This is a genomic window from Polaribacter reichenbachii (genome assembly GCF_001975665.1).
Taxonomy (GTDB): Bacteria; Bacteroidota; Bacteroidia; order Flavobacteriales; family Flavobacteriaceae; genus Polaribacter; species Polaribacter reichenbachii.
Window position 1 is genome coordinate 3200245 of sequence record NZ_CP019419.1, and the last position, 57671, is coordinate 3257915.

At 28.6% G+C, this 57671-nt stretch carries 58 protein-coding genes (2 of these 58 only partly in view); 31 read left to right on the forward strand and 27 right to left on the reverse strand.

Features of this window, described 5'->3' with window-relative positions; all coding sequences use genetic code 11:
* From BW723_RS13620 to BW723_RS13640, 5 genes are all read left to right on the forward strand, one after another.
* On the forward strand, positions 1-463 hold the 3' portion of the coding sequence (locus tag BW723_RS13620; RefSeq protein WP_068360070.1) for a DUF6503 family protein. Its footprint begins 269 nt before the window's first position; 463 of the gene's 732 nt are visible here — the last part of the coding sequence; the start codon falls outside the window, past its left edge; it ends in the stop codon at positions 461-463.
* Between the two features lie 20 nt (positions 464-483).
* Positions 484-2142, forward strand: a complete 1659-nt coding sequence (locus BW723_RS13625; RefSeq protein ID WP_068360006.1) for a sensor histidine kinase — start codon at positions 484-486, stop codon at positions 2140-2142.
* 9 nt (positions 2143-2151) lie between these two features.
* Entirely contained in the window at positions 2152-2778 is a 627-nt protein-coding gene (locus tag BW723_RS13630; RefSeq protein ID WP_068360004.1) for a response regulator transcription factor, read from the forward strand.
* Between the two features lie 122 nt (positions 2779-2900).
* Positions 2901-3206 (forward strand): hypothetical protein, encoded by a 306-nt coding sequence (locus BW723_RS13635; RefSeq protein WP_068360002.1) that lies wholly within the window; start codon positions 2901-2903, stop codon positions 3204-3206.
* 75 nt (positions 3207-3281) lie between these two features.
* Positions 3282-3878, forward strand: coding sequence for an MCP four helix bundle domain-containing protein (locus BW723_RS13640; RefSeq protein WP_068360000.1), 597 nt, complete (start codon positions 3282-3284; stop codon positions 3876-3878).
* Positions 3879-3884: 6 nt separating this feature from the next.
* Here the strand turns inward: BW723_RS13640 and BW723_RS13645 are convergent, their stop codons facing one another.
* From BW723_RS13645 to clpB, 3 genes are all read right to left on the reverse strand, one after another.
* Positions 3885-4388 carry a SixA phosphatase family protein gene (locus tag BW723_RS13645; RefSeq protein WP_068359998.1) on the reverse strand — a complete coding sequence of 168 codons (504 nt, stop codon included), beginning with the start codon at positions 4386-4388 and terminating at the stop codon, positions 3885-3887.
* 87 nt (positions 4389-4475) lie between these two features.
* Positions 4476-4904, reverse strand: a complete 429-nt coding sequence (locus BW723_RS13650; protein WP_068359996.1) for an Hsp20/alpha crystallin family protein — start codon at positions 4902-4904, stop codon at positions 4476-4478.
* Positions 4905-5113: 209 nt separating this feature from the next.
* Positions 5114-7720 carry an ATP-dependent chaperone ClpB gene (clpB, locus tag BW723_RS13655; RefSeq protein WP_068359994.1) on the reverse strand — a complete coding sequence of 869 codons (2607 nt, stop codon included), beginning with the start codon at positions 7718-7720 and terminating at the stop codon, positions 5114-5116.
* Positions 7721-7913: 193 nt separating this feature from the next.
* Between clpB and ytxJ the strand changes: the two genes are divergently transcribed.
* The 6 genes from ytxJ to BW723_RS13685 all read left to right on the forward strand — a co-directional run bounded on the left by ytxJ (position 7914) and on the right by BW723_RS13685 (position 14076).
* Positions 7914-8315 (forward strand): bacillithiol system redox-active protein YtxJ, encoded by a 402-nt coding sequence (ytxJ, locus tag BW723_RS13660; RefSeq protein WP_068359993.1) that lies wholly within the window; start codon positions 7914-7916, stop codon positions 8313-8315.
* Between the two features lie 60 nt (positions 8316-8375).
* The gene (locus BW723_RS13665; protein WP_068359991.1) at positions 8376-9926 is read left to right on the forward strand and encodes a DEAD/DEAH box helicase; all 1551 of its coding nucleotides are present in this window, start codon (positions 8376-8378) and stop codon (positions 9924-9926) included.
* Positions 9927-10410: 484 nt separating this feature from the next.
* Positions 10411-11826, forward strand: a complete 1416-nt coding sequence (locus tag BW723_RS13670) for a type III PLP-dependent enzyme domain-containing protein (RefSeq protein ID WP_068359989.1) — start codon at positions 10411-10413, stop codon at positions 11824-11826.
* 54 nt (positions 11827-11880) lie between these two features.
* Positions 11881-12825, forward strand: a complete 945-nt coding sequence (speB, locus tag BW723_RS13675; protein ID WP_068359988.1) for an agmatinase — start codon at positions 11881-11883, stop codon at positions 12823-12825.
* Positions 12815-13792 carry a deoxyhypusine synthase family protein gene (locus tag BW723_RS13680; RefSeq protein WP_175335405.1) on the forward strand — a complete coding sequence of 326 codons (978 nt, stop codon included), beginning with the start codon at positions 12815-12817 and terminating at the stop codon, positions 13790-13792. The genes speB and BW723_RS13680 overlap by 11 nt, the downstream gene beginning before the upstream one ends.
* Positions 13793-13797: 5 nt before the next feature.
* Positions 13798-14076, forward strand: coding sequence for a hypothetical protein (locus tag BW723_RS13685; RefSeq protein ID WP_068359986.1), 279 nt, complete (start codon positions 13798-13800; stop codon positions 14074-14076).
* A 54-nt stretch (positions 14077-14130) separates the two neighbouring features.
* On the opposite strand, the gene BW723_RS13690 is transcribed toward BW723_RS13685, so the two are convergent.
* Both BW723_RS13690 and BW723_RS18045 read right to left on the reverse strand, forming a co-directional pair.
* Entirely contained in the window at positions 14131-15654 is a 1524-nt protein-coding gene (locus BW723_RS13690) for a carbon-nitrogen hydrolase family protein (protein ID WP_068359984.1), read from the reverse strand.
* 157 nt (positions 15655-15811) lie between these two features.
* On the reverse strand, positions 15812-16048 hold the full coding sequence (locus BW723_RS18045) for a hypothetical protein (protein ID WP_068359982.1): 237 nt from the start codon (positions 16046-16048) through the stop codon (positions 15812-15814).
* A 395-nt stretch (positions 16049-16443) separates the two neighbouring features.
* On the opposite strand from BW723_RS18045, the gene BW723_RS13700 reads away from it, so the two are divergent.
* A complete protein-coding gene (locus BW723_RS13700) occupies positions 16444-19965 on the forward strand; it encodes a discoidin domain-containing protein (protein ID WP_162274041.1) in 3522 nt (1173 codons plus the stop codon).
* Positions 19966-20179: 214 nt separating this feature from the next.
* Here BW723_RS13700 and fahA read toward each other — a convergent pair whose 3' ends face one another.
* Complete coding sequence (gene fahA / locus BW723_RS13705) at positions 20180-21457, reverse strand: fumarylacetoacetase (RefSeq protein WP_068359978.1); 1278 nt, start codon at positions 21455-21457, stop codon at positions 20180-20182.
* Positions 21458-21653: 196 nt separating this feature from the next.
* On the opposite strand from fahA, the gene glyA reads away from it, so the two are divergent.
* Positions 21654-22928, forward strand: coding sequence for a serine hydroxymethyltransferase (gene glyA, locus BW723_RS13710; protein ID WP_068359976.1), 1275 nt, complete (start codon positions 21654-21656; stop codon positions 22926-22928).
* A gap of 84 nt (positions 22929-23012) precedes the next feature.
* The gene (locus BW723_RS13715; protein ID WP_068359974.1) at positions 23013-24257 is read left to right on the forward strand and encodes a cation:proton antiporter; all 1245 of its coding nucleotides are present in this window, start codon (positions 23013-23015) and stop codon (positions 24255-24257) included.
* A gap of 55 nt (positions 24258-24312) precedes the next feature.
* Here BW723_RS13715 and BW723_RS13720 read toward each other — a convergent pair whose 3' ends face one another.
* The 5 genes from BW723_RS13720 to BW723_RS13740 form a co-directional block, all read right to left on the reverse strand.
* The gene (locus BW723_RS13720; RefSeq protein WP_068359972.1) at positions 24313-24498 is read right to left on the reverse strand and encodes a CsbD family protein; all 186 of its coding nucleotides are present in this window, start codon (positions 24496-24498) and stop codon (positions 24313-24315) included.
* A gap of 52 nt (positions 24499-24550) precedes the next feature.
* The gene (locus BW723_RS13725) at positions 24551-24736 is read right to left on the reverse strand and encodes a hypothetical protein (protein ID WP_068359970.1); all 186 of its coding nucleotides are present in this window, start codon (positions 24734-24736) and stop codon (positions 24551-24553) included.
* Positions 24737-24767: 31 nt separating this feature from the next.
* Positions 24768-25004 carry a hypothetical protein gene (locus BW723_RS13730; RefSeq protein ID WP_068359968.1) on the reverse strand — a complete coding sequence of 79 codons (237 nt, stop codon included), beginning with the start codon at positions 25002-25004 and terminating at the stop codon, positions 24768-24770.
* 92 nt (positions 25005-25096) lie between these two features.
* The gene (locus BW723_RS13735; RefSeq protein WP_068359965.1) at positions 25097-26437 is read right to left on the reverse strand and encodes a DNA recombination protein RmuC; all 1341 of its coding nucleotides are present in this window, start codon (positions 26435-26437) and stop codon (positions 25097-25099) included.
* Between the two features lie 53 nt (positions 26438-26490).
* Positions 26491-28008, reverse strand: a complete 1518-nt coding sequence (locus BW723_RS13740; RefSeq protein ID WP_068359963.1) for a reverse transcriptase domain-containing protein — start codon at positions 28006-28008, stop codon at positions 26491-26493.
* 462 nt (positions 28009-28470) lie between these two features.
* Between BW723_RS13740 and BW723_RS13745 the strand changes: the two genes are divergently transcribed.
* The gene (locus tag BW723_RS13745; protein ID WP_068359961.1) at positions 28471-29247 is read left to right on the forward strand and encodes a hypothetical protein; all 777 of its coding nucleotides are present in this window, start codon (positions 28471-28473) and stop codon (positions 29245-29247) included.
* 31 nt (positions 29248-29278) lie between these two features.
* Entirely contained in the window at positions 29279-29818 is a 540-nt protein-coding gene (locus BW723_RS13750; RefSeq protein ID WP_068359959.1) for a 1-acyl-sn-glycerol-3-phosphate acyltransferase, read from the forward strand.
* Positions 29819-30037: 219 nt separating this feature from the next.
* Here BW723_RS13750 and pepT read toward each other — a convergent pair whose 3' ends face one another.
* The 3 genes from pepT to BW723_RS13765 form a co-directional block, all read right to left on the reverse strand.
* The gene (pepT, locus tag BW723_RS13755; RefSeq protein ID WP_068359957.1) at positions 30038-31279 is read right to left on the reverse strand and encodes a peptidase T; all 1242 of its coding nucleotides are present in this window, start codon (positions 31277-31279) and stop codon (positions 30038-30040) included.
* 21 nt (positions 31280-31300) lie between these two features.
* Positions 31301-31873 (reverse strand): hypothetical protein, encoded by a 573-nt coding sequence (locus tag BW723_RS13760; RefSeq protein ID WP_139059100.1) that lies wholly within the window; start codon positions 31871-31873, stop codon positions 31301-31303.
* 108 nt (positions 31874-31981) lie between these two features.
* Positions 31982-33025, reverse strand: coding sequence for a WD40/YVTN/BNR-like repeat-containing protein (locus tag BW723_RS13765; RefSeq protein ID WP_068359953.1), 1044 nt, complete (start codon positions 33023-33025; stop codon positions 31982-31984).
* A 42-nt stretch (positions 33026-33067) separates the two neighbouring features.
* Between BW723_RS13765 and BW723_RS13770 the strand changes: the two genes are divergently transcribed.
* On the forward strand, positions 33068-34042 hold the full coding sequence (locus tag BW723_RS13770) for a patatin-like phospholipase family protein (RefSeq protein ID WP_068359951.1): 975 nt from the start codon (positions 33068-33070) through the stop codon (positions 34040-34042).
* Positions 34043-34077: 35 nt separating this feature from the next.
* On the opposite strand, the gene BW723_RS13775 is transcribed toward BW723_RS13770, so the two are convergent.
* A complete protein-coding gene (locus tag BW723_RS13775) occupies positions 34078-35547 on the reverse strand; it encodes a S41 family peptidase (protein ID WP_068359949.1) in 1470 nt (489 codons plus the stop codon).
* 7 nt (positions 35548-35554) lie between these two features.
* Positions 35555-37009: a S41 family peptidase gene (locus BW723_RS13780; protein ID WP_068359947.1), complete on the reverse strand. Its 1455-nt coding sequence runs from the start codon at positions 37007-37009 to the stop codon at positions 35555-35557.
* Between the two features lie 155 nt (positions 37010-37164).
* Here BW723_RS13780 and BW723_RS13785 point away from each other — a divergent pair, with 155 nt between their 5' ends.
* From BW723_RS13785 to BW723_RS13800, 4 genes are all read left to right on the forward strand, one after another.
* A complete protein-coding gene (locus BW723_RS13785) occupies positions 37165-37674 on the forward strand; it encodes an RNA polymerase sigma factor (RefSeq protein WP_068359945.1) in 510 nt (169 codons plus the stop codon).
* Positions 37661-38095 carry a hypothetical protein gene (locus BW723_RS13790; RefSeq protein ID WP_068359943.1) on the forward strand — a complete coding sequence of 145 codons (435 nt, stop codon included), beginning with the start codon at positions 37661-37663 and terminating at the stop codon, positions 38093-38095. The genes BW723_RS13785 and BW723_RS13790 overlap by 14 nt, the downstream gene beginning before the upstream one ends.
* Before the next feature lie 42 nt (positions 38096-38137).
* The gene (locus BW723_RS13795) at positions 38138-38656 is read left to right on the forward strand and encodes a DUF4252 domain-containing protein (protein WP_068359941.1); all 519 of its coding nucleotides are present in this window, start codon (positions 38138-38140) and stop codon (positions 38654-38656) included.
* Positions 38657-38717: 61 nt separating this feature from the next.
* Entirely contained in the window at positions 38718-39257 is a 540-nt protein-coding gene (locus BW723_RS13800) for a DUF4252 domain-containing protein (RefSeq protein ID WP_068359939.1), read from the forward strand.
* A gap of 109 nt (positions 39258-39366) precedes the next feature.
* On the opposite strand, the gene BW723_RS13805 is transcribed toward BW723_RS13800, so the two are convergent.
* Together BW723_RS13805 and BW723_RS13810 are read right to left on the reverse strand one after the other, a co-directional pair.
* Positions 39367-39666, reverse strand: coding sequence for a type II toxin-antitoxin system RelE/ParE family toxin (locus BW723_RS13805; RefSeq protein WP_068359937.1), 300 nt, complete (start codon positions 39664-39666; stop codon positions 39367-39369).
* Positions 39659-39907 carry a type II toxin-antitoxin system ParD family antitoxin gene (locus BW723_RS13810; RefSeq protein WP_068359935.1) on the reverse strand — a complete coding sequence of 83 codons (249 nt, stop codon included), beginning with the start codon at positions 39905-39907 and terminating at the stop codon, positions 39659-39661. Before BW723_RS13810 ends, BW723_RS13805 begins: the two co-directional genes overlap by 8 nt.
* A 163-nt stretch (positions 39908-40070) precedes the next feature.
* On the opposite strand from BW723_RS13810, the gene BW723_RS13815 reads away from it, so the two are divergent.
* From BW723_RS13815 to BW723_RS13825, 3 genes are read left to right on the forward strand one after another with little or no spacing between them, the layout of a single operon-like run.
* Positions 40071-42509 carry a M1 family metallopeptidase gene (locus tag BW723_RS13815; RefSeq protein ID WP_068359933.1) on the forward strand — a complete coding sequence of 813 codons (2439 nt, stop codon included), beginning with the start codon at positions 40071-40073 and terminating at the stop codon, positions 42507-42509.
* Between the two features lie 55 nt (positions 42510-42564).
* Positions 42565-43851, forward strand: a complete 1287-nt coding sequence (locus BW723_RS13820; protein WP_068359931.1) for a leucine-rich repeat-containing protein kinase family protein — start codon at positions 42565-42567, stop codon at positions 43849-43851.
* A gap of 38 nt (positions 43852-43889) precedes the next feature.
* The gene (locus tag BW723_RS13825; RefSeq protein ID WP_068359929.1) at positions 43890-44666 is read left to right on the forward strand and encodes a M90 family metallopeptidase; all 777 of its coding nucleotides are present in this window, start codon (positions 43890-43892) and stop codon (positions 44664-44666) included.
* A gap of 24 nt (positions 44667-44690) precedes the next feature.
* Here BW723_RS13825 and BW723_RS13830 read toward each other — a convergent pair whose 3' ends face one another.
* Positions 44691-45209: a DUF6933 domain-containing protein gene (locus BW723_RS13830; protein ID WP_068359927.1), complete on the reverse strand. Its 519-nt coding sequence runs from the start codon at positions 45207-45209 to the stop codon at positions 44691-44693.
* A 192-nt stretch (positions 45210-45401) separates the two neighbouring features.
* On the opposite strand from BW723_RS13830, the gene BW723_RS13835 reads away from it, so the two are divergent.
* A complete protein-coding gene (locus tag BW723_RS13835) occupies positions 45402-47261 on the forward strand; it encodes a B12-binding domain-containing radical SAM protein (RefSeq protein WP_068359925.1) in 1860 nt (619 codons plus the stop codon).
* A gap of 99 nt (positions 47262-47360) precedes the next feature.
* Here the strand turns inward: BW723_RS13835 and BW723_RS13840 are convergent, their stop codons facing one another.
* Genes BW723_RS13840 through BW723_RS13855 form a run of 4 tightly spaced genes read right to left on the reverse strand, consistent with a single transcriptional unit; the run spans position 47361 to position 49208 of the window.
* Positions 47361-47630 carry a hypothetical protein gene (locus tag BW723_RS13840; RefSeq protein ID WP_139059099.1) on the reverse strand — a complete coding sequence of 90 codons (270 nt, stop codon included), beginning with the start codon at positions 47628-47630 and terminating at the stop codon, positions 47361-47363.
* A gap of 56 nt (positions 47631-47686) precedes the next feature.
* Positions 47687-48070 carry a DUF3037 domain-containing protein gene (locus tag BW723_RS13845; protein WP_068359921.1) on the reverse strand — a complete coding sequence of 128 codons (384 nt, stop codon included), beginning with the start codon at positions 48068-48070 and terminating at the stop codon, positions 47687-47689.
* On the reverse strand, positions 48060-48839 hold the full coding sequence (locus BW723_RS13850; protein WP_068359920.1) for a HipA family kinase: 780 nt from the start codon (positions 48837-48839) through the stop codon (positions 48060-48062). Before BW723_RS13850 ends, BW723_RS13845 begins: the two co-directional genes overlap by 11 nt.
* A gap of 15 nt (positions 48840-48854) precedes the next feature.
* The gene (locus tag BW723_RS13855; RefSeq protein WP_068359918.1) at positions 48855-49208 is read right to left on the reverse strand and encodes a helix-turn-helix domain-containing protein; all 354 of its coding nucleotides are present in this window, start codon (positions 49206-49208) and stop codon (positions 48855-48857) included.
* Positions 49209-49551: 343 nt separating this feature from the next.
* Between BW723_RS13855 and BW723_RS13860 the strand changes: the two genes are divergently transcribed.
* From BW723_RS13860 to BW723_RS13880, 5 genes are all read left to right on the forward strand, one after another.
* Positions 49552-50610: a M14 family metallopeptidase gene (locus BW723_RS13860; protein WP_068359916.1), complete on the forward strand. Its 1059-nt coding sequence runs from the start codon at positions 49552-49554 to the stop codon at positions 50608-50610.
* 75 nt (positions 50611-50685) lie between these two features.
* On the forward strand, positions 50686-51165 hold the full coding sequence (locus BW723_RS13865; protein WP_068359914.1) for an Lrp/AsnC family transcriptional regulator: 480 nt from the start codon (positions 50686-50688) through the stop codon (positions 51163-51165).
* 103 nt (positions 51166-51268) lie between these two features.
* On the forward strand, positions 51269-53260 hold the full coding sequence (locus tag BW723_RS13870; protein WP_068359912.1) for an alpha-ketoacid dehydrogenase subunit alpha/beta: 1992 nt from the start codon (positions 51269-51271) through the stop codon (positions 53258-53260).
* Between the two features lie 12 nt (positions 53261-53272).
* Positions 53273-54280 (forward strand): NADP-dependent oxidoreductase, encoded by a 1008-nt coding sequence (locus tag BW723_RS13875; protein ID WP_068359910.1) that lies wholly within the window; start codon positions 53273-53275, stop codon positions 54278-54280.
* Entirely contained in the window at positions 54277-54459 is a 183-nt protein-coding gene (locus BW723_RS13880) for a CPXCG motif-containing cysteine-rich protein (RefSeq protein ID WP_068359908.1), read from the forward strand. Before BW723_RS13875 ends, BW723_RS13880 begins: the two co-directional genes overlap by 4 nt.
* 3 nt (positions 54460-54462) lie before the next feature.
* Here the strand turns inward: BW723_RS13880 and BW723_RS13885 are convergent, their stop codons facing one another.
* Positions 54463-55167 (reverse strand): pseudouridine synthase, encoded by a 705-nt coding sequence (locus BW723_RS13885; protein WP_068359906.1) that lies wholly within the window; start codon positions 55165-55167, stop codon positions 54463-54465.
* 114 nt (positions 55168-55281) lie between these two features.
* On the opposite strand from BW723_RS13885, the gene BW723_RS13890 reads away from it, so the two are divergent.
* The gene (locus BW723_RS13890; RefSeq protein ID WP_083139721.1) at positions 55282-55821 is read left to right on the forward strand and encodes a DUF4251 domain-containing protein; all 540 of its coding nucleotides are present in this window, start codon (positions 55282-55284) and stop codon (positions 55819-55821) included.
* A 3-nt stretch (positions 55822-55824) separates the two neighbouring features.
* Here BW723_RS13890 and BW723_RS13895 read toward each other — a convergent pair whose 3' ends face one another.
* The 3 genes from BW723_RS13895 to BW723_RS13905 form a co-directional block, all read right to left on the reverse strand.
* Positions 55825-57030 carry a multidrug effflux MFS transporter gene (locus tag BW723_RS13895; protein WP_068359902.1) on the reverse strand — a complete coding sequence of 402 codons (1206 nt, stop codon included), beginning with the start codon at positions 57028-57030 and terminating at the stop codon, positions 55825-55827.
* Between the two features lie 165 nt (positions 57031-57195).
* On the reverse strand, positions 57196-57612 hold the full coding sequence (locus BW723_RS13900) for a DUF805 domain-containing protein (RefSeq protein ID WP_068359900.1): 417 nt from the start codon (positions 57610-57612) through the stop codon (positions 57196-57198).
* A 2-nt stretch (positions 57613-57614) separates the two neighbouring features.
* Positions 57615-57671, reverse strand: the final stretch of a protein-coding gene (locus tag BW723_RS13905; protein ID WP_068359898.1) for a DUF805 domain-containing protein. Its footprint extends 327 nt past the window's final position; only the last 57 of its 384 coding nucleotides appear in the window; its start codon lies off the right edge, out of view; it ends in the stop codon at positions 57615-57617.

Consider the following 57671-nt stretch of genomic DNA (forward strand, 5'->3'; position numbering starts at 1 on the left):
AGAAATCGACTCTGCAACAATTAATGTACAAAGCAATGCAGTAAATTCTGTGCATTATTTTTCGGTTTTGCCCTTTGGTTTAAATGATAAAGCTGTTCATAAAAAGTTGCTAGCATCATCAACCATAAAAAACAAAGACTATTATAAAATTGAAATTACTTTTTCTGAAGATGGAGGAGGAGAAGACTTTGAAGATGTGTTTATTTATTGGATTGGTAAAGATGATTTTTTGGTAGATTATTTAGCGTATTCTTACCATACAAATGGAGGAGGAAAGCGTTTTAGAGTGTTAAAAGAACAATGTACTAAAAACGGAGTTCGTTTTGTAGATTACCATAATTACAAACCTTTAGCTAAAAATATTGCTTTGGTTGATATTGATAAAGCTTTTGAAAACAACGAATTAAAGAAGGTTTCAGAAATTGTATTAAAAGATATTGAGGTTAAGCTTATAGAGGAATAAGAACTGTTTTAAATTTAGTTATGAATATAAAAAGATGGATAATTATAATTATAAATACATTAAATATATGTGTTGTTTTATTTTTATCAGTTACTTTTTATAAAGAATTCTCTAAAGTTTTAGACAATCGAGTTTTATTGCAATTAAATTCCATCAAAACATTAAAACACATTCAGTTACAAAAACTAATAAATTCTGAATGGCAAAAAATTAATACAGCAAAAACAGCGCAATACAATTCACCAAGTTTTATTTTACCGGCAACCAAATTCGATAAAAAAGGAATATATGATGTTACTCATTTAAACCCAACCAAAGAAACATCAATTGTATTTATTAATTTTATTGATGGCGTTCGAAAAATTCATCTTTTAGATTATAATAAAGTTAAAAACATTTTATTAGAAAGAACAGGAATGGGGGTAAGTGGAGAATCTTATTTGGTTGCAGATGATTTTAGATTGCGTTCTCAATCTCGTTTTTATCCGAAGAAAATACCTTATCACATAAAAGCAAAAACCAAAGGAGTTTTAAAAGGTATTAAAGGTAATTTTAATTCAGGTATATTTTTAGATTATAGAAATATAAGTGTGTATAGTGCTTATCAACCCATAAATATTGGAAATTTAAATTGGGTTATTTTATCTGAAATTGATGTTGATGAAGTATCTAAACCTTTAATAGCAATGCGTAAAAAATTAATTTTTATTACCATTTGTATCATTGTTGTTTCTGTTTTCTTATCTCTTTTTTTAACCAAAATCATAACACAACCTATTATTGAAATGAAAAAAAGGTTAATGATTATGGCTAAAGGAAATTATAATCAAAATTTTGAAGTAAATTTAGAATCATCAAAATCTTTATTGGCTAAGCCAAAAGAAATTAATGAAATGTTTGAAGCTTTAACAAGTTTAAAAACAGCACTTTCTGGAGCTGTAGATTTCTCTGTAGAAGTGGGTAATATGAATTTAACATCAGATTATAGTCCTAAAAGTACAGACGATTTATTAGGAAAAACGCTTTTAAAAATGCGTGAAAAATTAATTGATTTTCGAAATAAAGAACAGCAATTAATCTTAAATAACAAAAGGCTTTTAGTAGTTAGATTAGAAGATGAAAGAAAAAAATTAGCAAGAGAATTACACGATGGTATAGGACCATTTTTAACTACTTTAAAATTTTATATTCAGAATAATATTGAAAAAGAAAGTCATAAAAAAGAAATAAAAAGTATGATAGACACAACTATTGCAGAAGTTAGGTCTATGACAAATGCATTAATGCCCTCTACTTTAGAAGATTTTGGTATAGGACCAACTTTAAAAAATTATGTAGAAACCATACAGCAATCTGTAGCTATTAAAATAGAATTTGATGATGCTTCTAAAGGAAATATTTCTAATGAATTGGCTATTAATTTATTTAGAATTGTTCAAGAACTTATTAATAACACCATAAAACACTCAAAAGCAAACCAAATTAAAATTACTTTATCTGAGTTCGAAAATTTTATTTCTTTATTTTATTTTGATGATGGTGGTGGTTTTAATCTAGAAAAAATAAACTTAGGTTCTGGAATTAACAATATTAGAGAAAGAGTAGAAATATTTAATGGTACCTTAGATTTAAATACAGAAAATGGTACCACAATATTTGAAATTGAAATACCAATTTAATAGACATAAATGATAAATTTAATTATTACAGACGATCACGATTTATTTAGATTTGGGCTAACAGAATTACTAAAAAAGCATAAAGATATTAATGTAGTCAATACTTTTTCTGATGGACAAGAACTTTTGAATTGTTTAGAGAAAAAAGAAGATATTGATGTTGTTTTATTAGATATTTCTATGCCAAATTTAGATGGTTTTCAAGTTTTAAATAAAATTAAAAATTTATCAACTAACGCAAAACCTATTATTATTTCTATGCATAATGAGGGGAATTACATTGCCAAATGTGCAAAGGGAGGTGCATATGGCTATTTAATTAAAAATGCTGATGAAGACGAACTTTTAATGAGCATTAGAACAGTAGCTAAAGGTAAAAAGTATTTTAGTGTAGAAATATCAGAAAAAATGGTAAACTTTATGTCAGAAAATAAAGTAAGTGCTAATCAATTATCAAACAAAGAAAATCAAGTTTTAGAATTAATATCTAAAGGCTTTACAACTAAAGAAATAGCCTCTCAATTGTTTGTGAGTTCAAGAACAATTGAAACGCATAGAGCTAACATTCTAAAAAAGTTAGAAGTTAAAAATACAGCTGCTTTAATTAAAAAAGCTACAGAGAAAAATATAATTTAGTATCCGTATAAATACGGATATTAAATTACCAATTTTCTTATACCTCGTTAAAGGGGTTTTCATGTTTAATTTTATAAAAGTTATTCAATAGTGTTTAACTCAACTATAAAAATTAAAATATCATGAGAAATATTGTTTTAGCGTTTGGTTTTATTTTAATTTCTGCGGTTACTTATGCTCAGAAAAGGAGCGATTTTAAAGGTCCTGCTTATAAAAATTATAAATATTGGAAGCATAATACAGCACCTACTATTATATATGTAAGTAATGCTAAAAAAGGTTTACAAGGACCTGCCTATAAAAATTACAAACCCAGTAAAGATGATAGTAATACCAAGTCTTTTAGAATTTTAAATGTAAAATCTAAACGTAAAAATTTAATGGGACCAGCTTATAAAAACTATAAAATCTGGAAAAAAAATAAGTAGTTGTTTGTATAATTAACCTCAAGTATCAATGCACTTGAGGTTAATTTTAATTATTTAAAAATTAAATTTTAACAAGTGTCTATCTACAATAAAATAAAATGGATTTTAGGTATTTTAATCATTTTTGTACTCATTATTACTACTAATTTAATTGATAAAAGTAATTTTACAAGAATAAAAAATACCGTAACTAATATCTATGAGGATCGGCTAATTGCTAAAGATTTAATTTTTAAGGTATCTAAAGTAATTACAGAAAAAAACATTGCATATATTTTAAAAGAAGAATCTTATTTTAAAAGTAAGAACTCTATTTTAAATGAAAACTTAGATAGTTATTTAATTCGTTTTGAAGAAACTAACTTAACTAAAGAAGAAAAAAAACTTTTTATTGCTTTAAAAAACAAGATTAAAAATTTAATTGTAATTGAAAATAAAACTGACGAAAATTTTTTAAAAAACTCAAATAGCAATTATTTAAATGAAATAAACAAAATAAATAATATCCTTACAGAGCTGTCTATAATTCAAGTTAATGAAGGCAGTAGGCAAGTTGCTATAAGTGAAAAAGCATTATCCACCATTGAACTTTTTACACAGATGGAAATTTATTTTTTAATTTTTTTAGCCATCATTGTTCAAATTATAGTAGTGTATAATAATCCTAAATAGTTAAAACTAATTATTTTCTACTTTTTCAATTTTTGATTCTTTTTCATTGCCTTTTACAGTTACAATAAATAGACTTCCATTGTCATTATCATCCATATCTTGATAAATTTCTTCACCTAAAATTTTATTTGCTAAATGAGGAGTTGTGTTACTGTGCCCAACAACTAAAACAGTTTTTCCTAGCGTTTCTGCTTGAAAAACAGAATCGAACATTTTACTGGGATTATAATATTTTATTTCTAATCCTTTTGTTTTTGCAGTAGGTGTTGCAGTTTCTACAGTTCTAAAATATTTAGTAGAATAGACAGCATCAAATTTAATGTCTTTAAAATATGCAGCCCATTTCTGAGCTCTTTTTTCGCCTTCAAAATTTAAATGCGGATTCGCATTCATCATATTAGATCTATCTTTTTCTGAATGACGGATTAAATAATAAGAAGTTTTTTTATCTGAAGTACAAGAACTTAAAAAGCTAAAAGCAAATACAAATAGTAGAATATAATTTTTCATTAGGTTTGGTTTAAAGAACGAATATAGTTAAAAAAGAAAAAGCGATGTTTTAAACATCGCTTTTTATAGAAACCTTACTAAATCATTTTACAACACTTCAATTAATTTTATAGGTTTTGGTTTTGCTTCTTCTAATTTAGGAATGGTAATTTTTAACTCACCATTTTTGTAAGTAGCACTAATTTCATCGCTATTTACAACACCTTTTGGTAGTGTAAAACTTCTTTTAAAAGACAAATAACTATATTCTTTTCGAGTATAATTTTCATCAGAAGTATCATTATTGATGGTTTTTTCTGATGAAATTGTTAAAATTTCATTGTCTAAATCAATTTTAAAATCTTCTTTTTCCATTCCAGGAACTGCAACATCCACAAGAAATTCATTTTCATTTTCTTTAATGTTTACAGCTGGTAATGTTGTGTTTGTGTCAGAAAAATTTGATGTAGACCAATCTCTAAAAAAATCGTTAAACACATTTGGTAAAACTGGAAAATCTTTACTTTTTAATAACATAATTTTACATTTTTAAGTTGAACATTAATTTTTATAACAATCTTTGTAAAACAAAAAAAATGCCATCTTATAAAAGTGACATTTTTTCAGTTTTTAAAAATACATTTTGACAGTTACTTTGTTAATCATTAGTGTTTTATGTAAAAAAAAAGCGATGTTTATTATAACAACGCTTTTTCCAAACTCCCCTTAAATACTTCAATTAATTATTAATTTACAACCAAATCAGATTGATTTCTAAATACTAACTCATCATCAAAAGCATCTAATAGAATAATACTATCTGTGGTAACTTTACCTGATAAAATTTCTTTAGATAGCTGATTTAAAACTTCTTTCTGAATCACTCTTTTTACAGGTCTTGCACCAAATTCTGGCTGATATCCTTTCTTAGCTAAATAAGTAATTGCTTCATCAGTAGCATCTAAAGTTATTTCTTGTTTACCAATCATTTTCTTTAAATGTTCTATTTGTAGTTTTACAATTTCAAATATATCTGACTGATTTAATGGTGTAAACATAATTACATCATCAATTCTGTTTAAAAATTCAGGTCTTACAGATTGTTTTAATAATCCTAAAACTTCAATTTTTGCCAATTCTGTTACCGCTTCTAAATCTGCTTTTGGATCTGCAAATTTCTCTTGAATTATATGGCTTCCCATATTAGAAGTCATAATAATAATTGTGTTTTTAAAATCTGCAACACGTCCTTTGTTATCTGTTAATCTACCTTCGTCTAATACTTGTAATAGAATATTAAAAGTATCTGGATGCGCTTTTTCAATTTCATCTAAAAGCACTACAGAATAAGGTCTTCTTCTTACAGCTTCTGTTAATTGTCCGCCTTCATCATAACCCACATATCCTGGAGGCGCACCAACTAGTCTACTTACAGAATGACGTTCTTGATATTCACTCATATCAATACGAGTCATAGCATTTTCATCATCAAATAAATATTCTGCTAAGGCTTTTGCTAATTCTGTTTTTCCTACACCTGTAGTTCCTAAAAATAAGAAACTACCAATGGGTTTATTAGGATTTTGTAAACCAGCTCTAGAACGTCTTACAGCATCAGAAACAGCAACGATTGCTTCTTCTTGCCCTACAACTCTTTTGTGCAATTGGTTTTCTAAAAACAATAATTTTTCACGTTCAGATTGTATCATTTTAGTAACAGGAATTCCTGTCCATTTTGCAACAACTTCAGCAATATCATCTAAAGTAACTTCTTCTTTAATTAAAGATTTTTCAGACTGATTTTCTTGCAAATTTTTCTGTAAAACTTCTAAATCTTCTTGTGCTTTTTTAATTTTCCCATAACGTAACTCTGCAACCAATCCATAATTTCCTTCACGTTCTGCTTTTTCAGCTTCAATCTTAAAGCTTTCAATATCCATTTTTGCATTCTGAATATTGTCTACAACTTCTTTTTCAGACTTCCATTTTGCGTTAATTTCGTTACGTTCTTCTTTTAAATTGGCTAAATCAGAACGCAAAGACTTTAGTTTTACTTCATCTTTTTCACGTTTAATCGCTTCAATTTCAATTTCCAACTGCATTATTTTACGATCTAAAACATCTAATTCTTCTGGTTTAGAATTGATTTCCATACGTAATTTTGATGCAGCTTCATCCATTAAATCGATGGCTTTATCTGGTAAAAAACGATTGGTAATATAACGTTGTGACAATTCTACAGCGCCAATAATAGCTTCATCTTTAATACGAACTTTATGGTGAGTTTCGTACTTTTCTTTAATTCCTCTAAGAATAGAAATGGCACTTTCTGTATCTGGTTCATCAACTATAACCTTTTGAAAACGTCTTTCTAATGCTTTGTCTTTTTCAAAATATTTTTGATATTCATCTAGAGTAGTTGCACCAATTGCACGCAATTCTCCACGCGCCAAAGCAGGTTTTAAAATGTTTGCAGCATCCATTGCACCTTGTCCACCTCCAGCACCAACAAGAGTATGAATTTCATCAATAAAAAGTACAATATCACCATCAGAAGTGGTAACTTCTTTGATAACTGCTTTTAAACGCTCTTCAAACTCACCTTTGTATTTTGCACCAGCAATTAATGCACCCATATCTAAAGAAAAAATTAATTTATCTTTTAGGTTTTCAGGTACATCACCATCAACAATTCTATGAGCTAAACCTTCTGCAATTGCTGTTTTACCTGTACCAGGTTCTCCAACCAAAATTGGATTGTTTTTTGTTCTACGTGATAAGATTTGTAACAATCTACGTATTTCTTCATCTCTACCAATTACAGGATCTAATTTGCCATCTTGTGCTAATTGATTTAAGTTTTTAGCAAACTTGTTTAAAGAATTGTAAGTTTCTTCTTGAGATTGAGAGGTTACTCTTTCTCCTTTTCTTAATTCATCAATAGCAGCTTTTAAGTGCTTTTCTGTAACTCCCTGATCTTTTAAAACTTGGGCAATATTACTTTTCGATTTAAAAATTGCTAAGATTAAATGTTCAATTGAAACATAATCATCTTTCATATTTTTAGCGATGATTGATGCTTCGTTTAAACTTTTACCAGCTTCTCTAGAAAGCATTAATTCTGCTCCAGAAACTTTAGGTAAACTTTCTAATTGTTTGTCTAAAATTTGAGTAACTACATCAATATTGATATTTAATTTCTTCAATAAAAAAGGCAATACATTTTCATCAACTTGTGTTAAGGCTTTAAAAATGTGCTCATTTTCTATTTGATTATGACCAAAACTTTGCGCAATTTGCTGCGCCATTTGTATGGTTTCTTGCGATTTTGTTGTATAATTATTAAAGTTCATTTTTTGTAATTTTTTTAAACAATGGTTTTTAACTCATTGTGATTATTTTCTTTTTTCAATGGATAAATAACAATTTTAGTACCATTACATAATTCTCTTTAATATAAGTCAAAATGTCTGTAAAACCTAATAAATACTGACTTTTTGGCTGATTAAAGTTTAGTATCTTTGTACTTATAAAAGAAAAAAAGGAATGGGAATATTCGATAATTTATTTGGAGGAAAAGATGATGAAAAATCAAAAAATGTAAAAGAAACATTTTTAAACTGGCTTCCTTTAACTTCTTTAGATCAGTTAGAAGAAATAAAAAAACAATCTGAAACTGAATCTATTTTAATTTTTAAACATTCTACAAGATGCGGAATTAGTAGTATGGTTATAAAACAATTTGAAAAACTTTTCAAAGAAGAGCATAAAAACCTAAAAGTGTATTATTTAGATTTGTTAAGTTACAGAAATATTTCTGATGAAATAGGTTATCAATTTCAGGTAATGCACCAATCACCACAGCTTTTAGTGATTAAAAATGGAGTTTCTGTACACAATGCTTCTCATTATGATATTACTTTAACTGATTTATCAAGATTTATCTAACATAAACTTGCATTAAACCTTATTTAAATCTTATTTTTGTTTTTTTAAATTTTTATACGTTTGGCAGAAATAAATATTTCAAATAAGGTTGTAGGGAAAGAATTATATGGATATCAAAAAGATGCACTTCGTGAAATCTTTGATAGATTTGAGAATGCACCTAAAGATTATCATTTATTATATCAACTACCAACTGGTGGTGGAAAAACAGTTATATTTTCTGAAATTGTAAGACGTTATATCGCAAATTTTAAAAAGAAAGTTTTGGTTTTAACTCACAGAATTGAGTTAAGTAAACAAACTTCTAAAATGCTAAAAGAGTTTGGAGTTAGCAATAAAATAATAAACTCTACTGCAAAATTAGATGATCAGCACGATTTTGATTGCTTTGTTGCAATGGTCGAAACTCTAAAAAATCGATTAAATGATGATAAACTAGATATTTCAGATATTGGTTTGGTAATTGTTGATGAGGCACATTATAATTCATTTACAAAAATATTTAAGTTTTTTGATCAATCTTTTATACTAGGAGTTACTGCAACTCCTTTAAGCTCAAACATTAAATTACCAATGTATGAGAACTATCAAGAGTTATTTGTGGGTGAATCTATTCAAGATTTAATTGATAATAATTACTTAGCAAAAGCAAATATGTACTCTTATAATGTAGGGTTAACCTCATTAGAAGTTGGTGCAAATGGAGATTATACTGTAAAATCATCCGAAGATCTGTATACAAATACAGATATGCTTACCAAATTAGTTTCTGCTTACGAAGAAACAGCAAAAGGTAAAAAAACATTAATATTCAATAACGGTATTAATACTTCAATTCAGGTTTTTCACGCATTTAAAAAAGCAGGTTATCCAATTGCACATTTAGATAATACCAATACTAAAAAAGAAAGAGAATTAATTTTAAGATGGTTTCATAAAACACCAAATGCAATAATTACTTCTGTAAGTATTTTAACAACTGGCTTTGATGAGCCTAGTATTGAGGCAATTATCTTAAATAGAGCAACCAAATCATTAACACTTTATTATCAAATGATTGGGCGTGGTTCTCGTATTTTTAAGAATAAAAGTACTTTTGATGTTGTTGATTTAGGAAACAATTTTTATAGATTTGGACCTTGGGGAGCTGATTTAGACTGGCAAAAAATGTTTAGAGCGCCAGATTATTATTTAAATGCTATTTTATCTGATGAAGAAATAGAAAGTACATTTAGATATGAGTTACCTGCGGATGTGAAAAAAGAATTTGCAAATTCGAAAGACACTTATTTTGATATGAAGGCTATTTATATTGATACAATTCGTTCTGGTGAATCTTCAAAAAGAGTTTTAGAAAAATCGATAGTACATCACGCAAAAATGTGTATCGAAAATAGTGAAGATGTTTTTGATGCTTTAATTTTAGCAAAAATGCTAGGAGAGGAGATTGATGATAGAATTAATAGGTATGCAAAATGTATTTCTAAAAGTACACACAACTTTGTAACCTGGTTAAAAGACGATTATCGAAAGAAATTAAACACTTACTTACGAGAAAATTTTGATCGAGATTTTGAAAAAATCTTTGGTCATCCACCAATTGAAGAATAAAATAATTTTATAAAAACGCTGATTAGTCAGCGTTTTTTTGGGTTAAAAGTTTCTTTTTGATAAGAATTTTAGCCAAATTAGACTTAAAATTTAGCTTCCTAAGGTTTTGAAAGTGTTGATTTTAAAGGGAAAAGTAAAAAAATGATTTTTTTTTTACTTTTTTTTTGATTTTGTTTTTTGTATTAAAAAATAAATTACATTTGATAAGCTTTTTTAAGTCGAATGTTACGTTTAACTTATTTCGGAAATGATTTTTTACAGGAGATGATAAAAGATCAGAAGGCATTTTGGAAATGCGACGAAAAAATTAAGGTTTCTCCATTAACTTACATTATAATTCTGCTGCTTATTTCTAAGCTGCATGTAGTTTACTTGCAAATATTACAGTGATAAATATCCTTTTACTAGGGTTATAATTTCTATGCTAAAATATTGATATGTTTTAGTTTGGGTGGATTTATCGTACAATTAATTTAAAATACAAGTGAATACAAAATATATAGATTTAATCGAACAAACGTTCGATTTTCCTCAAGAGGAATTCAAAACAGAAAATAATAAACTGTTTTGGCACGGAATTAACTTAATGGAATTGGCTGCAAAATACGGAGCTCCGTTAAAGTTTACCTATTTACCAAAAATTTCAGAAAACATCAACAAAGCAAAAGGTTGGTTTAAAAACAGTATCGAAAAACATAATTATAAAGGCGAATATTTTTATAGTTATTGCACAAAAAGTTCACACTTTAAACACGTTTTAAATGAAGCTTTAAAAAACGATATTCATATAGAAACTTCGTCTGCTTTTGATATTGATATTGTAAACAATCTTAAAAAAGAAGGAAAAATAAAAGATTCCACTTTTGTTATTTGTAACGGATTTAAAAGAGATCAATACATTAAAAATATTGGTGGTCTAATCAATTCTGGTCATAAAAATGTAATCCCGATTATAGACAATTACGAAGAGTTAAACCTTTTATTAGATGAAACTGATAAAAAACTAAATGTAGGTATCAGAATTGCATCCGAAGAAGAACCAAAATTTGAGTTTTATACTTCTAGATTGGGAATTGGCTATAAAAATATTGTTTCGTTTTACGAGCGTGAAATTGCAGGCAATAAACAGGTAGATTTAAAAATGTTGCACTTTTTTATCAATACTGGTATCAAAGACAACGCATATTATTGGAACGAGTTGATGAAATGTTTAAACGTTTACATCAATCTAAAAAAAGTATGCCCAAGTTTAGATAGTTTAAATATTGGTGGTGGTTTTCCTATAAAAAACTCTTTGGGTTTTGAGTATGATTATGAATATATGATCGATGAAATTATCAATCAAATTAAACAAGCTTGTGATGAAGCTGGTGTAGATGTACCTCATGTTTTTACAGAATTTGGTAGCTTTACTGTTGGCGAATCTGGTGCAGCCATATATGAAGTTTTATATCAGAAAAAACAAAATGATAGAGAACGATGGAATATGATTAACTCATCTTTCATAACAACTTTACCAGATTCTTGGGCTATTAACAAACGATTTATAATGTTGCCCATTAATAAATGGAACAGACAATACGAACGTGTTTTATTAGGAGGATTAACTTGTGATAGCGATGATTATTACAACTCAGAACAACATATAAACGGAATTTATTTGCCTGTTTACGAGAAAGAAAATCCGTTGTATATCGGTTTTTTTAATACAGGTGCATATCAAGAATCTGTGGGTGGTTTTGGCGGTTTACAACACTGTTTAATTCCGCATCCAAAACATTTAATTATTGATAGAGATGAAGACGGAAACTTAGTTACTAGAATATTTAAAGAACAACAAAAAAGTAGCGAATTGCTTTCAATACTAGGTTATGGCAACACTTTTGAAAGCGAAATTTAATCAAAAAAACTAATAACAGAAGAAGTTTTATAGAAAACTTCAAAATAAAATAAAATGAATACGAGTAAAACATTTGCAGGAATTCCACAAGAATATGGAAACCTGTCAACATCTAAAATTGTAGTAATTCCTGTTCCTTATGATGGAACAAGCACTTGGCAAAAAGGAGCAGATAAAGGCCCAAAAGCTTTTTTAGAAGCCTCAGAAAATATGGAATTGTATGATATAGAAACAGATTCTGAAGTATATAAAGAAGGTGTTTTTTTAGCAGATGCTATTACAGAAAATGCATCTCCAGAAGCAATGGTAGAAGAAGTACATCAAATTACAAAAAAATATATCAATAAAAATAAATTTGTAACTGTTTTTGGTGGCGAACATTCTATTTCTATTGGTACCATTAGAGCGTTTAATGAGTGTTTTAATAATTTAACTGTATTGCATATAGATGCGCATGCAGATTTAAGAAAAGAATACGATGGTTCTTCTTGCAATCATGCTTGTGCGGTTTACGAAGCTAATTCTACCACAAATTTAATACAAGTAGGGATTAGAAGTATGGATATTTCTGAAAAAAGAGAAATGAATCTTGATAAAGTGTTCTTTGCACATGATATGGCTGTAAATGAAGATTGGATGGAAGATGTAATAGATCAATTAACAGATAATGTTTTTATAACTTTTGATTTGGATGCGTTAGACCCTTCTATTATGCCATCTACAGGTACACCAGAACCTGGCGGATTATTTTACTATGAAACTTTAGAGTTTTTAAAAGAAGTTTTTGAGCGTAAAAACGTAGTTGGTTTTGATATGGTAGAACTATGCCCAAATGCCAATGAAAAATCATCAGATTTTTTAGCAGCTAAATTGTTTTATAAAATGTTAAGCTACAAATTTGTTTCTGATGATGATTCTTATGATAATGGAGATGATGATACAGACTCGAACCCTTTTAACAAATTGTCTAAATTTAAAAATGACGAAGATGAGTATTAATCAAAAACCAATATCAGAATTTATAGAAAAATACTTTTTACATTTTAATGCAGCTTCTTTGGTAGATGCTGCAAAAGGGTATGAAGAGCAATTAAATAAAGGTGCTAAAATGTTAGTTTCTTTAGCGGGTGCTATGAGTACGGCTGAATTAGGAAAAATTTTTGCAGAAATGATTCGCCAAGATAAAGTACAAATTATTTCTTGTACCGGAGCTAATTTAGAAGAAGATATTATGAATTTGGTAGCACATTCTCATTACAAACGTGTGCCAAATTACAGAGATTTAACACCACAAGACGAGTGGGATTTATTAGAAAAAGGTTTAAACAGAGTTACAGATACTTGTATACCAGAAGAAGAAGCTTTTAGAAGAATACAAGAACATATTGTAAAAATATGGAAAGATGCCGAAGCAAATGGAGAACGTTTTTTACCACATGAATACATGTATAAATTATTACTTTCTGGTGTGTTAGAAGAATATTATGAGATTGATTTAAAAGATTCTTGGATGTATGCTGCTGCTGAAAAAAACTTGCCAATTATTTGTCCTGGTTGGGAAGATTCTACAATGGGTAATATTTTTGCTTCTTACGTTTTAAAAGGAGAATTAAAAGCTTCTACTATGAAATCAGGAATTGAGTATATGACATTTTTAGCAGATTGGTATACGGAAAATTCTAATAACGGAATTGGTTTCTTTCAAATAGGAGGTGGTATTGCAGGAGATTTTCCTATTTGTGTTGTACCGATGTTGTATCAAGATATGGAAAGACCAGAAACGCCTTTTTGGAGTTATTTTTGTCAGATTTCAGATTCTACAACAAGTTATGGCTCGTATTCTGGAGCAGTACCAAATGAAAAAATTACTTGGGGTAAATTAGATATAAATACACCAAAGTTTATTATTGAAAGTGATGCAACTATTGTAGCGCCTTTAATATTTGCTTATTTATTAGAAATGTAATTATTATGAACAGAGTAATTGTAGACTACGTAAAACTTACTACAGACATATTAGATATGTTGGTAGAAAAATATCCTGATGGATATGATTATTCAGATATAATTTCCTTTAAAAATGCTAAAGGAGAAACCATAAAAGCTGTAGAAGTAAGAACTGAAACTACTATTTATTTAGTAAAAATTAGTTCTAAATTAGAGCAAACTATGGAAGACTACGCAGAAGATGAAGATTCTTTTGATGAAGATGAAGATCTAAATCTAGATGATTTAGAAGATGATATATAATTAAAACAAAAAGAGCTCCTAATTTAGGAGCTCTTTTAATTTATAGGCTTTTTACTATTTCTTGCGTAACTCAAAAATATCTTTTCTTCTATCTTTTAAGTTTCTAACAGAACCAAACTTATTTAAATCTTTTAATAAATCTAAATCTACATCAGCAATTAAAATCATTTCTGTATTTGTTGTTGCTTCTGCTTTTATTCCATTTGCAGGAAATGAAAAATCACAAGGTGTAAAAACCATAGATTGAGCGTATTGAATATCCATATTATTTACTTTAGGTAAATTACCAACACTTCCAGCAATAGCAACATAACATTCATTTTCTATAGCTCTTGCTTGTGCACAATGACGTACTCTAGAATATCCATTTTGTGTATCTGTTAAAAACGGAATAAATAAAATATCCATTCCCTCATCTGCCAATAATCTGCTTAATTCTGGAAACTCAGAATCGTAACAAATTAAAACACCAATTTTACCACAATCTGTATCAAAAGTTTTTAATTCATTTCCGCCTTGCATTCCCCAAACTTTTGCTTCATCTGGCGTAACATGTAATTTTTCATAGCGGTCTGATGAGCCATCTCTTTTACAGATATAACCAACATTATACAACAAACCATCTTTAATTTCTGGCATGCTACCAGTAATAATATTAATGTTATAGCTAATTGCTAATTCAGAAAATTTTTGAACAATTTGAGGCGTATATTTAGCTAATTCTCTAATGGCTTTCGATTCTGGCAAGTGATTATTATCTGCTATTAAAGGCGCATTAAAAAATTCTGGAAACAAAGCAAAATCTGAACGATATGCAGAAACAGCATCTACAAAATATTCTGCTTGTTGCATTAGTTCTTCTAGATTTTTGTACAAGCGCATTTGCCATTGAATTAAACCTAAACGAACAACTTTTTTATTACTAGCTGCTTTTTTAGATTTTTTCTCATAATAAATATTGTCCCACTCTAATAAAACAGCAAATTCACCAGAATTTTCATCACCTTTTAAATACCCTTTTAAGATTTTCGAAGGATGAAAATCGTTAGAAATTTGAAAGTTTAAAACAGGATCATGAATTTCTTTACGTTTTACTTTTTCTATATATTCTTTAGGTGATAAATTAGCGGCATATTTATGATAATTAGGAATTCTGCCACCAAAAGCAATTCCTCTTAAGTTTAATTTTTCAGTAAGTTCTTTTCTATAATCATACAATCTTCTTCCTAAACGCAAACCTCTGTATTCAGATTTAATAAATACATCAATTCCGTATAAAACATCTCCATCTTCATTATGAGTATCAAAAGTAAAAGCACCTGTAATTTCTTTATACGTATGCTGATCATCAAAACTATCATAATCTAAAATAATAGAAAGGGCACAACCAGCCAATTCTCCATTAATTTTAATAACAATTTGCCCTTCAGGAAATTTATCTATTAAGGCTTTGATTTGATCTTCTTTCCAGTAAGAATCTGGCATACTCGAATATGCCTCAATCATGGCTTCTTTTAACTGTTTATAGTCATTTAAAGTTAAATAATGAAGCTCGATGTTTTCTATATTTTGTATCATTTTAATTGTAATGGTTTTTTAAAATAGACCATTTTATTATAACAAAATTAGATAAAAAAACAATTAGTTTTCATAGATAATAACACATTTAAAAATTTTTCAATAAAAATAATAATCGTCTATTTAGTTGGTAATCAATCAAAAAAAAAGTTGATAATTAAATTTCTTTTTTATGCCCAATAAAATGTTCTATTGTTTTATAAATACCTAATAAGTTTTCCGCAAACCAATCAAACATATTTATAGACATAATTGCTTGTCCAAATCGGGTAACTCTGTAAATGTAACCTGGTATGGTAACCATCCGTTTATTTTTCTCTATAGATTTTACAATTGTTAGTGCAGCAACTTCTGGTTTTAGAATAGGAATTTTAGATTTTACCCCATCAAACATACCTGTATTTATATAATAAATAGAAACATCAGCATTAAAGGCTATAATTGTTTCTTAACTAGAAATTTCTGAAACTGTTTCTTTTATTTTTTGCTCATTTATATCCCAAATAACTACACTTACGACTCTTACTAACAATTAAACAAGACATAATTTTACCTATTTGATAAACACCAACAGTTATTAGAACTCTTTTTTTTTAATTGCATAATCTTTTTTAAAACTTAAATTTAATTAACCTTAAATTAATGTAAAACCTACACCAATAAAGGCTAAGTTAAACCTAATTAATCAAAATACTAAAAAAAACAGCCTAATTAAAGCTAGATTGTTCCCCTTTAAATTTTGTTTTAATGGCTAATTTTATCAATGATAAACTTTTTTTAAATCTTATAATGAAAAAAACATCAATTAAATATCTAGTAGGATCAATCTTATTTGTAATTCTATTTTCTAGTCTTTTTTTTACTGAAAAACTATTATGGTCTGATAATTCTTTTGAAATAGAAAAAGAAAACGAAGAACACGACCCAGATGAACATCCAGAAGGAAGTATTTCTATTGAAGAAAAATTGATTAATAATAAACATGCTAAATTAGCTAGTTTAAAAGGAAATTTAAAAAAGAACGCATCAACAAATTCTAGTTATGCAGATGGTTTAATTAATGGAAATTGGTCTGAAGTTAAATTTACCACTAGCCAAAATAGTATTTATACAAGTTACGGTTATAGGGTAGATGGTTCTGTTTATGATAAAGGAAATGATATAATTTATGTTATTTCTTATGCAGGTCATTTATTTCGTGTAGATAGAGACGAGGCAAACCCTTCAAATACTCAATGGACATTATTAGATAATAAAAACAACTATAATGATGATGCAGATGATATGTATTTATATGGTATAAACTTACCAGATGGATCTTTTAGAATGATAAGATCTAGAGACAATAGTTTATTAGAATATAGTGATGATGAAGGGAGAAGTTGGAATAATGCCAATGTGCGTTATCATTGGTCTTGTCAAGATGTAGGTGTAGCAAAAACTTCTAGTGGTTTAGACAGAATTGCAACTTTTGCTTCTATAAATACAAGTACTAGAAAGCCATATTTTTCTACAGACGGAATTACATATACAGCATCTACTTTATCTTTTCCCAGAAACCAATATACAGGTCATATAGTAAAACCACTAAAATCTAAAGATATTTATTTGTTTATGCGTAATAGCTCTACAAAAAAGATGTCTATATATAAACTTGGTCCAGATGATGCCGATTATCAATTAGTACATTCACCAGATTTTGTTTTTGCTAATTTTGGAAATGTAATGGCTACAGAAATAGATGGAGTTACTCATTTTACAATAGCAGGAAATAAGCATGTGTATTATTCTTCTGATAGTGGAGAAAACTGGGTAACTAAAACAACAAATAGTGGTAACAATGCTATGAGAACTATGCATCCATCTCAACCAAATATTTTATTTTCTGGAGATACAGATTTACGTATGTCTAAAAACTTTGGTGTTTCTCATGAAGGTTTTTCTAATAGACAAGGTTGGGATATTCAACATCAAAGAATGTATGAAAAAACAGATGGAACTGTTTTTCATCTTATTGGAAATGATTTTGGAGCCTTTATGTCTTATACGCCAGAAGATAAATATACATACATTCAATTAAATAATTCTGCGCCAACACAAATGGCTTATGATGCTGCACATAGTGAAAATTATAACAAATCTTTTACAGCATTACAAGATAGAGGTGCAAGAAGTTTTCCTTTAAACTCTACAAGTACAGGTTCTGGAGAAATTAGATCTACAGATGCTTTTCGTGTAACTGTTTCAAATGAAGGAGCTTCAGTATGGGCGTGGATTTATTTTGGAACTCTTTACCATCAAGATTTTGCTGTACCAGGAGGAATAAAAACAGATTTAAATTTTACTGGTAGCTGGTGGGCTTCGCCATTAATATCGTCTTTACAAAAAGGAGAAGATGCAGTTTATGTTGCTGCTGGAGAAAAAATTAGAAAATTTACTTACAACTCTAATTCAAATAAAATAATTCAAACTGAACATAGTTATGATTTTGGAGCAAAAACAGGTAATAAAGTATCTGGTTTAGGTTTTTCTACATTAAATCGAAATAAATGGTATGTTTCTACAGAAGATGGGCAGTTTTTATATTCTAATGATAACGGACAATCTTTTGAGATTTCTGATAATTTAAAGGAGTACGCACCAAAAGCTAATACAACCGGTTGGGGTAATTGGACAAAAAACCAACAAGTAATTAGAGCTTCTAAATTAGATGAAAATACGGTTTACTTTGCAGGTGTTGGTAATAGATTTTATATTAGTAAAGACGGTGGAAATAGGTTTGAAAATTATACAACTGGTTTAAATGTTTTTCAAATTAGAGATTTTGCACTATCATCAGATGAAAAATTTATTTTTGCAGCAGCAGGTAAATCTGGACCTTGGGTATTTTCTGTAGAAAAAAACAGATGGTATTCTATGGTAGATGCTTCTGTACCAACTGTAGATTATACACATGTACAATATTTAGAAAAAACAAACACAATTGTATTTTCAACGTATGGTTCTGGTGTTTTAAAATTTAAATTAGATACTCCAGAAGATGCAATTTTAGCACCAACCGATTTAAAAGTTACTAGTAATAATGGAGAGGTTCAAATAACTTGGGTAGATAACTCTACAAATGAAACTAACTTTATTCTAGAAAGATCTATCAATAATGAGTTTGTAGAATTAGCTAGTTTAGTTAGTAATTCTGTTTCCTTTACAGATTATAACCTACCAAATAATACACTAGCTATATATAGAGTTAAAGCAATAGATACTAACAACGAATCTAAATACTCTAACTATGCTATGGCAAAATATGATGCTAATGCAGAGTTGAAAAAAGATTGGGAGCTTGTTTCTGTAACAAGTGATGAAAGTGTTAAAAACGGTAGTGCAAAAAATGCTTGGGATTCTGATATTAGTACTATGTGGCATACCCAATGGTTTAATATAACTCCATTAAAAGCTTACCCTCATGAATTAGTAATAGATATGAATAATACTGCTAGTTTTAAAGGTTTTAGTTATTTGCCAAGACAAGATGGTAATCAAAACGGAAGAATAAAAGATTATGAATTCTATGTATCTTCTGATAATGTTAATTGGAGTTTAGCAGCAAAAGGAACTTGGGAAAATACTCAAGATAGAAAAGATGTAATTTTTTCTGAAGAAGTAATTGCCAGATATATAAAACTTGTTGGTTTATCTGAAGTAAATGGTAAATCTCATGGAACTTGTGCAGAATTATCAATTTTTAAAGAAATACCTGCGCCAGCTTCACCTCATATTATACAAGGTGCAAGAATTTCAGATACACAAATTAATTTAAAATGGTTAGATTTATCTAATAATGAAAACGGTTTTAAAATTGAAGAGTATGTAAATGAAGAATTTGTAGAAGTAGCAAGTGCTTCTAAAAACGCTACAAGTTTAACATTTTCTAATACAGATAAAAGCACTTGGCATAGATATAGAATAACTGCTTATAATGACATTGGTTCAAATTATTCTGCAACTTTTGATATTAGAGGTGAAGGAGAAAACACTTTAGGTTTAGATGAAAACAAAAATATAGTTACAGATAATATTATAAATGTATATCCTAACCCATTTAAAAATCAAATTAAATTTAAGATATCTAATAACTCCAATAATTTTACAGATTGGATGATATATGATTCTATTGGTTCTTTAGTAAAAAAAGGAAAAGTTAATGAGTTTGAAAAAAATGGTATATCTACAATTAATTTTAGTTCAGGTATCTACTTTATTAAATTTAAAGGGAATATTAAAAATATAACTAAAAAAATTATTAAAAGATAAGAATATAAATAATGTAATTAATTTATAAGATTGTTAAGATCTTAATTTATTGTATTTATTTCAAAGTCAATAAAAATTGAAATAGTATTGTTTTTTAATTAGTTAAAGAATCTCTCTTGCATTAAAAAACTAACCAAACTGCTATTATATTTAACTAAATTAAAAGACCTCACGCTATGTGAGGTCTTTTTTTAATATATATAATTTTGTTAAATTATTTGGCTGGTAAAATTTTACCAACACATTCACCAAAACCAATACGTACTTTATCATTTTTACAATGAGCACGCATAATTACAGTATCGTTATCGTTTATAAATTTACGTTCCGTTCCGTCTTTTAATTTTATAGGATTTTCTCCTTTCCAAGTTAATTCTAACATAGAACCATAACTATCTTTTGTTGGACCAGAAATTGTTCCAGAACCCATCATATCTCCAGCTTCAACTGGGCAACCATTTACGGTATGATGTGCCAATTGTTGTGCCATTGTCCAGTACATATATTTAAAATTAGAATTAGAAACAACAGTTTCTTCTCCGTTTTCTGGCTGAATACCTACTTGTAAATGAATATCGTAACTTCCTTTACCTTCTTGTTTTAAGTAAGAAAGTGGTTCGTGAACTTGTTTTGGGTTGTCAACTCTAAATGGTTCTAAAGCATCTAAAGTAACAATCCAAGGAGAAATGGTTGATGCAAAACTTTTTCCTAAAAAAGGTCCTAAAGGCACGTATTCCCAAGCTTGAATGTCTCTTGCAGACCAATCATTAAATTGTACCAAACCAAAAATATATTCTTCAGCTTCTTTAATCGGAATTCTATCACCCAAAACATTAGCATCAGTAGTAATAAAAGCCATTTCTAATTCAAAATCTATTAATTTACTTGGCCCAAAACCAGGAGTATTGCTACCTTCTACAGGTTTTGTTTGTCCATAAGGTCTTCTAATTGGTGTTCCAGAAGGTATTATAGAAGAGCTTCTTCCATGATAACCAATTGGTATGTGCAACCAATTTGGTAACAATGCATTTTCTGGATCTCTAAATAAAGAACCTACATTTGTTGCGTGTTCTTTACTAGCGTAAAAATCTGTATAATCGCCAACTGCAACAGGTAAAAGCATTTCTACTTCATCCATTCTAAAAATAATTTTGTCTTTATGATCTGGGTTGTCTCTTAAACTACCGTTAGTAACATCAAAAACTTCTGCAATTCTATTGCGTACTAGTCTCCATGTTTTGCGACCATCAGCAATAAAATCATTTAAATTATCTTGTAAAAAAATATCGTCTGTTAACGGAATACCTTTAAAGTAACCTAATTGATGAAAAGCTCCTAAATCTATAGCAAAATCGCCAATTCTACTACCAATCGTTATAATATCATCTCTAGTAATAAAAACACCAAAAGGAATATTTTGAATCGGAAAATCTGATTGTTCTTTTACTTTTAACCAAGATTTTCTTTTCGGATTATTTGCAGTTATGATCATTGTACTTATTTTATTTTTATCAAACCTACATAATTTTTTATCATTTTAAAACAAATATTGAATGAAAAATATAATTTTAAGAATAGTTTAATGGCTATTCCTTAATTATTAATAAGTTGTTAAAAACATCGAAAAAATTGCTTCAAAAACAATTCGATTTTAATTATTTTTGTGAAATTAATTAATATAAGCAACAATGCAAATAGACAATCAAATTTTTGACCTTATTCAGGAAGAAAAAGAAAGACAATTAAATGGTTTGGAGTTAATAGCTTCAGAAAACTTTGTGAGCGATCAAGTAATGTTGGCACAGGGCTCTATTTTAACGAATAAATATGCTGAAGGATATCCTGGAAAAAGATATTATGGAGGTTGTGAAATTGTAGATATTGTTGAACAAATTGCCATAGATAGAGCTAAAGAATTATTTGGTGCTGAGTATGTAAATGTACAACCACACTCTGGTTCTCAAGCAAATACTGCTGTTTTTGCAGCTTGCTTAAAACCTGGTGATAAAATTTTAGGTTTCGATTTATCTCATGGAGGGCATTTAACACACGGTTCTCCAGTAAATTTTTCTGGTAAATTATATGAAACTTCTTTTTACGGTGTAGAAAAAGAAACAGGTGTTTTAAATTATGATAAAATTCAAGAAACTGCAACTGCTGAATTACCAAATTTAATTATTGCTGGTGCTTCTGCGTATTCTAGAGACATCGATTTTAAACGTTTTAGAGAAATTGCAGATTCTGTTGGCGCTATTTTAATGGCAGATATTTCTCATCCTGCAGGTTTAATTGCAAAAGGAATTTTAAATGATCCATTACCTCATTGTCATATTGTAACAACTACTACTCATAAAACTTTAAGAGGGCCAAGAGGAGGGATGATTATGATTGGTAAAGATTTTGAAAATCCGTTTGGAGAAACTTTAAAATCTGGGAAACCTAAAAAAATGTCTACCTTAATAAATTCTGCTGTTTTTCCTGGAAATCAAGGAGGACCATTAGAGCACGTTATTGCTGCTAAAGCAATTGCTTTTGGTGAGGCTTTAACTGATGAGTTTTTAGAATATCAAATTCAGGTAAAAGAAAATGCAGCTGCAATGGCTAAGGAATTTGTTGCTAAAGGATATAATTTAATTTCTGGAGGTACAGACAATCACTGTATGTTAATTGATTTACGTAACAAAGATATTTCTGGTAAAGATGCGGAAATTGCTTTAGGTAAAGCAGATATTACAGTAAACAAAAATATGGTTCCTTTTGATGATAAAAGTCCGTTTGTAACTTCTGGAATTCGTGTTGGTACTGCAGCTATTACTACTCGTGGTTTAAAAACTGAAGATATGCAAACTGTAGTAGATTTTATTGATGAAGCCATACAAAATGCAGACAATGATGAGGCTTTACATGAAATCGGAGAACGTGTTGCTGATATGATGAGTGCAAGACGTTTATTTGTGATGTAATAACACGCTTTTTAAAATAAAAAAAAAGCATCAAGGTTCATCTTGATGCTTTTTTTATATCTTTCAACCAGAAAAAAATAATTTATGGATACTTATTTTATTGCAACAGTTTTAGTTTTTCTTTCTGCCATTTTTGGTTATGTAAACGTACGTTTATTAAAAATGCCAAACACAATTGGTTTAATGATTATGACAATCGTTTTTACTTTAATTGTTTTAATGATAAGTTATTTTGATCCTACTTTATTAAACATAGAAAAATCAATTATTTCTAGTATTGATTTTAAAACGGTTTTATTAGACGAAATGCTAAGTTTTTTGTTGTTTGCAGGTGCTTTACATACCAATTTTGAGCAATTAAAAATTCAACGTTGGCCAATTTTACTGTTTTCTACTTTAGGAGTTTTAACGTCTACATTTTTAGTAGGTATTGTTATGTTTTTTATTCTAAAAGCTTTAAGTTTCGATGTTAATTTTATTTATTGTTTATTATTTGGAGCTTTAATTTCGCCTACAGATCCTATTGCTGTTTTAGGAATTTTAAAACAAGCTGGTGCTCCAAAAAAATTGGAGACTAAAATTGTGGGTGAATCTTTATTTAATGATGGAGTAGGAGTTGTGGTTTTCTTAACCATTTTTCAGATTGCAAAATCGGGTATAGACAATACTTCAGTGGCAGATGTTGCACAGTTATTTGGGCAAGAAGTAATTGGTGGAATTGTATTGGGTGGTTTATTAGGATGGATTTCTTATCGTTTAATAAAATCTATAGATGATTATGATATTGAAGTAATTATAACTTTAGCTGCAGTTATGGGAGGTACAGTTATTGCGCATAAATTACATTTGTCTGCTCCTTTAGCAATGGTTACTGCTGGTTTAATTGTGGGGAATGATACTGTTAGAGCAAGTTCTATGTCTGAAGTTACTGAGAAGTATGTAGATAAATTTTGGGAATTATTAGATATTCTACTAAATGCTATTTTATTTGTTTTAATTGGTATGGAAATGTTGCTTTTAGTTTTTGAAGGTAAATATATAGTTGCAGGTTTAATTGCAGTTCCTATTGTTTTAATTTGTAGATATATTTCTTTATTTCTGCCAATAAATATCTTTAAAAAGAAGTTAGATTTTGTGCCAAAAACCAATTTAATTATGACTTGGGGTGGTTTACGTGGTGGAATTTCTATTGCACTAGCCTTAGGATTATCAACAGAAATGCATAGAGATTTGTTTTTGGTAATTACGTATATAGTTGTTGTGTTTTCTATAATTGTACAAGGTTTAACTGTTGGTAAATTGGTGAATAGATTTAAATTAAAATCATAAAAAAAGTATCAAAGTGTAATACTTTGATACTTATACTTTTTTGGTTCATTTAAAATTACCAACTCTTAATTTCTTCGGCAATTTCATCTTTGGTTTTTCCATATTTCTCTTGGATTTCTCCAATTAACTTGTCTTTTTTACCTTCGGCTTCTTTAGATTCATCGTTGGTGATTTTTCCATATTGATCTTTAAATTCACCTTTAATTTGTTTCCATTTACCTTCGTTTGTGTCCTTGTTCATAATGTGTGTTTTTTAATTATTATTAATTTAATTTGAGAGAATTGTACGAGTTTTAAGTATTCTGAATTTTATCAGCAACTCTTTTATTAGATTCATCTGTAGCACTATGTACCTGATTTTCTAATTTTTCTTTATCTTCTCCTTGAAGCCTTTTTTTACTACTATCTTTATCTTTATAACCTTTTTTAACGGTTCCTTTTAAAGGATGCAAATGAGGCTCGTGTTTATCTTCTGCCATTTTATCAATTTTTAGGTTAATATTTCGATTTCTATTTCATCATTTTTGCCAAAATTCTTTTTTGTAAAGTATTATGACCTTCTTGAATTTCATCAATTTTGCCAATGTCTTTACCAATCAAAACCTCTTTATCTTTATCACCATCAGTGCCTTTTAAAATCTTTGTTTCTTCGGTTTGTATGGTTTGTTCACCAGCTACATTTTCAGTGATTCCTTCAGTTTCGACGTCTTTATATATCTTAGTTTCTGTATCTTTATTAGTATTCATAATGTATGTTTAATTGTTACACTACAAATGTAAAGCAGAAATAAAGTTGGGCTTAACTCGTATAAAGTTAATCTTGACTCAAAAGCAAATGGTTAGTCGTTGTTTGCTCTTTCAATAATTTTTTCGGGAAGTGATTTTTTGGCTTTTGCGCCCATTTTCTTGAGCTTTTCTACAGAAGTGATTAAATTTCCTCTACCATCAAACAGTTTGTTCATAGCATTAGAATATTCTTTTTTGCTATCGTCAATTCGTTTACCAATACCAATTAAATCGGTTAATAAACCATTAAATTTATCGTATAAAGCACCAGCTTGTCTTGCAATTTCCATTGCATTTCTTTGCTGCTTTTCGTTGTTCCACATAGAATCTATAGTTCTTAATGTAGCCAATAAAGTAGAAGGTGTTACAATAACAATGTTTTTTTCGAAAGCTTTATTGTATAGATGATTATCTGCATTTAAAGCCACAGCAAAAGCAGGTTCTATAGGAATAAATAACAACACAAAATCTGGAGATTCTATTTGGTATAAATCTTCGTATTTTTTTTCAGATAATTGCTCTATATGTCGTTTTAAAGAATTGATATGATCTTTTAAAAATTGTGCTTTTAAAGTTTCATCATCCTCATTTATAAATTGCTCGTAAGCCGTTAATGAAACTTTAGAATCTACAATCATTTTTTTGTTATCTGGCAAATGAATTACAACATCTGGCAAAACTCTTTTGCCCTCTCCTGTAGTAAAGCTTTGCTGTACAAAATACTCTCTATCTTTTTCTAAACCAGACTTTTCTAATACGCGTTCTAGCACCAATTCTCCCCAATTACCTTGCATTTTAGAATCTCCTTTTAAAGCTTTGGTTAGGTTTAAAGTGTCTTTACTCATTTGCTGATTTAACTCTTTTAAACCTAATATTTGCTGACGTAAAGCTGCGTGATAATCGATACTTTCTTTGTGAGTTTTATCAACTTTATCTTCAAAAACCTTTATTTTTTCTTGAAGCGGATTTAAGATAACTTTTAAGTTTTCTTTGTTTTGTTGTGTAAACTTATTCGATTTTTCTTCTAAAATTTTGTTGGCTAAAACCTCGAAATCATTAGTGAATTTTTTCTGTAAATTTTCAACTTCAGTTTTATGTTCTTCTAATTTTAATTGCAAGTTTTTAATTTCTGAATCTTGACGTGTATTTAATTGTAGTAAATTTTCTTTTTCTTGCTGACTGTTTTTAACCTCTTTTTGTAACTCAATAAAATTATTTTCTGCCAAATCTTTTGATTGTTGCAACAATGCAACTCGTGCTTCTAAAGAAGATTTTTCTTTTTCTACGTTTGTGTTCTCTTTTTCTAAATTTAGTTTAGTAAGCAATTTACCAATAAAAAAACCTATTAAACTAAAAACCAGTGCAATTAAAAAGTAAGCAATCAAATCTGTCATTGTATCAAATTATAATGTAAAAGTAAGTAAATAATGTAATTTTTCAATATAGATTAGTCTTTATCAACATTGGAAAATTCATATTTTTTTAAAGTTTTTTGTAATATTTTCCAATGATTTCTCATTTGTCTTTTTATTTCAGGTGCATTTAAATCATCTGATGCTCTGTATGCATATCTTAAATAATTTCCTCTAAACTTTCTCTCAAAATATTCAGTTTTGGCTTTACCATTCTTAAAGTAGGTTCTCTTTGCTGGTAGATTTCTAGATTTTACACCTTTATAACTATATAATCTATATAATTTCCTTTTATACAGAGGAGCATCATCAATAAGATACTTTTCCTTTAAATGTTCTACACGTTTATGTTTTCTTTTTACAGTTTGTTTCATTTCTCTGTAAAACTTAGCTAAATTTTTAGATTTTATTAAAGTTTGGTACCCATAAAATTCAAAACCGAGATAATTAAGAGGTACATTTTCTTGTAAACTATTGTCTTCTTTTATTTTATAAGATAGAAGTCTATTATTATTGATTTTAAATAATGTCTTTTCTGTTTTATCTTTTGATATGGTTAAATCTATCTTTTTTATTTCTTCGATAATAAAATCTTCAACATATTCTATTTGATTTTCTTTACACAAAACAACGATATCGTCTGAATATCTTCTATAATAAACATTATGTTTTTTAGTTAATTCTTCTATTATAACTTCATCAAAAACAAGCATATAAATATTTGCAATTAAGGCGCTTATGGGTAAACCTTGTGGAATACCCATTAACTTTTTTGTTATTTTGTGTTGTTTTTGATTTTTATGAATGATAATATCTGAATCCAAAAGGTCATTTATATTATCAAAAAAAGTATGCTTTCCATTTTTTTTATGTTTGGCTAATTCTTTTTCGTCAAAATGACCATTTTTAGTTTTTAAATCTTTAAGGTTTACATAAGAGAACCTTGTAATAGCTTTAAATAAATTATAATGATCTTTGGGTAAAGATTTATATCCTAGAATTTTAGCCCAAGCTAATTTAATTTTTTTATGATTTAGAGTAGGGAAGAAGTTCTCGACATCTAAAACCAAAGCAACACAGTTTTCTCTTTTTTTGATTTCATCAAAAACATCTTTTGCAAAATGTACATTGTTCTTATATTTTAATTTATCGTCAGTTTCAATTTTTCTATAAGCAGTAATGGAATCAGATAATACTTTATTTTTCTTTAGATAAGTTTCATATTTTGGGCCAATAATTTTTTTGGTGTAATACGAATAAATATGAGCATCTATATGAGTTGCAAAAAGAATAGGTCTAATTTTTGAGTTTGAAATTATTTTACCTTTCTTTACCTTTTTATGAGATCGTCTTATTATTCCATTAAAATCAGATTCTTTATATCTCCGTTGTTTAATTTCTTTAAAAATTAAAGGTAAAAAAGAATGTTTAGCAATATTTTTAGGATTTAAAATATATTGAAGCACTTTTTTTCTAACTCGTTTTGGAGTCTTGTTAGAAAAATGAGGATAGCCTCTATCTTTAAACCAATCTTTTTCTTTTTTCTTTATCATAGCTAATAAAAGTAAGAGAAGTTCTTCCGAGTATTTATAACGAAATACAACTTAACATTTTGACAACTGAATTGCTAATCAAATTCTCGATTCACTCAAACTTTGTACGCAAGAAATTATCTTTGAGATAATCCAACTGTTAATAAATATAAATAAATACTATATGAAAGTAACAAATCAAAGACTTAATCGTCTTATTAATGTAGTTTGCAAATATTTAAGTAAATTACTAACTTTGGTTGATTATACAGCATTATTAACGTTAATATTGCTGGATAATCATCCAAATACACTTATCTTAATCACCATATTTATTATCCTTTTTTGTAAATTAAAAAAGTCGGATCAAGTGGCTTTTTTTAAAGCACAATAATTCAGCAAATGTCATATTTCTTTAGATTAAAGAACTTCCTTACTTAATTGTAAATATAACTTTTTTCTTATCTTTAGGAAAAATTAAATATGAAAAATAAATATCCAGTAGGTTGTATTGTAACATTTAAATCTCATCCTTTATTATATGATTTTATGATAAAAGGTGATGGAAAGTTAGTGCCTCCCTTTTTAGTTGTAAAAGAAGTTTTTATTGAGGATAACAAAAAGAAAACTGCTGATGAATTAACTGGCAAAAAGATAGCTGAAAGAATTAAGTATACCTGTGTGTTTTTTGACGATAATAAAAATGAATTTAAAGAAGTTCATATTTATGAAAGTATGTTAAAAAGCTATAAAGATATCCATATTGCTAGAATGGATGAAAATGAAAATCATAAAGATTTTGATTACGTTTCTTTAATAGATGAAGCAGAAAATTTTACTATTCCGAATTATAATTATGGTAAAATTGTTTATTTCAGAACAAAAAAGTTTGAAATTTTTAAAAAAAGAAGCTCAATAAAATCTTCAAGACCTGTTTTAACTGATAGTGATATTAAAAATTTAAGTAAAGAACAAATAGCCGAAAAAAAAGTATACAAAAAAAACGAAACAATTCAATATGTAGTTAATTATTCAACTCCAGATTTTGTTTTATCTGGTATAAAAAAAGAAAATCAAGAAAACTTGTTTTACCCAGATGGAAATATAAGAAAAGTAGTTTCAGAATTACTATACAAAGTAAAATGGTTTAATTCTAATCAAATGAAATTCAGTGAGGTATTTTTACCTGCAGAATGTTTTACAGATATACAACCATTTAAAACTAAAGTTCCTCATAATTCAACTAAAAAAGATAAATAATCCTTAATTTCGTTGATTCATTAAAATATCAATGAAAAAAATAGCAAGATTTATCTTATTCACAATTTTAGGTTGGAAGTTTGATGGCGATTTTCCAAAATCACCCAAAAAATATGTTGTTATTGCTGCACCTCATACAAGTTGGGTAGATTTTCCGATTGCAATTTTAACCAGATTGAGCTCTGGAATAATGATTAATTTTATTGGTAAAGCTTCTCTTTTTAAAGGTCCTTTTGGTTTTATTTTTAAAGCTTTGGGAGGTACACCTGTAGATCGAACTAAGAATAATAAATTTGTAGATGCTATTATCGATATTTTTAATTCGAAAGAAGAGTTCAGATTAGGGATTTCACCAGAAGGAACGCGTAAAAAAGTAACAACTTGGAAAACTGGTTTCTATTATATTGCAAAAGGAGCAAACGTACCTATTGTAATGGCTACTTTAGATTTTGGAAATAAAAAGATAAAAATCTCTAAACCCTTTTACACTACAGATAATAAGGAAAAAGATATTGCTTATTTAAGAGGGTTTTTCTTGAATGTAAAGGGGAAAAACCCTGAGTTATCATAAATCACTTTTATCAATGTAAAAAAATAGTAAATTGCGGTATATATCTTTTATTAATAAATAAAATCTAGGGATTTTTTATTGATTGAAAGGACATATATTTAGTTTATCATTGTTACGAATTATAAACTAGGTCTCCAAAATTTTATTTTGGAGACTTTTTTTTGATACTTATTTAATTCACTGAATAATCTTCGATTAATTCAATTAAATATTCCTAACTTATTTATATTTTTCTGATACTTTTTGTGCAATTCCTACAATTACTTCTGTGGCTTTTATCATAGATTCTACAGGAACATATTCAAAACGACCGTGAAAATTATGTCCCCCAGCAAAAATATTTGGACAAGGCAAACCTTTATACGAAAGCTGAGAACCATCTGTACCACCTCTAATTGGCTTAATTAAAGGAGTAATACCAATTTCTTGCATTACTTCTTCTGCAATATGTACAATATGCATTACAGGTATAATTTTCTCTTTCATATTAAAATATTGATCTTTTATTTCTACAGCAATTAAATCTTGTTGCAAACGTTCGTTAAAATCGTTAGCAATTTTTTGCATTAATTTTTTTCTTTTTTCGAATAAATCGAAATCGTGATCTCTAATAATATATTCTAAAACAGTTTTCTCTACATCACCAGAAATATCGTGTAAATGGAAAAAACCTTCGTAATCTGTTGTTTTTTCAGGAACTTCTTTAGTTGGTAAAGCAGTAATATAATCGTTTGCAATTAAAATAGAATTGATCATTTTTCCTTTTGCATAACCAGGATGCACTATTTTTCCAGAAATAGTAACTATGGCAGATGCTGCATTAAAATTTTCATATTCTAATTCGCCAATTTGGCTGCCATCCATTGTGTAAGCCCATTCTGCACCGAATTTTTCAACATCAAATAAATGTGCTCCTTTACCCACTTCTTCATCAGGTGTAAAACAAATTCTAATTTTACCGTGTTTAATTTCAGGATGATTTACTAAATATTCCATTGCAGTAACAATTTCTGTAACACCAGCTTTGTCATCTGCTCCTAAAAGCGTTTTACCATCAGTAGTAATTATAGTCTGACCTTTATATTGTAATAAATCATCAAAATAATCTGGAGACAACACAATGTTTTCTTTTTCATTTAAAATAATCGCATTGCCTTGATAATTCTCTATGATTTGCGGCTTTACATTGGCGCCTGTAAAATCTGGACTTGTATCAATATGCGCAATAAAACCAATTGTTGGTACTTGATAATCGATATTACTTGGCAAAGTAGCCATTATGTAACAATTTTCATCTAATTCAACATCTTCTAAACCAATTTCTTTTAGTTCTGTTGCTAGTTTTTTAGCTAAAACCCATTGTTTTTCTGTACTTGGAAAAGCAGGATTATTAGGATCTGACTCAGTATCTATGGTTACATAACTTATAAAACGTTCTGTAATTTGTTCTTTATTAATCATAATTTAAATGATATTTTCAATTTATTTTTTTAGTTTGATGTTCTCTATCAACGAAAAAGCTTCGCAAAACCTATTATTTACCAAAGAATCTCCATAAACTTCAGCTTTTGCCAAAACAAAATTAGATTCATTTACTTTTATAAATATATTACAAACTTGATAATTGAACTTTCCTTTTTTTCCTTTGAAATATAGATATAATGATGATTTTTCTAAAAGTAAAATCTGTTTTGATTTTGTTTTTATAAGACCTTTTGCTAAGTTTTCTTGCTCTTGTTGTAATATAAAAGCATCATTAAATGCTATTTTATTTTGGATAAAAGTAACATCTAACAGCATTGTTTCTGTTAATTGTTTTGTAGTATCTGCAGTAAAAATAGAAGATTGCACTTCATCTTGATATAAATTTGTTTTCCAATTTTCAGGAATATCTAAAGAAAAAAGGTCTTTTACATCATCTACCGTTTCTAAATTATTAAAAACAGAAGTTTCACAGTTAAAATTTTTGCTAATTTCTGATTGCTTTTGGCAAGACAAAAATAGGAGAGAAGCTAGAAAAAGGATATTATAAATATTTTTAGATACGAATTTCACAGATTTACACGGATTAAATGTTTTTTATTAAAACTAGTTTTTTAAATTTTAATTGCACTAAATTATCACAGATGTTTTTTCCTCTTTGAGGAAATTAAAAGGGGCATATTATTCTAAAATTAATTTACCAATTTTCTCATTACCACTTAACCAAGCTGTATTTTTATCTACAAATTGAATGGCATAATAACTATCGTTAGAAACATCTTTCCAGGTTTTTCCTGCATCATTAGAAAATGAAATCCCAGTTTTACCCACTGCAAAAATCTCTTTTCCATTGGTGTTTGGTACATATTGTACGCAACTTTTATAATTCGGATTTTGGTTGTCTGCAATTAAAGTCCAAGTTTTACCACCATCTTTTGTTATGGCTTTGGTAGCCTTATTCTCTTGAGGTTTTGAGTAATCTCCGCCAATAATAATTCCGTTGTTTTTATCAGCAAAATCTATAGAATAAATTCCTTGAGGTCCATTTCCTTGTATGATTGGTGTGTTATAAATCTGCCAAGTTTGCCCAAAATCTGTAGATTTTAGAATTCTAGCTTTTTTACCACCAGAGGCTATCCAAACTGTGTTGTCTATGGTTTTAATATTTGTGTTACTTGCTGCAAAAAAGGCTTCACCTTCTTCAAATTTTGGTAAATTCTTGCAAGCTAATTTTTTCCAAGTTTTACCAGCATCCGAAGTTAAAATAATTGATGCACAATTTTCTGTTGGGTCTCCAACTGCAATTCCGTGAATATTATCATCAAAAAAAGTTAAGGCATCATAAAATACTTTTTCGTGCTCTTCTTTGTAAACTATAGTCGATTTTCCTTGCGAAATTTTATACAATAAAGCTGGATTACCAATAGAAAGGGCAAAATAATCATCGCCATTAAATGCAACACTTCTAAAATTCGGAATTATTGAGTCTTTATATTTTATATTTAAGGCATTTAAAGAAACATCTTTATCCGTTTTAAAACCCACATTGCCTTTAGAACCAGCATAATAAACTTTTTCAGTATCAACTACTTTTATGGCTCTTATACTTGTGCTATCAATTTTAAATTCTTGTATTTGAATTGTATCAATATTTCTAGGAATATATTCTTTTGCACAAGAGTATATTAAAAGGAAAGCAAAAAATAATAGTGTTATTCTTTTCATTTTTGATATTTTTAACGAAAATAAACAAATCATTTTGAGTTAATGAAAAAAGCATTGGTAATTTCGGGTGGTGGAAGCAAAGGAGCTTTTGCAGGTGGTGTAGCCCAGTATTTAATGAAAAAAGAAAATAGAGATTATGATTTGTTTTTAGGTACTTCTACAGGTAGTTTAATGGTTTCTCATTTGGCTTTAGGTATGTTAGATGAGTTAAAAGAGCTGTATACGAACGTAAATCAAGAAACAATTTTTAGTAATAATCCTTTTACTATAAGAAAAGTAGCAGGAGAAAAAGTGGTGAATATCAATCATTTTAATACATTAATTAATTTTATAAGAGGTAGAAAAACTTTTGGTGAGAGTAAAAATTTACGCAGTTTAATTAAGCGAAAAATTACCAAAGAAATGTATCATCAAATTCAGAATAACGATAAAGAAATTGTAGTTACTGTGTCTAATTTAACTGCAAATCAAATAGAATATAAATCGAGTAAAGATTGTACTTACGAAGATTTTTGTGATTGGATTTGGGGTTCTTGCAACTACGTGCCTTTTATGAGTTTGTTAGAAAAAAATAACCAACAATATGCAGATGGTGGTTTTGGCTCTTTAGTGCCAATTAGAGAAGCTATTTTAAGAGGAGCCACAGAAATTGATGCCATAATTTTAGAAACAGAAGTAACACAATTTAATAGAATACCTTCTAAAAATCCGTTTGCGCTTCTTTTCGATGTTTTTGATTTTATGCTAACACATGTAGAAAGACATAATATTACCATTGGTAAATTAGCTGCAACTAATAAAAACGTAAAGCTAAATTTATATTATACACCCACTGTTTTAACAACCAATTCTTTGGTTTTTGACGAAAGATTGATGCGAAAATGGTGGAAATCTGGTTTTAAATACGCAAAATCGAAACGAGAAGAATTAATGAGCGAATTTAGACCTGATGTTTTAACAGATAAAGAAATAGAAGAAGGTATTGATGATGTTAATAATTTAAACATTAAACACTAACTTTTATTTTATCTAAAATTAGTGTTTAAATTACATTATTTTCTCGGATTTACAAACATATAATCAGAAGCAGGAATTGCTAATTTTGAATCGTATATTTCTTTAAAATTCAATTTTTTGCTTGTTTTTGCTGATGATTTAAGACCTGTAGTAATATAGTTTAAAGTTTCATCTAATAATGGATCTGAACGTTCACCTAAAACACCTAAATTTCCATAATCTTCACCCAATTCAATTCCAGGAAAATTAATGCTTCCAGGTATAATTCCTTCAGGATAATTAACACCATCTTTATTGCTAATTTCTAAAACCAAAGGTTGCATAGCATAGGTATGATTTGTATTTAAATTATCGCCTGTTCTTTGTAAATTTTCAGAATCATATAAAGTTATAGAACCTTGTTGTTTACCTCTTGTGGTTTCGCCAATTAAATTTACTTGAATATGAGAACTTAAAGCGTTAATAACCAATTCTGATGCTGAAGCTGAACCATAAGAAACTATAAAATAAATTCTATTTAACCCTAAACTATTAATTGTTTCCTCTAAAATAACAGAACCATCAGTGTCTACATTTCTAATTTGATCTGTAAAATTATTCAGAAAAACATCAGAAGACCAAGCTGCAGTAGCTTTATCATTCCAGATTTCTTGCGAGTATAATTCTCCTGTAAATTGCCCAGTAATCATACTGCCTAAATAGGTTGCTGTACTTACAGAACCACCAGGATTGTATCTTAAATCTACAATTAAATCGTTTATATTTTCTGATTTAAAATTGGCAAAAGCTGCATTTAATTGACTATCGTAATTTCTAGCAAATTGGTTATACATTAAATATCCAATTTTTTGTGAACCTTCTGTAAATATTTTTGATGTTGCAATTGGGTTTTCTTGCAATTCAGTTTTTTCTAAAGAAATTGTAGTTCCGTTTTCAATCGGGTTTCCATCATTAAAATCGGCTAAACCAATTGTATAGTTTGTATTACTACTGAATAATAATTCTAGATAATTATTTATTGTTATTTGGCTACCATCCACAGTATTAAAAATCATACCTCTTGTAACGTTCTCGCTTTCAGCGGATGAATTTGGGACTACATAACGCACATAACCATATACATTACTACTTCCGTTTTTATAAGTAACCAAGCCAAACTCCATTCCGTTACTTAAATTTAAACCTTGAAAAGAATTTTCTAAAGCAATATAATCATCAACAATAATAGAAAAACGATCATCAGGTCTATTTAATAAACTTTCGAAAACAGCTTCTGGTGAATTGTATTCTCCAAAATAAGTATATAAATCATCATAATTATAAAAACGATCATCAGCTAAATCTGGCACATCTTTTTGCCATAAATAATAAAGATTTAAACCTCTCCAGATAAAAAAGTTAAGATCATCATTGGTTGATGTGTTTTTTTCTAATGGACTGTTTTTATCACAAGAAATAAAAAATATAGTGATTGCTAAAAGGCTAATTTTTAAAAATTGCTTCATTTATATATTAGTTTGTATTTGGTAAATTTTGTTCAATAAAAACACCATTATCAGTAATTCTTTGTGGAGTTATGCTATTAAACAAATATTCATAATTATTTGGATTACAGTTGTTATTCGAAATCGGAGTTCCTGAAGAAATGTAATTTAAAACGCTATTTAAAATAGGGTCAGACGTTTCACCTAAAATACCTAAATCTAACACATCTTCATTTGCACAAAGATCTAAATCTGGCGAAAATCCGTTTGCATAAGTTTCGTCGTTATTATTTAAAAAACTTAACACAACAGGTTGTAAAGCCACAGTATGCGTTTCATTTTTTAAATCAAAATCGTAATCTTCAGAATTGTATAAAGTAATTGAACCCGTGTTATTTCCTGCAGTTTGATTACCAATAATATGAACATTAATATGTGCTTTTAAGCTATTAATTAATAATTCTACAGCAGACGAACCTGTAAAATTTTCTCCATTTAAAACGATGTAAATATCTGTTAGGTTTAAACTGTTTATAGTTGCTGTTTGGCTAATTTCTGATGGAAATTTCATTAATAATGAATCTGGCTGATTTTCTAAAAACCAAGTTTGTGCTTTAGAATTCCATTCTTCTTTAACTAAAACTTCGTCTTGAAATTGACCAGTAATCATACTTGCAATAGGTGCAATGCTTTTTACAAATCCATCAGAACCAATATTGTATCTTAAATCTAAAATTAATTCGTTAACAGATTGATTTTTAAAATTTAAGAAACTGTTATTTAAATCATTAATATAATTTTTAGAAAAATCGTTATTGTACATTAAATACCCAATATTATCAGTGTTTACAGAGATTGTTTTTTCTAAAAAAGTAGCAGGATAGGTATAATCTAGTTTTTCTAAAAGTACCGATTTTGCATAGGGTGTAATTGTAATTCCATCAAAATTGGCCATATTTAAAGTAAAACTATCTGAGCCATTTAAAAGAATACTTTCAAAATTGGTTCTTGTTAATGGTACACCATCAACAGCATAAAAATATTCGCCTCTAATTATGTTTTTTGTTGCTGCATCAGAATTTGGTAAAATATGCGTTACATAACCTAAAACATTGGTTGTGCTATTAGGGTCTGCTATAATTCCGAATTCTAAACCATTTGTAAAAGAAGTTCTTAGTTCTGGTTCTGAGATGGTATTATAATCTTCTACTAAAGTTGATTTTACATCACCAGCTACCAATAAATTGTTGAATAAACTATTATAATCTACAAAAGAACTTAAATAAGTGTTTAATTCTTGGTCTGAGCTAAAACGCCTGTCAGATAAATCTTCTACTTGATCTTGATACAAATAATAGGCGTTTAAACCTTTCCAAACGAAATCGTGTACTACCAATTCTTGAGGAATTTCATATTCTTTAGAGCAACTTGCAAATGTTGCCATTAATATCGAAAAATAAACAACTCTTAAATAAAACCTCATATAATAATGTATAGCTATTGTAGTAAATTTAACGCAATTTAAACTTTTTTAGTATTTTTTTTGAAATAAGATGTAACAAAATAAATTGTTGTTCGTCGTAATTATGTAAACCTGATATAAGAGATGAAAAAATATCAGAAAATTAACCAAAACCAATGAACCAATCAGACTTTTTAAAAGTTGTTTTACCCTTTAAAGACAAAGTTTTTAGACTAGCTAAAAGACTTTTAGTTTCTACAGAAGAAGCTGAAGATGCTACACAAGAGCTTTACTTTAAATTATGGAGAAACAGAAAAAAAATTGCTGATTATAAAAATGTAGAAGCATTTGCAATGACAATGACAAAAAATTATTGTTATGATCGATTAAAATCTAAACAAGCAAGTAATTTAACATTAGTACACAGTAATTATAAAGAGAAAGAAACGTCTTTAGATAAGAAAATGGAATATCAAGACAGTGTAAACCAAGTACACAAATTGATAGAAAATTTACCTGAGCAACAAAAAATAATTATTCAATTAAGAGATGTTGAACAGTATGATTTTGAAGAAATCTGTAAAATGGTAGATATGAAACCAACAGCAGTAAGAGTTGCATTATCTAGAGCAAGAAAAACAATAAGACAAGAATTAATTAAAAAACACAACTATGGAGTTAGCTAACATAGAAAAATTAGTAGAAAAATACGAAAACGCAGAAACTACGCTACAAGAAGAAGCAATCCTAAAAAACTATTTTACAAAAGAGGAAGTTGCTCCACACTTACAAGAGTACAGTTATATGTTTAATTATTTTACTACTGTAAAAGATGAAACCTACACAAAAACCATAAAGTTAGAACCTAAAAAATCGAATAAGATAAACTTTAAATGGTTGTCTGTAGCAGCATCAGTAATGCTTTTATTCAGCGTATTTGTTGGTAAAATACAATATGATGAATATCAAGATAGAAAAAAAGCAGAAGAAATTTACGCACAAGTAAATAAAGGATTACAATTGTTATCTACGAATTTAAAGAAAGGAGAACAAGCAGTAGCACAATTGTACAAACAAGAAGACAAAGCCAATAAAGCTTTAAAATAAAAACCAAGTAAAAATTAGTAAAACCAAGTAAACACAGAAATTATGAAAAAAATAATATTATTAATTGCATTTGTTGTAGCACCAATGGTTACAAGCGCACAATCACTTTTCGATAGTTTAGAAGATATGGATGGTGTAGATATGGTAGTGGTTACCAAAGATGCTTTTCAATTGCTAAAAAAGTTTCAGCCTAAAAATGTTAAATCAGATGATAATGAAGTAATTCAGGCTTTCGAAATGATTGGTGATTTAAAAGAATTTAAAATGTTTTCTACTAATGACCTAGATATCGCATCTAAAATGGAAAGTATGGTAAATACATCAATCAAATCTAAGAAATTAACTCAATTAATGAGAATTAAAGATGATGGTTCTCGTGTTAAAATCTATGTAAAAGCTACAAGTAATAAAGATTATGTTAGCGAAGTTTTAATGTTTGTAAAAGGTATAGACAAACAGACCAAAGGTGTATCAGAAGCAATTGTATTCTCTTTAACTGGTAATATAGACATTAACAAAATGTCTGAATACACAGACAAGATTGTTAAAGAAAACAAGTAATTAACTTTAAAAAAAGTCGGGTTTAGTTTTTTAAACCTGACTTTTAAATAAAATATTAAAAATGAAAAAATTAACCCAAATTTGTGCTTTAGTATGTTTAGTGCTTTTTGCAAGTTCTTGTAAAAACGAAAAATCTTTGCAAAGTTATTTAGTAGATACAAGTGGTAAAGAAGGTTTTTATACTGGAGATTTACCTGTAAGCTCTGTTTTATCTGCTAAAGCTGATGTTTCTGATGATGTAAAAGAAACTATAAAAAGTATAAAGAAAATAAATATTGCATTTTTACCAAAAACAGAAGACAATACTGCTGCTTATGAAGCAGAAAAAGCCAAACTTAAAAATATTTTTAAAGATAATGACGATTACAAAAGCCTAATGGTTATGAAAGCCCAAGGGATGAATGTAAAAGTTTATTATTCAGGAGATACAGATGCAATTGATGAAGTTGTAGCCTTTGGTTATGGTGATAAAAATGGAGTAGGAGTTGCAAGATTATTAGGTGAGGATATGAATCCTGCAAAAGTAATTGAAATGATGAATAGTGTAAAAATGGATAGTGGTAATCTAGAAAGTTTTAGTGCTATTTTTAAAGGAAAATAAAAACAAATCAGTCTACTTAAAAAATTGGAAGTATAGAGTTTTAACAGCTTTGTATTTCCAATTTTTTTTTATTTAAATAATGTTTTACAGTTTTTAGATTAATACAGTTTTATTCTTTAAGTCTATTTTTTAAGTCCATTCTTTCGTGTAATATTCTTAAAATTTCAATTCTATCTTCCGAAATTATGTTATAAAATATTATATGTTTTTCAGATTTTAACCCTAGTAATTTCCCTATTACTCCAAAATATTCTTTCCCTATAACAGGATTATCTCCAATTTCTTTACAAGCATTTTTTATTGTTGTGTAATATTTATTAGCTTGTTTTTCAGACCAATTTTCAAAAGTATAATTCCAAATGTCATTTAAATCATCAATGGCTTTTTGTCTTAAAACAATTTTAACCATTCTTTCTTTTTTGGGATTTTAATTTATTTAGATTTTCTTCAAAATCAAAATCTTCAACAATTGGGCTACTTTTACCTTCTTCTATAGCATTTCTTAAAGCAATTACTTTATTTTCTTCATTTTCTAAAAGACGAAGTCCAGCACGAATTACTTCGCTTACATTTTTATACCTCCCAACAGAAACTTGTGAACTCACAAATCGATCAAAATAATTTCCAAGTGAAACAGATGTGTTTTTCATATTATTAATAATTTACTCAAATTTACCAATTTTTGGTAAAAAATAAAAATTTATGTAATTTTCAAAATGAACTTAAGACTTTATGCTGAACTTATTTTAACTGCTCATTAACAGCTACTATAATCATATTTAGTATTTTTGAAACTTGAAGAATATGATATTTATGAAGTTTCAGAGAATAGTAGCTTTTTGCTTTTTATTAATTAGTTACAGCAATTTTGCACAAAGTGCGGTTTATAGAGCAGAAAGAGAAAAAATTCACGATTTAGTGCATACAAAACTAAAGGTCGATTTTAATTTTTCGAATAAAACAATGAATGGTGAAGCTTGGATTACAGCAAAACCTCATTTTTATGCAACTGATAAAATTTCTTTGGATGCAAAATCGATGCTAATTCATAGCATCACACTAAATAATAGTAAGTTAGATTATAATTACGATGATTATGATTTGATTATTGACTTGCCAAAAACGTATCAGAAAAACGAAGAGTTTACCCTTTACATAAAGTATACTTCAAGACCAGAAAAAGTAAAAGATAAAGGCAGTCAAGCCATTACAGATGCAAAAGGATTGTATTTTATAAATGCAGATGGTATTGATAAAAACAAACCTACTCAAATCTGGACACAAGGAGAAACTGAAGCAAATTCAGCTTGGTTTCCTACAATAGATAGTCCAAATCAAAAAACATCACAAGAAATTTATATTACAGTTCCAAATAAATACCAAACGCTTTCTAATGGAGAATTGGTAAATCAGACAAATTCTGGGAACAACAGAACTGATTATTGGAAATTCGATCAAAAACACGCTCCTTATTTGTTTTTTATGGGAATTGGTGAATTTGAAATTATCAAAGATTTTTATAAAAACATTCCTGTAAATTATTATGTAGAAAAAGAATATGCACCTTATGCTAAAGATATTTTTGGCTTAACTCCAGAAATGATTGGTTTTTTTGCGGATAAATTAGGTGTAGCATATCCTTTTAATAAATACAGTCAAATTGTGGTTAGAGATTATGTTTCTGGAGCTATGGAAAACACAACTGCTGTTGTTCACGGAGAACAAGCTTACCAACAACCAGGACAATTAATTGATAATAATGTGCAAGAAAACACAATTGCACACGAAATTTTTCATCATTGGTTTGGAGATTTAGTAACCTCAGAAAGTTGGTCTAATTTAACTTTAAACGAATCTTTTGCCAATTATGGTGAATATTTATGGAGAGAACATAAATACGGAAAAGTAGCTGCAGAAATGCATTATTTTGAGCAAGTAGAAGCTTATAAACAAGGACAAAATGAAAGCAAAAGTTTAGTGCGTTTTGAATATGATGATAAAGAAGATATGTTCGATTTAGTGAGCTATAACAAAGGTGGAGCTATTTTACATATGTTACGTAATTATTTAGGGGATGATGCTTTTTTTAAAGGATTAAATACCTATTTAACAACCTATAAATACAAAACTGCAGAAGTTCATCAGCTAAGATTAATATTCGAAGAATTAACAGGTAAAGACTTAAACTGGTTTTTTAATCAATGGTATTTTGGAGCAAATCATCCAAATATTGAGGTTTCTTACGATTATAATACTTTAAGAAAAACGGTTACTGTAAATATTGTTCAATTGCAAGCAGAAACTTTTAAATTCCCTTTTGCTATTGATGTTTTTGAAGGAACTAAAAGAACAAGACACAATGTTTTTGTTGAAGCTAAAGATGCATCTTTTACATTTCCATACACAAAACAACCCGATTTAATTCAGGTAAATGCAGATAATATTTTGGTGAGTAACATCAACGAAAATAAAGTATTGAGTGATTATATTTTTCAATTAAAAAATGCTGATAATTTTGCGCACAGAAGAGCAGCTTTGTTAGAAGTTGTAAAAAAACAAGAAGAAAAAGAAGCGTTTAATGCTGTTGTTGGTGCTTTAGATGATAAATCGTATAAAATTAGAATTTTAGCATTGCAGAATATTGATTTAATCAATAAATTTTCTAAAAAGGATGCCATCAGAAAAATTATGCAAATTGCAAATAACGATGCTAAAACTTTAGTGCAGGCAGAAGCAATAAACACTTTGGGTAAACTAACAGATCCTGAATTAAAATCTATTTTCGAAAAAGGTTTAGAAAGTAAATCGTACTCAGTTTTGGGTAAAGCTTTGGTTTCTATGTATTATGTAGATAAAGATTTGGCCATTAAAAAATCGAAAGCATTGCCAGATGAAGTTCGTAAAATTTTAGCAACGCCTTTAACACAAATTTTTATCGAAGAAAAAGATGAATCTGAATTACCATTCATTGCAAAATCTGTGGTTTCTGGAATGTTTTTAGCCAATGATGATACTGTTAAAGTATTGTATCAAAAGGCGTTTCAACAAATTTCTGAAAGTAATAACACTGTAGCCATTCAAAATCTTGTAGAAGATATGGTTGTAAAAGGAAATCAATACAAAGGGTTTAATTTTGATAAAGTTATGATTAACTATATGCGAAATATGGTTGAAGATCAGAAAAAAGCAGACAAACCAAACAGGTTAAGAAACATAGAAATTATTAAAACTGCAATGGCCAAATTGTTGTAATTTTTAATTTAAATGCACTTTTAAGGTTGTTTTATTTGATTTAAATTTGTCGAATATGATACATACTTTAAAGGATTTAAAAGCAGGTAAATTAAAGGGGCTAAAAAAGTTAAAATTAGCAGAAGGTTTAACCGATTTTCCAAAAGAAATCTATGATTTAGCTGATTCTTTAGAAATCTTAGATTTATCTGATAATCATTTATCTGAGTTACCAAACGATATTATTTTACTCAAAAAACTAAGAATTGTTTTCTTTGAAAACAATAAGTTTACAGAGTTTCCTAGTGTTTTAGCGCAATTGCCTTTATTAAGTATGATTGGTTTTAAATTCAATCAAATTCATACAATACCAGAAAATGCTTTTCCGCCTTTGTTAAGATGGTTGATTTTAACCAACAACCAAATTAAAAAACTACCCAAAAGTATTGGAGATTGTCAGTTTTTACAGAAATTTCCTGTTGCTGGTAATTTAATTGAAGAACTGCCTAAAGAAATGGCAAATTGCCATAATTTGGAATTATTAAGAATTTCATCAAACCAATTAAAAGTAATTCCTGATTGGTTGTTTACTTTACCAAAATTATCTTGGATTGCTTTTGGAGGAAATCCGATAACAAATTCTATAGAAGTTGAATCTACGATAAAATCTTATATTTGGAAAGATTTTAAAATCAAAGAATTGTTAGGACAAGGTGCTTCTGGAATGATCTCTAAAGCCAATTGGATTTCTGAAAATAAAGAAGTTGCAGTTAAAGTTTTTAAAGGTAGTGTTACCAGTGATGGATTGCCAGAAGACGAAATGAAAGCTTCTATAGCTGCAGGAACTCATCAAAATTTAATTCCGATTTTAGGAAAAATCACAGCACATCCAGAACAGAAAAACGGTTTGTTAATGGATTTAATTTCTTCGGATTTTATCAATCTAGGTAATCCACCAAATTTAGAAACTTGTACTAGAGATGTTTTTTCTGATAAAAATTTCACGCTCAATGAAGTTATCAAAATAGCTAAAAGTATGGCTTCTGTGTCTTTGCATTTGCACAATAAAGGAATTAATCACGGTGATTTATATGCGCATAATATTTTAATCAACCAGAATTCAGAAATTCTTTTTGGTGATTTTGGAGCAGCATCATTTTATGATAAAAATTCTCAAAATATTGAAAGGGTAGAAGTGAGAGCTTTTGGTTGCTTGTTAGAAGATTTATTAAATTTAGTTGATGAATCTGAAGTAGATAATGGTTTATATAATGAGCTAAAAAACTTAACAGCACTTTGTTTAGCTGCTGATGTTAAAAATCGCCCAATTTTCTCTGATATTTTAACTAAATTGGATAATTAGTTTTCATATAAATTCTTCTAAAATCAATTTTAAATTTAATGATTTATATAATTATTATTGCTATTCTTCTTGTTGTTTTATTTATAAGCTTAAAACCCAAGAAAAAAGTAAAAACACTTTTACTAGAAAATGTTGTAGTGCCTAATCATTGGCATCCAATTTTATTAGAAAACATTCTGTTTTATAAGAAGTTAACGCAAAATGAGCAACAACTTTTTAGAGCTAAAATGGTTCGTTTTCTAGAAACAACAAATATAGAAGCTATTCACTTTGAATTAGAAGAATTAGACTCTTTGTTAATCGCTGCAAGTGCTGTTATTCCTGTATTTAGATTCCCAAATTGGAATTATAATAACCTATCAACTGTTTTAATTTATCCAGATTATTTTAATGAAGATTTACAATTCAATAATAAATCAAAAGGCAGAAATATTGCAGGTTTAGTAGGTACAGGAAGATTCGAAAATCATATGATTTTATCAAGAAAAGCTTTGCATTTAGGTTTTAGCAATAAAACAGACAAAGGGAATACTGCAATTCACGAATTTATTCATTTAATAGACAAAGCTGATGGTGTTACAGACGGAATTCCGAAAGTCTTGTTAGATAAGCAATATACAATTCCGTATTTGCAATTGGTACACAGAAAAATGGAAGAAATTAATAATGATAAATCTGATATTAGAAATTATGGTGGCACTTCACAAATTGAGTTTTTAGCAGTTGCAGGAGAATACTTTTTTGAAAGACCTAAACTACTAAAAAGAAAACATCCTGAATTATATGAAATGCTTGAGAGTTGTTTTGTGGTGTAATTTTTGCTTTTTTTTCGTGATGAGTTAGCGTGTTTGTCTGGCTTTTTCTATTATTTCGTTCATTTTTTCTTTTGGGTTACTCCAATTCAGTTGCTTGAAAGGTGTTAAGTTTAATTTCTTTGTTAACTCTCGAATTACAGAAGAATTAAAAATCTTATATTCATATTTAAGGTAATCTATCTTTGAAATATTATAGTTGATAATTCCAGTCATTTTTTTATCGTTATCAGTCGAGTAGAATTTTAACTCACCAATATTGTCAACAATAAATTCTGCATCAGCTTTAATTTTTTCAAAATCTAATTGAGCGTAAAAATTTTCAAGAAACAATAAATGAATTTTATCTAATTCAGTTGTTGAAAACCTAGGAATTATAACAGAATATAAACTCTTTGAATTAACAAAAATCAAACACTTTTTTTTCGCAATATATAATACTGAAGCATTCCATTTTCCAAAAATATTATCAACAGCTAGAGTTTTATCTTCAATTCTTTTAATGATTAATTTTTCTAATTTTTTTGTTGTGAATATTTCTGTCATCAGTTTGTGTGTAGTGTTAATACGAATAATCAGTATTTTTATATTAGTATTAAGCTAATTTCGGGTTTATCCTTAACAAAATCAACTGTAAATTCCTTTTTTTATTCACAAAAAGTATTCTATAAAAACCAATTACATTTTTTTTATCTCAATTCATAAATCAGATAGTATCTTTGCACTTCACAATTTTATATGTCTGTAAACACACTTTTAATAACACCTCCATTTACACAATTAAATACTGCATATCCTGCAACTGCTTACATTAAAGGTTTTTTAGAATCTAAAAATGTAAAAACAACTCAAATGGATTTAAGTATTGAGTTGTTTACAGCAGTTTTTACCAAAGAATTTATAGATGCTGTTTTTAAACAAGCAGATTTGTTGGGTAATAAAGAGTTGCCTTTAGTGTACAATCAAAGAGAAGATTATATTAATAAAGTAGACACTGTAATGAATTATTTGCGTGTGCAAGAAGTTACAGCAGCTTATCAAATAGTACACAAAGACTTTCTACCTCAAGGACATAGACGTATAAAATTAGAGAAAGATTTATCTACCGAATTTGGAAAACTAGGTATTTTAGACAAAGCCAAACACATTGCAACACTGTTTATAGAAGAATTAGGCGATTTTATAAATACCAATATCGATGAGTTTTTCTCATTTACAAGATATGCAGAGCAATTGGGTAGAGCTGCTTCTAGTTTCGATCAAATTGATGAATATTTACAATACGAAACTACTTTGATAGAAGATGAAATGTTGTATTTATTAGAAGAACAAATCAAACAAGATAATTACGATTTGGTTTGTTTTACCATTCCTTTTCCTGGTAATTTATTTTCGGCTTTAAGATGTGCGCAATTTCTAAAACAAAATTATCCGAATATAAATATTGCATTTGGTGGTGGTTATTGCAACACAGAATTAAGACGTATTTCTGATACAAGAATTTTTAATTATATCGATTTTATCACTTTAGATGATGGAGAAGGACCATTATTAAGAATCACTGAATTTTTAAGTGATAAAATAGAAGAGGCTCAATTAGAAAGAACTTTTATCTGTAAAAATAACGAAGTTGTTTATGTTGATAAGCAGCCAAATACCATTTTTCATCATAAAAATTTGCCTGCACCAAGTTACGTAGGCTTACCAACAGCAAAGTATCTGTCTTTTTTAGATGTGATGAATCCAATGCACAGAATGTGGTCTGATGGAAAATGGAATAAACTCACCATTTCTCACGGATGTTATTGGAAACAATGTTCTTTTTGCGATGTAACTTTAGATTATATTGGTAATTATCAAAATACTACTGCAGATGATTTAGTAAATAAAATTGAGAAAATTATTGCAGAAACTGGTATAACTGGTTTTCATTTTGTTGATGAAGCTGCGCCTCCAAAAATGTTAAGAGCATTAGCAAATGCTTTAATTGAGCGTAAAATTTATATTACTTGGTGGACAAACATTCGCTTTGAAAAAACATTTACGCCAGAATTATGCGCTTTACTCTCAAAATCGGGCTGTATTGCTGTTACTGGTGGTTTAGAAGTAGCTTCAGACAGATTGTTAGCAAAAATGAAAAAAGGTGTAGATATTGCACAAGTTGCCAGAGTTACCAAAGCTTTTTCTGATGAAAATATTATGGTGCACGCGTATTTAATGTTTGGTTTCCCAACAGAAACCGCGCAAGAAACCATAGATTCTTTAGAAGTTGTTCGTCAATTGTTTCAGAATAATTGTATTCAGTCTGCTTTTTGGCATCAATTTGCTTGTACTAGCCATAGTCCTGTTGGTAAAAATCCAGATGAATTTGAAATCAAAATTACTGGGCCAAAATTTGAAGGTTTTGCAGAAAACGATTTATTTCACGAAGATCCAAAAGGAGCAGCGCATCATTTATATAGCCAAGGTTTAAATATTGCTTTAAACAATTACTTGAATTACAAGGGTTTTGAGATTCCTTTAGATGATTATTTTGATTTTAAAGTACCTCGTAAAACTGTAAAAAATGGTTTGATTGCAGGTTTTTTGAATAAATAATATAAAAAATGTTGTCAGTTCGAGTATAGTCGAGAACTTTACTTATCAAAACAATGGTTTTCAATTACCCTCAACCAGACAATTCAATATAATTATCTTCTAAAACTTAATTTTATTTCTTAAAATGAAGTAAAAAAGGAGTAAAACAAAAATAAATAAGCATATATCTAAAATTACAGTTTTAATACGTTGAGCTTTATATTTCTTTCTGATTTTATCTTTTAAAGTTTCCATTTCTTCCTTAGAAACCTCAGGAAACTCTATTTCTGTTTGGTTACCTTTTTTTAATTGGCTTTCTCTTCTTTTTTGAAGTTCATATTTTAAAGCCGCTTTTCTATTTTTAGCCGCTTCTTGTTTTTTGATTAACATTGTTAAAGAGCCCCAAGGATCCATATTATTAAAAATAAAATTTAGAACTATTCAATTTACAAAACAAACTCTTCAAAAATTGCGTTTAACTCTTTTTCAGGATCATTACATATTCCAGGATGTGTTTTAGAACTCTGAATAATAGTACTTCTACAAGCTGCAAGCCATCTAAAACGATCAGAAATTTCAAATTCGGCAATTTTTCCTCCTGCATGTTTTCCATCGCAAATTAATTTCCAAGCATTTAGGTAATCATTAATAAAATCAATTTCTAAATCTGGAGCTAAAGCCTTTAATTTATTAGGATTAATATGATATTTAATATCTAAAAATTTCTTTCTTTTCGAGAAAAGAATCACGCCTATATTAAAGAATTCTTCACGCTCAACTTTGGGTACAATTCTAATAATGGCATATTCAAAAGTAACTTTATCTTGCATCTTCAGCTTCTTTTACCAATTTATCAATCATTGTAAGTTTTGCACATAAAAACTGTTTGTAAGCAGTTCTCATTTCATCAGTGGTTAAAGTTTCACCTTCGTTAATTAACCAATCTTCAGGAATATTAGCAATAATTTCTGCAATTACATCATTATTAATCAATTGCTGAATTTCTTTAGAAGCTTCTTGTAATCGATTGGCTTTTGGTAACAGAACGTGGTCTTTAATCAAAGGAAAAGTTCTGGTTAAATGGTTTTCCCAAGTTTCCCAATTATGATGAAAATAAAAACTCGCTCCATTATCTATAATCCAAAGTTCATTATTCCAGTTTAATAGATTGGTATTTTTTGCAGTTCTATCAATATTGCTAATTAAACTATCTAAAATTACAACTTTAGAAGCTGTAAATTCATCAGCAACAGAAACCAAAGGATCGTAAGTAATTGCGCTGGATAAAAAATGTAAACCTAAATTAAGGCCAACACTAAATTTTAGTAAATCTTGAATTTCTTCATCAGGTTCAGTTTTGCTAAAAGAATCATCTAAATTCATAAAAACTAGCTCAGGTACATTTAAACCTATTGCTCTCGCCAATTCACCACCAATAAATTCAGAAATTAATGCTTTTTTTCCTTGACCTGCACCTCTAAATTTTAGAACGTATAAGAAATCGTCATCTGCTTTTACAATAGCAGGTAAAGATCCGCCTTCACGTAAAGGTTGTAAATACTGCACAACATTTACAGTTCTAATATCAATTGTTTTCATAAGTACTAAGGTAAATTATTTTCGATATTCATCAAATGTTCCATCAGAATAAAAAACAACAATTCTTTGAATCTTTTTTTCATCGTTTGTAGATGGATTTGAAAATAAAGTTGGAGTAGAAGTAACCTCTTTTTTTGCTGTTTTTTTAGGAAAAGAACCTTCGCCTTTTAACAACCAATCTATATCAACATCGTTAAATTCGGTTGTAATTTTTAAGATAAAATCTAAACTCGGTTTGTTTCTACCAGATAAAATATGAGAAATACTAGAACGTTGTACACCTATTTTATCAGCAAATAAAGACGCTGATAATTGATGGTAATCCATTATTTTTTTAATTCGAGTTGTAAATTCTAAACTGTTTAGCATTGTAAATAGTTGCTTTATTACAAATGTAAATCAATATAAAATAGCATCCAATTATTTTGTGTTTATTGTTTTGATTGGGATTTTATTTAATAAACTAAAACTTTAATTAAACTACATTAAATATTGATTACTATATAATTACGATTTTTTAAAAAATAATATTGATGTTATTTACATCTAGCTATTCTGTCTTTTTACTTGTGTTGATTTCTAGTTTACAGAAGTAACAATTTCTGTGGTTTGGTTAATTTACAATTGTAACATCATAACAATTTACATTTGTAAATATACAATTGTATACTAATTTACAATAGCCTAAATTTGTCTTTCTAAATAGAACTCTGTGAATATTTTATCACCCGAAATTTTAAAGTCCATTTTTAAAGCACAAAAAGAAACTGAACTTTTTGGCAAATGGATTACATTTAAAGACATTGAAAAATTATTAAAAAAACACCTTGCTGTTTTTAAGATTCATGAATTAGGATTTTCTGAACAAGAAAGACCAATTTATACCTTACAAATTGGTACTGGTAAAAAGAAGATTTTGTTGTGGTCGCAAATGCATGGAAACGAAAGTACAGGTACAAAAGCACTTTTTGATCTGTTTAATTATTTCTCTACTACTTCTGATGAGATTCTAGAAACCATATTAAAAGAGTGTACGTTATTATTTATTCCGATGTTAAATCCTGATGGAGCACAAGCATACACCAGAATAAATGCCAATGAAATTGATTTAAACAGAGATGCTGTAGATCGAATTGCAAAAGAAAGTAAGTTGTTAAGAAATACTTTAGAACAATTTAATCCGCAATTTTGTTTCAATTTACACGATCAAAGAACCATTTTCGGAGTAGAAGGTACTAAAAATCCGGCAACGATTTCATTTTTAGCACCATCAGAAGAAGAAACAAGAGCAATTACAGAAGGTAGAAAAGAAACTATGAATGTTATTGTTGCTATGAATTTGATGTTGCAACAGATGATTCCTAATTTTGTAGGTAGATATACAGATGAATTTTACCCAACAGCCACTGGAGACAACTTTCAAAAATTAGGTTACAATACAATTTTAATTGAATCTGGACATTACCCAGATGATTATCCAAGAGAAATTTCTAGAGAATATACTTTTTACTCAATTTTACAAGGAATTTATCACATCGCAATTTCTGATGAATTTTCTAGTTATTTACCTTATTTTGATATTCCGAATAATGCTAAAATATTTTATGATGTAATTCATAAATATACTGATAATGAGAATAATAAAGCCTATCAATACGTAGATAAAATAGTAGATAATAATTTAGTTTCTGAATTAAATGCTGTAGAAGAAAAGGATATACATGGTAAATTCGGACATAACGAAATCGTTTTCGAGGATAATATTGTTTAAGTATTTATCAAAATAGTACTTGTTTAGTTAAATTAAATTCATAAATTTGCTTTATAAATTGAATTATATATAAAAATGAAAAAATTTATCTTAGACGAAATTGATCATCAAATTTTAGATATTTTAATAGAAAATGCAAGAACACCTTTTACAGACATTGCAAAACAATTATTAGTATCTGCAGGTACAATTCACGTACGTGTTAAAAAAATGGAAGATGAAGGTATTATTCAAGGTTCTACCTTAACATTAAACTACGAGAAGATGGGCTATTCTTTTATTGCTCATGTAGGTGTTTACTTAGAAAAAACGTCTATGACTCAGAGTGTTATTGAAAACTTAAGAAAAATACCAAACGTAACTGTAGCTTATGTAACTGCTGGCAAATACAATATCTTTTGTAAAGTAAGAGCGAAAGGCACTAACGATGCAAAAGACATTATTTATCAAATTGATGATGTTCCTGGTGTAAACAGAACAGAAACAATGATTGCTTTAGAAGAAAGCATCAATGATAAAAAACGTATGATGCACGCAATTTTTGCTGAGTTATAAGAAATTACAACATTCATAAAAAAATCCTTATCACTAAAATGATAAGGATTTTTTTATGCAATAAAGTTATTTATATTTGTTAGGGTAGCTAAAAACAAATTTAATGCCTATAAATATTGATTATTCTTTAAATTCAAGCTTTAATGATGCTACTTTATTGCATTTATACAAATGTTTACTAAAACCTCGTTTCATTGAAGAAAAGATGCTTATTCTTTTGCGTCAAGGTAAAATATCGAAATGGTTTTCTGGTATTGGGCAAGAAGCAATTTCTATTGGTGTAACTCTAGCTTTAGAAAAAGACGAATATATTTTGCCAATGCACAGAAATTTAGGTGTTTTTACAACTAGAGGCATCCCTTTATATCGATTATTTTCTCAGTGGCAAGGAAAAGCAAACGGATTTACAAAAGGTAGAGATAGAAGTTTTCATTTTGGTACGCAAGAATACAATATTGTTGGTATGATTTCTCATTTAGGACCGCAATTGGGAGTTGCAGACGGAATTGCATTGGCCAACAAATTAAAAAATAACAATAAAATTTGTGCTGTTTTTACAGGTGAAGGAGGTACAAGTGAGGGCGATTTTCATGAGGCTTTAAATGTAGCTTCAGTTTGGAGTTTACCTGTTTTATTTTGTGTAGAAAATAATGGTTATGGCTTATCTACACCCAACTCAGAACAATTTAATTGTAATAATATTGCTGATAAAGGCATTGGTTATGGAATGGAAAGTCATATCATTGATGGCAATAATGTCTTAGAAGTTTATTCTAAAGTTAATGAACTTGCTAAAAGTGTTCGTAAAAATCCTAGACCAATTTTAATTGAATTCAAAACTTTTAGAATTCGTGGTCATGAAGAAGCGAGTGGTACTAAATATGTTCCTGAAGATGTTTTGGAGTTTTGGAGAGCAAAAGATCCAATTACTAATTTTGAAGCTTTTTTAAAAAATAAAGGAGTTTTATCTGCAATTATAGAACAACAATATAAAGAAGAAATTACTGCAGAAATTCATGAGCATTTGCAAATTGCTTTTAATGAAGAAAAAATAATTCCGAATTTAGAAACAGAACTAAAAGATGTTTTTAAACCTTTAGATTATCAAGAAATAAAACCATCATCAAACAAAAAAAATATTCGTTTTGTTGATGCAATTTCTGACGGATTAAAATTATCAATGGAAAATCACAAGGATTTGGTAATTATGGGTCAAGATGTTGCAGAATATGGTGGAGTTTTTAAAATTACTGATGGTTTTGTAGCAAAATTTGGTAAAGAACGCATTAGAAATACACCAATTTGTGAGTCAGTTATTATAAGTGCTGCCTATGGTTTGTCTGTAAATGGAGTAAAATCAATTGTAGAAATGCAGTTTGCAGATTTTGTTTCTTCTGGTTTTAATCCGATTGTAAATTTGTTAGCAAAATCGCATTATAGATGGTCTGAGAAAGCAGATATTGTAGTTAGAATGCCTTGTGGAGCAGGAGTAGGAGCTGGTCCTTTTCATAGTCAAACCAATGAAGCTTGGTTTACAAAAACACCAGGTTTAAAAGTGATTTATCCTGCATTTCCAGAAGATGCCAAAGGTTTATTAATTAGTGCTATAAATGATCCTAATCCTGTTTTGTTTTTTGAGCACAAAGCATTATATAGATCTGTTTATCAAGATGTTTCTGAAGATTATTTTACTACGGAAATTGGAAAAGCAAATCTTTTAAAAACCGGAATTCATCTTACAATTATCAGTTATGGAGCTGCAATTCATTGGGTTTTAGAAGCATTAGAAAATCTATCAAATATTTATGCTGATATTATTGATTTAAGAACTTTACAACCTTTAGATATTGATACAATTTTTACATCCGTTAGAAAAACAGGAAAAGCAATAATTGTACAAGAAGATTCTCTTTTTGGCGGAATTGCAAGTGAAATATCAGCATTGATTCAAGAGCATTGTTTCGAGTTTTTAGACGCACCTGTTCAACGTGTTGCAAGCATAGATACTCCAATTCCTTTTCAATCAGATTTGGAACAACAATATTTATCAAAAAATAAATTGAGAGAAAGAATACAATCTTTACATCAATATTAAAAAATTATACAAATGAAAAATAAACAAATTATATTTAAAAAACGTCCTGTAGGAGTCCCAGATTTAGATACTTGGCAATTAGAAAACAATGAAATTCCTGAATTAAAAGAAGGAGAAGTTTTAATACAGCAACATTATATTTCTTTAGACCCTGCAATGCGTGGTTGGATGAACGATTCTAAATCTTACATTCCTCCAGTTGCTATAGATGATGTTATGAGAGCTGGTTCTATTGGTACAATTATCAAAAATAATGGAAATGAGAACTTTGCTATTGGAGATGTAGTTTCTGGTTGGGGAGGCGTACAGCAATTTGTAAATACGAAAGGTGATAATTGGTATAAAGTTGATACAAATTTAGCGCCAATGCCTGTGTATATTGGTACTTTAGGTATGCCAGGAATGACAGCTTATTTTGGAATTACAGAAGTTGGTAAAATTAAAGAAGGAGATACAGTTTTAATTTCTGGAGCTGCAGGTGCTGTTGGTAGTATTGTTGGGCAAATTGCTAAAATTAAAGGCTGTACAGTAATTGGTATTGCTGGTGGAAAAGAAAAATGTGATTATCTAATAAACGAATTAGGCTTTGATAAAGCCATAGACTACAAATCTGAAAATATTTATACTGCTTTAAAAGAAAAGTGTTCTGATGGTGTAGATATTTATTTTGATAATGTTGGAGGTACAATTTTAGATGCTGCTTTAACAAAATTAAAAATGAATGCAAGAGTGGTTTTATGTGGTGCAATTTCGCAGTACAATAAGAAATCTAAAATTGAAGGACCAAGCAATTATCTATCATTATTATTTACAAGATCTACAATGCAAGGAATGGTTGTTATGGATTATGCTGCTAAATTTGGTGAAGCTGCCCAACAAATGGGAACTTGGATGCAAGAAGGTAAATTAAAATCGAAAGAAGATATTTACGATGGCATTGAAAATTTTCAAGAAACATACAATAGATTATTTTCTGGTGATAAAAAAGGGAAATTAATTTTAAAAGTAATAGAAGAATAGTGGAACATTTTTTTCAATGCCCTTATTGTTGGGAAGAAATTTCAATGCTATTAGATACTAGTGTTCAGCAACAAACCTACATAGAAGATTGTGAGGTTTGTTGCAACCCAATTGAAATAACACCAAGTTTTGATAATGACGAGTTGATTGCTTTTGATGCGCAATCTATAGAGCAGTAGCTTTTAATTTAAGGGATTTTTCCACTTAAACTCACTAAATAAAGCAAGCCAATCTTCTGGGAAATTTGCTTTTAGACTTTGTTTTTCTGATGTAAACGGATGTGTAAATTCTAATTTACCTGCGTGTAAAAACAAGTTTTTCCAACCAAAGTTATCAGCATACATGGTATCGTGATTTTTATCACCGTATTTTGCATCACCAATTAATGGGTGACTGATTTTGTTCATATGAACTCTTAATTGATGCATTCTCCCTGTTTTAGGCGATAATTGTACTAAACTATAACGTGAAGAATCATAAGGTTTTACTGGGATGTTTAAAGTGATGTTCGCTAAAGTTTTTAAGGCTGTTAAGGCATCTTTATGTACGTTGGCATCTCTACCTTTTACAGATGAATCTATTGTTTTTACATCCGGAGAAAAACCACGAACTACACCAAAATAGGTTTTTTGAATCTGGTTATTGGTAAACAATTCTTGAAATTTAGACACATATTCCTTTTCTTTTGCCAAGAGAATAATTCCTGATGTTTTACGATCTAATCGATGAATAGGGTATACTTTTAAATCCGTTTCATTTTTTATGATTTGCAGTAAAGAATCTTCATCAGCAACATTTCTAGAATGATAAGCGTGATGCACTAAAACGTTATTTGGTTTACTTACACAAAGTAAATAATCATCTTCAAAAATAATATCTAAACTCATTTTCTTATTTAAAAGGGTAAAAATACTATATTTTGTATTTAAATTTTTAAGATTATTTTAATAGGTATTCTAATTCTTTTTCAGTATATTTAAAACACTATATATCAGTTTAATATGAAGCCTAAGTTGTACGTTTTATTATTTTTTTTATCAATGTTATTTGTAGCTTGTAAAAGTACAGTTACATTGCTAGAGTTAGAAGCTTTACAAAAAATGGTTTCGAATAATCATTTTGAGTTTGTTGCCCATTCTGCAAATCCAATGCCAATGGCTAATGTTAGCGGTTTACAGAATTTATTACCTGTGGGTAGTAATATGGCAAATATTAATTTAATTGGTAATGACAATTATTTTAGCGTACGAAACGATTCTTTATTTTTTGAGTTACCTTATTATGGCGTAAGACAAATAGGAGGTGGTTATGGATCTGAAGTAGGATTAAAATTTAAAGGCATACCCGAAAAAACATCAACTATTTTTAATGCAAAGAAAAACCAGTATTCTTTAAAGTATATGGTAAAAACGAAAGATGAAAACCTAAATATTAATATGATCTTATTTGTAAATAACAAAGCTACTTTGAGTGTAAACAGCAGCCATAGAAGTAATATTAATTACAATGGTACATGGACAGCATTAGAGGATTCTAAATAGTATTTACTGTAAGGTTTTTCTCTTCGAAATTTCTAAATACTGAATTAAAATCAAAGAAATTGTACCACATACTAGAAAACCTAAAAATAGAGGTAGAGCAGAAGTACTTATATAACTACCAATAAATGTTGCGATAGGCACAGCCATAATTGTAGACACAAATCCGTTTAACGCAGCTCCAATTCCTGCAATATGTCCAATATTGTTCATTGCTAATGCTCTAGTATTCCCAAACAAAAACCCTAAAGAGAAAAACTGAAACCAGAAAAAGACAATTAAAATGTAAACACTTGGATTTGGTTCTCCATAAAATAATACTGTGTACATTAAAGGAATTATAGTAAAAACTAAGGCAAACACCTTTACTAACTTTAACATTCCGAATTTTACTACTAAAGTTCCGTTTAAGAAAGTAGAGAGTCCAATACCAAAAGCTAAACCCGCAAAAATAAAAGGAAACTCTTCTTTTAAGCCATACTGATTTTCAAAGATTTGTTGACTAGCACTTAAATAGACCATAAAAGAACCTGTAATAAAGCCAGAGAAAATAGTAAAAATAACAGCATCTTTTTCTTTTAAAAACGCTTTACTACCTTCTATAAACAACGTGAATTTAAACTTCTTTTTATTTTCTGGTTTTAAGGTTTCTGGTTGTCTTTTCCAGAACCAAATCATAAAAAAAGTACCCAATAATAACTGACTATAAAAAATGGCTTTCCAGCCATAAGCATCTAATAATATTTTACCAATAGCAGGCGCAACTACAGGAACTAGAATAAATAAAGCTACTACAAAAGACATTACTTTAGCCATATAATTACCACTAAAACGATCTCTAACCATAGCAATACTAATGGTTCTAGGAGCAGAAAGACCCATACCTTGTAGGATTCTTCCAAAAATCATCATTTCTAGACTTGTGGAGAAAATGCAAATTAAACTGGCCAAAGCAAAAATGATAAAACCTATATAGATTACGGGTTTTCTACCAAAACTATCTGATAAAGGCCCAGAAATAAGTTGACCAACACCTAAGCCTAAGAAAATCATTGTGATTAACAATTGGTTGTTATGCTGATCTACTACATTTAAAGAAGTGCTAATATTTTCTATTGCCGGCAATAGTGCATCTATAGACAATGCCACCAAAGACATTAAAGATGCCATGATAATAATAAACTCTAATTCTGATTTTTGCTTCATTGCCATAGCCGGCAAAAGTAATCTATAAATTTTACCCTAAATATTAAAAACTCTTAAACAAATGCAAAAAAGAAAACTCATTAAATTAAATAGCCTAAACATTAAAAAAGTTTAAAGCTTATTGAGTGCGTATGCCGTTTATACTTTTAGCTACTAATTCTCGTATATTTACTATTCTGTACCGATTTGATTGATTAAAGTATCATTACCAATACCTTTTGGGTTTTCGCCCCATTTGTTCACCCCATTATAACTTTCCATACAAGTAAAAATAAGTAATACAAATTTACCTATATAAGGTATTATTGTAATTAAATACCACCAACCACTTCTGTTGGTATCGTGTAAACGTCTTACAGTAACCGCTATTGTGGGTACTAAAGTTGCTAAAATGTATAAACCAATTATTGTTAAACCTAAATTACTTGGTTCTTCTGTACTGTCTAATCCGCCAGATATAAAAATTAACACAAAGGATAATACCCCCACAATTATGATGTGCATTAAATAGAACATCCAATATTCTTTACGTCTAGCTCTGCCTTTAAAATTTGCGTATTCTGATAATACTTTTAGATACCAATTCATAATTATTCTTTTCCTATTTGATTGATCATTAATTCGTGGCTATCGTGTTTAGGATTTTC

Bases quoted from the DNA above. Each gene is read 5' to 3' on its own strand.
- BW723_RS13625 (WP_068360006.1), top strand. From the start codon at position 484: ATGAATATAAAAAGATGGATAATTATAATTATAAATACATTAAATATA.
- BW723_RS13630 (WP_068360004.1), top strand. From the start codon at position 2,152: ATGATAAATTTAATTATTACAGACGATCACGATTTATTTAGATTTGGG.
- BW723_RS13635 (WP_068360002.1), top strand. From the start codon at position 2,901: ATGAGAAATATTGTTTTAGCGTTTGGTTTTATTTTAATTTCTGCGGTT.
- BW723_RS13645 (WP_068359998.1), bottom strand. From the start codon at position 4,388: ATGAAAAATTATATTCTACTATTTGTATTTGCTTTTAGCTTTTTAAGT.
- BW723_RS13650 (WP_068359996.1), bottom strand. From the start codon at position 4,904: ATGTTATTAAAAAGTAAAGATTTTCCAGTTTTACCAAATGTGTTTAAC.
- clpB (WP_068359994.1), bottom strand. From the start codon at position 7,720: ATGAACTTTAATAATTATACAACAAAATCGCAAGAAACCATACAAATG.
- ytxJ (WP_068359993.1), top strand. From the start codon at position 7,914: ATGGGAATATTCGATAATTTATTTGGAGGAAAAGATGATGAAAAATCA.
- speB (WP_068359988.1), top strand. From the start codon at position 11,881: ATGAATACGAGTAAAACATTTGCAGGAATTCCACAAGAATATGGAAAC.
- BW723_RS13680 (WP_175335405.1), top strand. From the start codon at position 12,815: ATGAGTATTAATCAAAAACCAATATCAGAATTTATAGAAAAATACTTT.
- BW723_RS13685 (WP_068359986.1), top strand. From the start codon at position 13,798: ATGAACAGAGTAATTGTAGACTACGTAAAACTTACTACAGACATATTA.
- BW723_RS13690 (WP_068359984.1), bottom strand. From the start codon at position 15,654: ATGATACAAAATATAGAAAACATCGAGCTTCATTATTTAACTTTAAAT.
- BW723_RS18045 (WP_068359982.1), bottom strand. From the start codon at position 16,048: ATGTTTGATGGGGTAAAATCTAAAATTCCTATTCTAAAACCAGAAGTT.
- BW723_RS13700 (WP_162274041.1), top strand. From the start codon at position 16,444: ATGAAAAAAACATCAATTAAATATCTAGTAGGATCAATCTTATTTGTA.
- fahA (WP_068359978.1), bottom strand. From the start codon at position 21,457: ATGATCATAACTGCAAATAATCCGAAAAGAAAATCTTGGTTAAAAGTA.
- glyA (WP_068359976.1), top strand. From the start codon at position 21,654: ATGCAAATAGACAATCAAATTTTTGACCTTATTCAGGAAGAAAAAGAA.
- BW723_RS13715 (WP_068359974.1), top strand. From the start codon at position 23,013: ATGGATACTTATTTTATTGCAACAGTTTTAGTTTTTCTTTCTGCCATT.
- BW723_RS13720 (WP_068359972.1), bottom strand. From the start codon at position 24,498: ATGAACAAGGACACAAACGAAGGTAAATGGAAACAAATTAAAGGTGAA.
- BW723_RS13725 (WP_068359970.1), bottom strand. From the start codon at position 24,736: ATGGCAGAAGATAAACACGAGCCTCATTTGCATCCTTTAAAAGGAACC.
- BW723_RS13730 (WP_068359968.1), bottom strand. From the start codon at position 25,004: ATGAATACTAATAAAGATACAGAAACTAAGATATATAAAGACGTCGAA.
- BW723_RS13735 (WP_068359965.1), bottom strand. From the start codon at position 26,437: ATGACAGATTTGATTGCTTACTTTTTAATTGCACTGGTTTTTAGTTTA.
- BW723_RS13740 (WP_068359963.1), bottom strand. From the start codon at position 28,008: ATGATAAAGAAAAAAGAAAAAGATTGGTTTAAAGATAGAGGCTATCCT.
- BW723_RS13745 (WP_068359961.1), top strand. From the start codon at position 28,471: ATGAAAAATAAATATCCAGTAGGTTGTATTGTAACATTTAAATCTCAT.
- BW723_RS13750 (WP_068359959.1), top strand. From the start codon at position 29,279: ATGAAAAAAATAGCAAGATTTATCTTATTCACAATTTTAGGTTGGAAG.
- pepT (WP_068359957.1), bottom strand. From the start codon at position 31,279: ATGATTAATAAAGAACAAATTACAGAACGTTTTATAAGTTATGTAACC.
- BW723_RS13765 (WP_068359953.1), bottom strand. From the start codon at position 33,025: ATGAAAAGAATAACACTATTATTTTTTGCTTTCCTTTTAATATACTCT.
- BW723_RS13770 (WP_068359951.1), top strand. From the start codon at position 33,068: ATGAAAAAAGCATTGGTAATTTCGGGTGGTGGAAGCAAAGGAGCTTTT.
- BW723_RS13775 (WP_068359949.1), bottom strand. From the start codon at position 35,547: ATGAAGCAATTTTTAAAAATTAGCCTTTTAGCAATCACTATATTTTTT.
- BW723_RS13780 (WP_068359947.1), bottom strand. From the start codon at position 37,009: ATGAGGTTTTATTTAAGAGTTGTTTATTTTTCGATATTAATGGCAACA.
- BW723_RS13785 (WP_068359945.1), top strand. From the start codon at position 37,165: ATGAACCAATCAGACTTTTTAAAAGTTGTTTTACCCTTTAAAGACAAA.
- BW723_RS13790 (WP_068359943.1), top strand. From the start codon at position 37,661: ATGGAGTTAGCTAACATAGAAAAATTAGTAGAAAAATACGAAAACGCA.
- BW723_RS13795 (WP_068359941.1), top strand. From the start codon at position 38,138: ATGAAAAAAATAATATTATTAATTGCATTTGTTGTAGCACCAATGGTT.
- BW723_RS13800 (WP_068359939.1), top strand. From the start codon at position 38,718: ATGAAAAAATTAACCCAAATTTGTGCTTTAGTATGTTTAGTGCTTTTT.
- BW723_RS13805 (WP_068359937.1), bottom strand. From the start codon at position 39,666: ATGGTTAAAATTGTTTTAAGACAAAAAGCCATTGATGATTTAAATGAC.
- BW723_RS13810 (WP_068359935.1), bottom strand. From the start codon at position 39,907: ATGAAAAACACATCTGTTTCACTTGGAAATTATTTTGATCGATTTGTG.
- BW723_RS13815 (WP_068359933.1), top strand. From the start codon at position 40,071: ATGAAGTTTCAGAGAATAGTAGCTTTTTGCTTTTTATTAATTAGTTAC.
- BW723_RS13820 (WP_068359931.1), top strand. From the start codon at position 42,565: ATGATACATACTTTAAAGGATTTAAAAGCAGGTAAATTAAAGGGGCTA.
- BW723_RS13825 (WP_068359929.1), top strand. From the start codon at position 43,890: ATGATTTATATAATTATTATTGCTATTCTTCTTGTTGTTTTATTTATA.
- BW723_RS13830 (WP_068359927.1), bottom strand. From the start codon at position 45,209: ATGACAGAAATATTCACAACAAAAAAATTAGAAAAATTAATCATTAAA.
- BW723_RS13835 (WP_068359925.1), top strand. From the start codon at position 45,402: ATGTCTGTAAACACACTTTTAATAACACCTCCATTTACACAATTAAAT.
- BW723_RS13840 (WP_139059099.1), bottom strand. From the start codon at position 47,630: ATGTTAATCAAAAAACAAGAAGCGGCTAAAAATAGAAAAGCGGCTTTA.
- BW723_RS13845 (WP_068359921.1), bottom strand. From the start codon at position 48,070: ATGCAAGATAAAGTTACTTTTGAATATGCCATTATTAGAATTGTACCC.
- BW723_RS13850 (WP_068359920.1), bottom strand. From the start codon at position 48,839: ATGAAAACAATTGATATTAGAACTGTAAATGTTGTGCAGTATTTACAA.
- BW723_RS13855 (WP_068359918.1), bottom strand. From the start codon at position 49,208: ATGCTAAACAGTTTAGAATTTACAACTCGAATTAAAAAAATAATGGAT.
- BW723_RS13865 (WP_068359914.1), top strand. From the start codon at position 50,686: ATGAAAAAATTTATCTTAGACGAAATTGATCATCAAATTTTAGATATT.
- BW723_RS13870 (WP_068359912.1), top strand. From the start codon at position 51,269: ATGCCTATAAATATTGATTATTCTTTAAATTCAAGCTTTAATGATGCT.
- BW723_RS13875 (WP_068359910.1), top strand. From the start codon at position 53,273: ATGAAAAATAAACAAATTATATTTAAAAAACGTCCTGTAGGAGTCCCA.
- BW723_RS13885 (WP_068359906.1), bottom strand. From the start codon at position 55,167: ATGAGTTTAGATATTATTTTTGAAGATGATTATTTACTTTGTGTAAGT.
- BW723_RS13890 (WP_083139721.1), top strand. From the start codon at position 55,282: ATGAAGCCTAAGTTGTACGTTTTATTATTTTTTTTATCAATGTTATTT.
- BW723_RS13895 (WP_068359902.1), bottom strand. From the start codon at position 57,030: ATGGCAATGAAGCAAAAATCAGAATTAGAGTTTATTATTATCATGGCA.
- BW723_RS13900 (WP_068359900.1), bottom strand. From the start codon at position 57,612: ATGAATTGGTATCTAAAAGTATTATCAGAATACGCAAATTTTAAAGGC.